The following is a 55,128-nucleotide window of genomic DNA, read 5'->3' as shown; positions in this document are numbered from 1 at the left end:
TGCATGACACGATCGAGGACACCACCGCGACCAGGGCCGAGATCGACGAGCTGTTCGGCCCCGAAATGGGCAAGCTGGTCGAGGGCCTTACCAAGCTGAAGAAGCTCGACCTCGTCTCCAAGAAGGCCGAGCAGGCGGAGAACCTGCGCAAGCTTCTGCTCGCGATCTCGGAGGATATTCGCGTCCTTCTGGTCAAGCTCGCCGACCGCCTGCACAACATGCGCACGCTCGACCATATGCCCGAGTCCAAGCGCCTGCGCATCGCCGAGGAGACGATGGACATCTATGCGCCGCTCGCCGGCCGCATGGGCATGCAGGGCATGCGCGAAGAACTCGAGGAAATCGCCTTCCGCTACATCAATCCGGAGGCCTATCGCGCCGTCACCGCGAGGCTTGCCGAGATTTTCGAGCGCAACAAGGGTGTCCTGCAGGAGATCGAGACGGCGCTGTCCGGCCTGTTCGAGAAACACACCATCAAGGCGAGCGTGAAGAGCCGGCAGAAGAAGCCATGGTCGGTGTTCCGCAAGATGGAGGCCAAGGCGCTCTCCTTCGAGCAGCTCTCCGACATCTTCGGCTTTCGCGTCGTCGTCGATTCGGTCGACGACTGTTACCGTGCGCTTGGCGCCATCCACACCACCTGGTCGATGGTGCCTGGCCGTTTCAAGGACTATATCTCGACGCCCAAGCAGAACGACTACCGCTCGATCCACACCACCATCGTCGGCCCGTCGCGCCAGCGCGTCGAACTTCAGATCCGCACCAAGGAGATGAACAAAATAGCCGAATACGGCGTCGCCGCCCATTCGATCTACAAGGACACCGGCGGCAAAATGAACGGCGCCGGCCACGCGATCTCCAAGGAGACCAACGCTTATGCCTGGCTCAGGCGCACCATCGAGCAACTGGCCGAGGGCGACAATCCGGAGGATTTCCTCGAGAACACCAAGCTGGAGCTGTTCCAGGACCAGGTATTCTGCTTCACGCCCAAGGGCATGCTGATCGCGCTGCCGCGCGGCGCCACGCCGATCGACTTCGCCTATGCCGTCCACACCGATGTCGGCGACACCTGTGTCGGCGCCAAGGTCAATGGCCGCATCATGCCGCTGATGACGGAATTGAAGAATGGCGACGAGGTCGAGATCATCCGCTCCAAGGCGCAGGTGCCGCCCGCCGCCTGGGAATCGGTCGTGGTCACCGGCAAGGCGCGCGCCGCCATCCGCCGCGCCACCAAGAACGCGATCCGCAAGCAATATTCCGGTCTCGGCGCCCGTATCCTGGAACGCGCCTTCGAGCGCGCCGGCAAGACCTTCACCAAGGAGAGCCTGAAGCCGGTTCTGCACCGGCTGGCGCGCAAGGATATCGAGGATGTTCTGGCTTCCGTCGGACGCGGCGAGCTGAGCTCAACCGACGTCATGAAAGCGGTCTTCCCCGACTACAAGGACGAGCGCGTCACGGTCGCGCCGCCCAAGCAGCGCGAGGAAGGCTGGTCGAAGATCCGCAACGCCGCCGGCATGCTGTTCCAGATGCCCGGCACTCGGGCCGCGCGCAAGGGCAAGGACCAGCCGCGCGACGGCGCGGTGCCGATCCGCGGCGTGCGCGGCGACCTGCCGGTGCGCTTCGCGCCGGAAGGCGCCGTGCCCGGCGACCGCATCGTCGGCATCATCCAGCCTGGAACCGGCATCACCATCTATCCGATCCAGTCGCCGGCGCTGCAGGCCTTCGACGACCAGCCCGAGCGCTGGATCGACGTGCGCTGGGACATTGACGAACGCACCAAGGAACGTTTTCCGGCGCGCATCTCGGTCACCGCCATCAACGCGCCTGGTTCGTTGGCCGACATCGCCCAGGTGGTGGCGTCCAACGACGCCAACATCCACACGCTGTCCATGATACGCACGGCGCCCGATTTCACCGAGATGCTGATCGATCTCGAAGTCTGGGACCTGAAGCACCTCAACCGCCTGCTGTCGCAGCTCAAGGACAATTCGAGCGTCAGCGACGCGCGGCGCGTCAATGGCTAGATGAAGATTGAACGGGGGACCAAATGAACACTGACGAAGTGCTGGGCATTTTCCGCGAGGCCGGCGCCGTTCTCGAAGGTCATTTCATCCTGACGTCCGGCCTGCGCAGCCCGGTCTTCCTGCAGAAGGCCCGCGTCTTCATGCATGCCGACAAGACCGAGCGCCTGTGCAAGGCGCTGGCCGAGAAGATCCGGGAAAGCGTGCCCGGAAAGATCGACTATGTCGTCGGCCCGGCCATTGGCGGCCTGATCCCGGCCTATGAGACCTCGCGCCACCTCGGCGCGCCGGCCATCTGGGTCGAGCGGGAAGGGGGCGAGTTCAGGCTGCGCCGCTTCGAGATCGCCAAGGGCTCGCGCGTCGTCATCGTCGAGGACATCGTCACCACCGGCCTGTCGATCCGCGAGACAATCGACTGCCTGCGCGAGATCGGCGCGGAGGTCGTCGCGGCCGCATGCATCATCGACCGCTCGGCCGGCAAGACCGATGTCGGCGTGCCGCTGGTCGCGCTCGCCGAATATGAGGTGCCGGCCTATCCTGCCGACCGCCTGCCGCCGGAACTCGCCGCCATTCCCGCTATCAAGCCGGGAAGCCGCAACATCTGACTCAAGTTTGTTCGCGTGACGGCGGGCAGTTTAGCGGCTGACTCCGCGGCTCGCTATCGGGGCCAATCCACGTACGGCCGAACCTGCTTCGCCGCCCGGGGCGTTGTCGGTCCACGGATCGGCCGCCGTTTCGTCGGCCATACCAGCGGCGATGATAAATGGATGGATTTCGACGACGCTTTCGAACACGCCGCGCCCGGCGTCATACTCGACGTGGGTGATTGCTCCCATGAACTCCCTGTAGCGTTGCACGTTTAGTCACCTACGAAGATAATGCCAAGCTTTGCGCCGCGCTTGCGAGCGCATTCATCGGCTGACGAGCCCCGCCGCCATCGTCACTGCGACGGCGGTGAGGATGACGCCCGAGATGAGATCGAAGATGCGCAGGTTAGCGCGGTTTCGAAGCAGCCAAGCCATGAGGCCGCCACCCAGCGTGTAGCCGTAGCAGGCGAGCGCGGCCATCAGGATCAGCGCCATGACGAATTCGAGCCTGGCGCGGCCGGCGGCGAAGGACTGGCCGAGCGCCGCCGGCACGAGCAGCAGCTCGACATAGGTCAGCGGGTTCATCCACACCACGCCCATGACGCGGGCAAGACAGGAGCGCCCGCTCTCGGCGTGTGCGGAACGCTGCTCGACGCCACCGGCGGCGGAGGCGGCGCGGAAGGACTGCAGCGCGAACCATGCCACTGCCGCGAGGCCAAGCCAGGAGAGGGCCGTGCGGACAGCCGGATCGAGCCCGGCGATCGAGCCGCCCAGCAGGTAAGAGGCGGAGATCAGCGCGACGTAAGTGCCCCATACCAGGCTTGCCACGAATATCGCCCGTCCGCGCAGCAGGCCCTCGCGGATCATCATCAGGTTGTTCGGTCCGACCGAGGCCATCGAGGCCATGCCGAGCGCCAGCCCGACCTGGAATCCGTTCGCATCCACCAGGCTCATGGCGTTTCCTCCAGCGACGCATGACCGCCTCTATCGGCCGGTCGCGCTAAGGACAAAGTCAGATAGAGAATGGGCCGGAAAGGGCTGGCTTAGTGCGACCGGTAATTTCCGACGGGGAGGCGCTCCGGCGGACAATCCATCTCCGCCGCTCCTTTGAGGAGGCCAGTTCCAAGCGGCGCGCGAAGCCGGTGACTGTTTCTCGGAACCTGGACAATGGTGTGAAAAGCCGGGAAGCGGCTCGGCCGGGTACAAGCATGGCTCCAGCGAGCAACGAGCCACCTTGCGCCAATCCGGTCGCCATGAGCCGCCGATGCAACTCATCCACAGAAGGTTTTTGCCCGTAGATCTTGCCTTGATCGAGCGAGACGATCATCAACGGTGACATTTGAGCCCCTCGGTTTAATGCTGAAGTTAACGAGGGGCACTTTGCGCCAGAGGGACCGTTTGGCTCCTTTGGCCGAGTGTAAAAAATTCTAAAAAGATATGAGAAACCGAGGCTGCCCGCGCCAGCAATTCCCGCGCCGGCTCACCGCCAAGAAACATGTTGCAGCGATCAGTATCCAATATGCGGCGCCGTAATGTGCATTGGGGGCAAGGGATTTCCGGCGAAGTGCTTGCCGATCAAAGGTGCGCTATCAGATATTATCCCTCTTCAAGGCCGGCCAGCCGCAGCCCTTCAAGCACGACGCCGATCCGCTCCGGGATCATGGCAGGCTGGCCCGCTCTGATCGTCGCGATCGTAACGCCTGGAGAGAGCTTGCTCAGCGCCTCGACAAATCGGCGGGCCTCGTCCATGCGCCCGAGATAGGCGCTGGCAGCGGCCAACATCCAGAGCGTGGCGTCGAAGTTCGGATTGCGGGCCAGCGCACGGGAAGCCGACGCCAGCGCTTCTTCATAGTTACCGAGAATGACATGCGCATGGGCAATTCCGCAGAGCGCTATATGCGCAATTTGATCGCGAGGCATCAGCCGGTTCGCTCGGTGGAAACAGGCAAGCGCGTCCTCGACGCTCCCGCAATGGAGATGACCCACGCCCGCCGAAGTGACGACCGTCAGGTTGTTGGGGTTGGCGTCAACCGCGGATTGAAGGACGGCCATGCCCCAGTCGTAGTCTCTGACGACCTGAAGCAGCGCCATGGCGCAATGCGTCATCACTATCGCATCGCCGGCCGCATGTTCCAGCCCGCGCCGGGCGAAGTCTGCGCATCTTTCCCTGTCGTCGGGCCCGAACGGCGGCCAGCCCATCGTTATGCGGTGTTCTAGCGCCCAGGCTGCGTGAGCCAGGAATTGGGGATTGTCCGGCTCAAGTGCGAGGCCCTGTGTCAGAAGGGCATAGGCTTCTGCATTCCCCCGTTTGGATTCCGACAGGATCTTGGCCCGTGCCTGAAGATAGACGTCATAGGCGGCGATGCTTCCGGGCCGCTCCCGCCGCGAACGTTCGATCTCGGCCCATTCGATCTCCGGCCCGACCACGGTTGCGACCGCTTCTGTGATCCTGTCCTGGAAATCGAACACGTTGTCGAGGGCGCCATCGAGGTTCTGCGCCCACAGATGCGCGCCGGTGCTCCCTTGGATTAATTGGGCCGTGATTCTGAGCCGGTCGCCCGAACGCCGCACGCTGCCCTGGAGGACGTAGCGGACATCGAGTTCCTTCGCCACTTGCCGCACGTCTACGGCCCGGCCCTTGTAGACGAACGAGGAGTTACGGGCGATCACCGCGAAACTCTTGAAACGGCTGAGCGCGGTGATGATGTCGTCGACCACGCCGTCGGCGAACCAGTCCGGCTCGGAATCGCCACCAAGGCCCTCGAAGGGCAGCACGGCAAGTGCCGGCTGTGCGGGAAGCGCAACCATGTCCTCGCCACGCCTCGAAGTCAGCATGCGGTAGCCGATCCGCGGTACAGTCGCGATCCACTCGCGGCCGTCCGGGTCGACTCCAAGCAGCTTACGCAGGGTGGCGATCTGGACGGAGAGGTTTCCCTCCTCCACCGCCATGCCAGGCCACACGCTATCCATCAATTCTTGCCTGCTGACGACACCGCCCTCAGCCTTGAGCAGCGCCTCGAGGAGCGCAGCGCCTTTTTGACCGAGCGCGATCGGTTTGCCGTCCCGCCGCAGCTCTCCAAGGGCGGGGGCGAAGACAAACGGTCCGAAAACGAAAGGCGGCGCGACCATAACCGCCAAAATAGCCGCTACGCGGTTCCAGTGAAACTTTGATCTGCGTTTGCGTTCTTATCTTGCGACCCGTGCCTGACCGGGAACGTGCGGAAGAGCGCGGCTCAGCTTGGCTCGCAAGCATTCCGTGTCGTGAAGCTGGCCACAATGTTATCAATACATGTCGCCAGAAGGCGCGCAGCGGTTTCGGGGTGACGACGTGCAGGAAAGGAAACCAAAAATGATCGCCGGGATCGACCATTTCGTGCTGACGGTCCGCTCGGTCGAAGCGACCTGCGACTTCTACCAGCGCGTGCTCGGCATGCGGCGCCTGGATGAAGCGAACCGGCCGACCGCGCTTCTGTTCGGCTCGCAGAAGATCAACCTGCACGAGGTCGGCCGCACTTTCGAACCTAAGGCAAAGATGCCGACGCCGGGTTCCGGCGATTTCTGCCTGGTGGCTGCGGTGCCGCTCGTCGAAGTCCAGGCCAGCTTGCAAGCCAATGGCGTGGCGGTCGAAGTCGGCCCGGTCGAACGCATTGGCGCGCGCGGGCCGATGATGTCGGTCTATTTCCGCGATCCGGACAGCAATCTGGTCGAGGTCAGCGAATACCGGAAGTAGCTGCCAGCTCCGGAATTCTCCTCAGTTTCGCCAGAATGAGGTTCTTGTTATAGGCTGCGGCAGACCAACGCGGCGGCGTTTCGTTGTTCCGCGGCTTGCCCATCTCTATATCAGAGACTTGTTGCCTTTCTGCGCCATGGAGGCGCAAGATATGTGTGGCGCGTCCCGGTGGGCAGGGGCAGCGCGTGTAGGACCGGGAACTGGAACAGAGTGCTTTTTCGACGCCGAGAGCCTGATGGCCTCCTGGAACGGGTGCGTACTTATCTATGGCCGCGCCGCTCGTTCTCGCGTTCCGTGCAGTATTTCTCCAAGCGCATCCTGCGGCTGAACGCGACGCCGCATTCGGTCGCCGCCGGCGTCGCCGCGGGTGTTTTTGCCTCCTTCTTCCCGCTTGGCGCCCATTTCGTGGTTGCCGCCGTGCTTTGCTGGATGATCGCCGGCAATCTGGTCGCGGCGGCACTCGGCGCCGTGTTCTTCGGCAATCCGCTGACCTCCCCGCTGCTGTGGGGCGCGTCCTGGGAAACCGGCAAGCTGCTCCTGCATGAGCGCCTGCCCAAGCACGGGCCGCCCGAGCATCTCGGCGAAATGATGCACAAGCTCTCCTTCGCCAAGCTCTGGCATCCGGTTCTGGAGCCGATGCTAATCGGCGCGGTGCCGCTCGGCCTGGTCTTCGGGCTCGTGTTCTACGGCGTCACGCGCTGGGGCATGACCGTGTTCCGCGAGCAGCGCAAGAAGCGCATGGCCGAACGCGCCGAGAAGAAAGCGCGGCAGGGCGGACGGGAAGTGCCGGCGGAATGATCATCGGCATCGGCAGCGACCTCATCGACATCAGACGCATCGAAAAATCGCTGGAGCGGCACGGCCAGCGCTTCGTCCAGCGCATCTACACCGAGGTCGAGCAGGCCAAGTCGGAAAAGCGGGCCGCCCGCGCGGCTTCCTACGCCAAGCGCTTCGCCGCCAAGGAGGCCTGCGCCAAGGCGCTGGGCACCGGCATGGCCGAGGGCGTGTTCTGGCGCGACATGGGCGTGATCAACCTGCCGAGCGGCGCGCCGACCATGGCGCTGACCGGCGGCGCCGCCGCCAGGCTGGAGAACATACTGCCGAAAGGCCACCGGGCGCTGATCCATCTCACCATCACCGATGATTTCCCGCTTGCTCAAGCCTTTGTGATTATCGAGGCGGTGCCCGCCGAACAAGCGCCACATTGATTCCATCTGACCACGAGCGGCATGACGTTGCTCAGCGCGCGCCGAGACTCTATACCAACATCGCACAATCGAGGACGACATGAGCGTGGCTGAAAAATCGCAGAAGAAATCCGGCGGGCTCGGGGAAACCTTTTCCGTCATCATCCAGGCTCTGCTGCTCGCGCTCGTCATCCGCACGCTGCTGTTCCAGCCTTTCTCCATCCCGTCCGGCTCGATGCGGCCGACTCTGCTCGAAGGCGACTATCTCTTCGTCACCAAATGGGCCTACGGCTATTCGCGCTATTCGCTGCCGTTCGGTCCCGATATCTTTTCCGGCCGCATCTGGGGCTCGGAGCCCAAGCGCGGCGACGTGGTGGTGTTCAAGTTCCCGCCGGACCCATCGGTCGACTACATCAAGCGCGTCGTCGGCCTGCCCGGCGACAAGATCCAGATGAAGGACGGCCAGCTCTTCATCAACGACGTCGGCGTGCCGCGCGTGAAGACCGGCCAGATCGAAAATCCCGACATCACCGAAGTGCCTCAGCCCGTCGACGTCTATCACGAGACGCTGCCGAATGGTGTCAGCTACGACACGCTCGACCTGACGCCGAATTCGATCGGCGACAACACCCGCGAATGGACCGTGCCGCCCGGCCACTATTTCATGATGGGCGACAACCGCGACAACTCCTCCGACAGCCGCTTCACCGTCGGCTTTGTTCCTGCCGAAAACCTGGTCGGCCGCGCCAATCTCATCTTCTTCTCGATCGCCGGCAAGGCGAGCCCGCTCGAGATCTGGAAGTGGCCGTCGCTGATGCGTGCCGATCGCCTGTTCCATTTCGTCCACTAGAGCGATGGCGGCCAGCAAGCGTTTGACCGCCGATGCCCTCGCCGAGGCTCTTGCCCCGCGCACCGGCCATGCCTTCGCCGATCGCCAGCGTCTGCAGCGCGCGCTGACCCATGCCAGCGCGCGTTCGACCCATGCCGGCGTCGACTACGAACGCTTCGAGTTCCTGGGCGACCGCGTTCTCGGCCTTGTCGTCGCCGACATGCTGCTTGCAGCCTTTCCAGATGCAGCCGAGGGCGAGCTGTCGCTGCGTCTCAACGCGCTGGTCAATGCCGAGGCGCTCTCCGACATCGCCGAGGAGATCGGCTTGCCAGAGCTGATCCGCGCCGGCTCCGATGTGCGCAATCTCGACGGGCGCAAGCGCACCAATCTGCGCGCCGACGCGCTGGAATCGCTGATTGCGGTCCTTTACCTGGATGGTGGCCTCGAGGCTGCCCGCGCGTTCATCCATCGCTATTGGCAGCCGCGCTCGCAGGCGATCGGCGCGGCGCGGCGCGACGCCAAGACCGAATTGCAGGAATGGGCGCACCAGGCAGCCGCCGGCGCCGTGCCGGCTTACCGGGTCGACGGCCGCGAGGGACCGGACCACGACCCGCTGTTCACCGTCAGCGTCAAGGTCGGCTCATTTGCTCCGGCGACCGGCAGCGGCCGCTCCAAGCGCGAGGCGGAGCAGGCCGCCGCGGCTACTCTTTTGCTGCGCGAAGGCGTATGGAGCGCGGCATGACAGAAAATGAAACCCCTGAAGTTCCCCCGACGCGCTCCGGCTTCGTCGCGCTGATCGGCGCGCCCAACGCCGGCAAGTCGACGCTGGTCAACCAGCTGGTCGGCGCCAAGGTGTCGATCGTCACCCATAAGGTGCAGACCACCCGCGCCATCGTGCGCGGCATCGCCACGCATGACAACGCGCAGATCGTGTTCGTCGATACGCCCGGCATCTTCAAGCCGAAGCGGCGGCTGGACACCGCGATGGTGACCACCGCCTGGGGCGGCGCCAAGGATGCCGATGTCGTAGTGCTTCTGATCGACGCCGAGCGCGGCATCAAGGGCGATGCAGACGCCATCCTCGACCGGCTGAAGGACGTCCGCCAGCCGATGCTGCTCGTCCTCAACAAGGTCGACCGCGTCAAGCCAGAGACGCTTCTCGCGCTGGCCGCGACCGCGAACGAGCGCGTGCCGTTCAAGCGCACCTTCATGGTCTCAGCGCTCACCGGCTCCGGCTGCAAGGACCTGCTCGACTATCTCGCCGAGACGTTGCCCGCTGGCCCTTGGTATTACCCGGAAGACCAGATTTCCGACCTGCCGATGCGCCAGCTTGCGGCGGAAATCACCCGCGAAAAGCTTTATCTGCGGCTGCACCAGGAGCTTCCCTATTCCTCGCATATCGAGACCGAGAAATGGGAAGAGAAGAAGGACGGCTCGGTGCGCATCGAGCAGGTCATCTATGTCGAGCGCGACAGCCAGAAGAAGATCGTGCTCGGCCACAAGGGCGAAACGATCCGCGCCATCGGCCAGGCCGCGCGCACCGAGATCGCCGAAATCCTGGAGCAGAAGGTGCACCTCTTTCTGTTCGTGAAGGTGCGCGAAAACTGGGGCGACGATCCCGAGCGCTACCGCGAGATGGGACTGGAGTTTCCCCATTGATGCTTGTCGCTTAGAAGGTCCGTAAGGGTCTGCGACATGCATAATCCAAAGATCACGATCGATACCGGTCTCGTGCGACGGCTGGTCGACACGCAGTTTCCGCGATGGCGGGGCCTGCCGGTCAGCCCGGTCGCTTTCGGCGGCTGGGACAACCGCACTTTTCATCTTGGTGACGAGATGACGGTCCGACTGCCGAGCGCGGCCGCCTATTCGCTGCAGGTCGAGAAGGAGCAGCGCTGGCTACCGAAACTGGCACCCCTCCTGCCACTGCCGATTCCGACGCCGCTGGCCGTGGGCGGACCGGCCGAAGGCTACCCCTGGCATTGGTCGATCTATCGCTGGATCGAGGGCGAGACGGCTAAGAGCGGCCGCATCGCCGATCTCAACGTCTTCGCCGTTTCGCTCGCCGATTTCCTTGTCGCATTGAGGGGCATCGATCCGACCGACGGGCCTGCACCCGACGAGCACAATTTCCACCGCGGCGGGCCGCTGACCGTCTATGACGGCGAGGCGAGGCAGGCCATCGCCGCGCTTGAACGGCGGATCGACGCCCAAGCCGCCACGACCGTCTGGGAAGCCGCACTTGCCGCCACCTGGTCTGGCTCTCCGGTCTGGTTTCATGGCGATGTCGCCTCGGGCAATCTTCTGGTCGAGGACGGCCGCCTGAACGCCGTCATCGACTTCGGCACGTCCGGCGTCGGCGACCCATCCTGCGACCTGGCGATCGCGTGGACCTTCTTCGAAGGCGAAAGCCGGGAGGCCTTCCGCGCCCGCATCGCCGCCGACGACGCTACCTGGGCGCGCGGCCGCGGCTGGGCGCTGTGGAAGGCGCTGATCACCGTCGCCGGCCACGACGCCAACCAGGCCGAGGCGGAAAGGCAGCGCCACGTGATCGACGAGGTGCTTGCCGATCATTGCCGTTGGGCCTGACACGGGATCAGAGGATGTCAGCACAGATCGAGCCCGGCGTGTCGAAACCTTGATTTCGCCGCGCAACGGGTGAAAAGCTCGATCCATGGAATGGCGCGACGAGGGAATCGTTCTCGGCACCCGCAGGCATGGCGAAACCAGCGCCATCCTCGAGGTGATGACGCGCACCCATGGCCGCCATCTTGGCCTTGTGCGGGGAGGGCGCTCGCGCAAGCAGCAGCCGGTGCTGCAGCCCGGCAATCGCGTCGACCTTCTGTGGCGGGCGCGGCTCGACGAGCATCTCGGCGTCTTCCAGGCCGAGGCGATCGAGATGAACGCGGCGCGGTTGATGGACAGCGCGGTTGCCGTCTATGGCCTGCAGACCATGGCCGCGCATCTGAGGCTCCTGCCCGAGCGCGACGCCCATGGCGGTCTCTACGAGGCGCTTGCCGTGATGATCTCCCATCTTGGCGACGCCGACGCGGCGGGCGAGCTGGTGGCGCGCTTCGAGCTGCTCATCCTCGATGAACTGGGCTTCGGCCTCGATCTCAGCCAATGCGCGGCGACCGGCACAAGACAGGATCTCGCTTATGTCTCGCCGAAGTCCGGACGCGCCGTGTCGCGCGAAGCGGGTGCGGCCTGGCACGACAAGATGCTGGCACTGCCAGCCTTTCTGCAGCGCGGCTCCGGCCTGCGCGCCGACGCGGCAGCACTGGAAGACGCCTTCCGGCTGAGCGGCTTCTTCTTCGCCCGCCATGTTTACGAGCCGCGCGGCCTCGAGCCGCCCGACGCCCGCGCCGGCTTCCTCGCCGCGCTACGCCGGCATCATGCGGCGGTGAAGGCGGGTGTGGGCGAGGCAGGATAGCGGGCAGACGCCTAGTCGGCGCCGCGCCGTTCCAGGAAATCGTCGAGCATGGAGCGCTGGCCTTTCAGGATCTTGACGCCGGCTTCGGCCGGCGAAAACCAGCCGGCCCGATCCACTTCGGGGAACGCCTTCATCTTTCCCGATTTTGGCGGCCACTCCAGGGTGAACATGTTGCTCTTGATGGCGTTAGTGTCGACATCGGCCTCGACGCTCCATGCCACCACGATCTTGCCGCCCGGCTGCCTGTAGCTGCCGAGCGGCTGGAAGTCGCCGTCGATGGCGACGCCGAGCTCCTCCTCGACTTCCCGTTTGGCGGCTTCGAGCTCATCCTCATTGTCGCCGATCAGTCCCTTCGGTATCGACCACGCGCCTTCATCCTTGCGCGCCCAGAACGGACCGCCTGGATGGACGAGCAGAAATTCGAACACACCGCCTGTGTGTCTGTGGATCAGCAGCCCGGCACTTCGCTGCGGCATCGGTCACCTCACGGCATTCCTTTGATCGCGCGAGACTAGCACGAGTACTTCGGGGCAGAGGTCACGCAATCTCGCCTGCAATACCGACAGCCTCGGCGGCCCGCCATTGGATAACCAGGCAAGTTGCTGGCAATCGGCCGCGAAACATGCTCGATCTTGTTAGCCGGCCCGATCTTGTTGATTGGCAAGACGCTGATTTGGGTCAGTCGTGTCACCGCCGCATTTGTTGACCACGACTGGTCTGGTTTTGAGGGAAACCACCATGTTTTTCAGCCTGATCGCCATTGCCGCCGTCATAGCTCTTTTCGTCATCGTGTCACGACAGCAGAACCGCATCGCGCTGGTCGAGCGCGAGCTCGGCATCCTCCGAGGCCTGGTTCAGTCGGGAGCTTCGCTGTCCGCGCCCAAGGCGGACATCGCGCAGGAAGGTCTTCCCGAGGAGGCCAAGGCAGTTGCGGCGCCTGTCGCGCCGTTGGCCGACGGCACGACCGTTGCCGAGGAGCTCGTCGCAAAGCCCGAGGCCGCCGAAGGCGAGGCCGTGGCCGGACCCTGGACGAAGGCCCGGCCGGCCACGGCGCAATCCGCCGAGCCATCCGAACCGAAGCAATCTCAACCCGTGGCCGAAGCGCCGGCCACCGGGTCGGCCGTATCCGCCAAGGCGGCGCGCCAGACGGATGTCGAGACGGCGCTGGGCACGCGCTGGGCGGTCTGGGTCGGCGGCATCGCGCTGGCGCTGGGTGGCCTGTTCCTGATTCGCTACACCATCGAGGCCGGCATCTTCGGTCCCGGCGTGCGTCTCACCATGGCCGGCATCCTCGGCCTGGCGCTGATTGCCGGCGCTGAATTCATCCGCCGCACCGGCTTCAGGGTGCCGGTGCAGGGCGCCGCCAGCGCCTATATCCCCGCGATACTGACCGGCGCCGGCGCCTTCATCCTGTTCGGCACGGTCTACGCGGCGCATGGCATCTATGGCTTCATCGGGCCGGCGACCGCCTTTGCGCTGCTTGGCGTCATCGGCGTCGCCACCATTGGCGCCTCGTTAGTGCATGGTCTGGCGCTGGCCGGCATCGGCCTCGTCGGCGCCATGGTCACGCCGGCGTTGGTGGCATCGCAGGCGCCCAATCCCTGGGCCTTGTTCGTCTATCTGGCGATCGTGCTTGCGGCGAGCGCGGCAACCGCCCGCATCCGCGACTGGAAGGCGCTTATGGCGGCCGCTTTCGCCGGCACGGGCATCTGGACCATCCTCTACATGGTCGACGCGCCGGACGTGAACCTTGCGGCCGTGCTGTTCATCAGCCTCGCCACGCTGGCGGTGCTTGCCTTCGTCTGGCTCGCCCCGTTCTTGACCACTGGCCGCGACGAAGCGGCCCGTGGCTTCGACTGGCCATCGATCGTGCCCGGCTTCTTCATCGCCCTAAGCGCGCTGGGCCTGTCCGTCGATCCGGCTTTTGCCAGCGCCGGCGATGCATTGCACGGCGCCGTCCTGCTGGCCGCGCTGGTCGCGGTGGCGCTCTACCGGCCGCGCGCGCTTCCGCTGGTCTTTGCCGCCGGCATCGCCACCGTGCTGATCTATCTCGGCATCATCCCGCCCGCCACCATCGGCGCCGATGCGCTCGATGTCGGGCTGGACGCCCAGCCCTTGGCGTCGTCCGACACGCTGACGTTCCGCATCGGCATCGCGCTTGCCCTGATCTTCCTCGCCGCCGGCTTCTGGGCGGCGCGCCGCCTCGCCGCCACCGCTGCGACACGCGCGGCTTGCTGGGCAGCCTGGGGCGTCATTGCCCCGCTGGTGGTGCTGGCCGCCCTGTGGCTGACCTTCGGCGATATCGACCGCGACCTCGGCTATGCGCTGCCGGCGCTGCTGCTGATGCTCGTCTTTGCTGCCGGCGGCGAATGGATCGCGCGCGCCGAGCCGCCGCCGCTCGCCGGCGGCCCGGCGGTGTCGTTCGCGTTGGGCGGCGCCGGCGTTGCCGGCCTGCTGATGCTGCACATGGCATTTGGCTCGGCCTGGACGACCGTGCTGATTGGCGCCGCCGCCATTCTGCCGGCGCTGGCCACGCGCTGGCGCTCTTACCCTGTGCTCGGCTGGATCGCGGTGGGTGCGGCGGTCGCCATGCTCGGCCGCGTCGCCTTCGATCCGACCATCGTCGGCGCGGCGTTTCTGTCGAGGACACCGGTCTTCAACTGGCTGCTGCCGGGCTATGGCGTGCCGGCGATCGCCTTCGGCTTCGCCGCCTGGCAGCTCGCCCGCACCACCAGCGGCCGGCCGCGCCTTGCCATGGAGGCGGCCTCGGCGCTGTTCGCGCTGCTCACCATCGCCATGCTGGTGCGCCACGCGATGCATGGCGGCGTTATCGACACCGGTGCGGTGACCCTCGCCGAGCAGGCGATCTACACGCTCATCGCGCTCGGCGCCGGCGCCATACTGGTCGCCATCGACATGCGCTCGCCGAGCTCGGTTCTGCGCTATGGCTCGATTGCCGCCGGCGTGATCTCGGCGGGCCTCATCGCCATTCAGCATTTCGTGGTGCTGAACCCGCTGCTGACGGATGAGTCGACCGGCACGATCCCGGTCTTCAACCTTCTGTTCCTCGCTTATCTGCTGCCGGCCATCGCCGCCGCCGCCGTCGCGCTGGCGCTCTATGTCCGCGACAAGCGCCCGCGATGGTATGCGGCGATGCTGGCCTTGATCGCCGCGCTGCTTGCCTTCGCCTATGCCACGCTTTCGGTGCGCCGCCTGTTCAAGGGCGAGTTCATCGCCTTGTGGAGCGGGCTTGGCCAGCTCGAGACCTACACCTATTCGGCGCTGTGGCTGGTCATCGGCGTGGCGCTGCTCACCGCCGGCGTCTGGCTGAAATCGCAGGTGCTGCGCATCGCCTCCGCGGTGCTGATCGCGGTCGCGGTGGTGAAGGTCTTCCTCTTCGACATGTCGGAGCTGGAAGGTGTGCTGCGCGCGCTCTCCTTCATCGGCCTTGGTGCGGTGCTGATCGGCATCGGGCTGTTCTACCAGCGGCTGCTGACGAGGGCGGCGCGGGATAAGCCTGAAAACTTGCAGGAACAAGTGGATAGCCGGGAATAAACCGGCCCGCGCCCGCGTTATTCACGTGCTTGGGTAATCGCAGCGGTTCGGCCGCTTCGCGCTGACTGCTTGCACCGCGTCGGGAAGGCGCGTTCTATCGGGATGGAAGGCGACCACGAAACAAGCGGTCATGGACGACAAGAAGGCAGCGATCCTGAGCGAAATACCGCGGTTGCGGCGCTATGCGCGCTCGTTGCTGCGCGACCGCGATTCCGCCGACGACCTTGTCCAGGACTGCCTGGAGCGGGCGCTTGTGCGGCTCGACAACTGGCAGACTGGAGAAAGCCCCCGGAGGTGGCTGTTTACGATCATGCATCACTTGTTCATCGACCAGATGCGCAAGGTCAACCGGCGCGGCGAGGCGGCGATGCTGCCTCTCGAAGCCGGTGAGGCCCAAGCCGCGCCCGCCGAGCAGGTCGAGACCATCGCCTCGCGCGAGATCATGGATGCCCTGCAGGCGATCAGCCCCGATCGCCGCGCGGCGTTGGTGATGGTCGCCATCGAGGGCTTTTCCTATGCCGAGGCCGCCAACATCCTTGGCGTGCCGGCCGGCACGCTGATGTCGCGCATCGCGCGTGGCCGCGAGGAACTGCGGGGATTGCTCGACGACACATCGCGCCGCCGCTCGATAAGGATCGTCGAGAAATGACCCGCCGCGATTTTTCCGAACGCGATATCCATATGGCCCTCGACGGCGAGCTGCCGGGCGAGGAGCGCATGGCTTACGATGCCTGGCTCGAGGCCAATCCCGAGATGAAGGCGAAGTCCGCGCGCTACATTGCCGACCGCGCCGCCATGCGCTCCGCCTTCGCGGGCGTGATGGACGAGCCGGTGCCGGCGAGGCTGCGGCAGGTCGTGCTTGGCGAGGCGCCTGCAAAAGCATCGGCCTGGCGCTCGCGCTGGTGGCTGTCGGCTGCCGCTGCCGTGATGCTAGCGGTCGGCGGGCTCGGCGGCTATGTCGCCGGCGTCGACAGCATCGCCCGTGGCGGCGAAGGCGACGACCAGCTCGCCGAGCAGGCAATCGCCGCCCATGTTACCTACGCTGCCGAGAAGCGCCACGCCGTCGAAGTCCCGGCGAGCGACAAGGACCATCTCCAGACCTGGCTGTCGAACCGCGTCGGGCTGAAGCTGGTCGCGCCCGATCTTGCGGCCGAGGGCTTCCAGCTGGTCGGCGGCCGGCTGCTGCCGGCTGGTGAGCAAGGCAAGGCGGCAATGCTGCTCTACGAGGATGCCAAGGGCGAGCGCATCTCGCTCTACGTCACCGCCGACTCGTCGGAGACATCGAAGGGCACCTACGCGGCCGAGACGGGCGGACCGGAAGCAGTCTATTGGCTCGACAAGGGCTACGCCTGCGCGGTCGTCGGCTCGTTGCCGCCGGAGCGCCTGTCGGACGTCGCAAAGAGCGCCTATGGCCAGCTCGTGGCCGGCATATCGAGCTGAACCGGCTGCGTTTTTCGGCGGCCGGCAGTCGCTTGAAGAGCAATTCTGTTCAAACGATCGAGCCTTTGCTGCCGCCGCGGAAACTGTCACAATTCGGCCCTAATCAAGGAGCGATAGCGCTTGATGAATACTGGCGCTTCGGCCAGTATTCGCGACGCATCCACCGGGGCCGTTTCTTAAACCTAATCGAGGTTCTCCCAAGCCCGCATGCCTGCCGAGATCCGCAAGGCCCGCGCGTCAGACGTCGATGACCTCGCCGCCATCGAGAAGGCTGTTTTTCCGGGCGACAGGCTCTCGCGCCGCTCCTTCCGCCAGTTCATCGAACGCGAAACCGCCGAGATGCTGGTGGCCGAGAACGAGGGCCGGGTCGCCGGTTATGCGGTGGTGCTGTTTCGCAAGGGCAGCGGCGTCGCGCGGCTCTATTCCATCGCTGTCGGTCCCTTTTTCGGCCGGCTCGGTATCGGCCGGCTCCTGCTCGCGGCCGCAGAAGAGGCGGCCTTCGAGCACGACCGGCTGTTGCTGCGCCTCGAAGTGCGCGAGGACAATGATCGCGCCATCCGCATCTATGAGCAGGCCGGCTATCGGAAACTGGGCCGCGAGCCCGACTATTACGAGGATGGCGCGACCGCGCTGCGCTATGAAAAGACGCTGCGCGGCGACACGCCCACGGCAACCAAAGTGCCGTTCTACCAGCAGACCTGCGAGTTCACCTGCGGCCCTTGCTGCCTGATGATGGCGATGGCGAATTTCCACCGGGGCTTCGTGCCCGATCCGGTCATGGAAATCCGCCTGTGGCGCGAGGCGACCACGGTCTTCATGATGTCGGGTCCGGGCGGCTGCGAGCCTTTCGGCCTGGCCGTCGCCGGCTATGAGAGCGGGCTTGCCGCCGAGATATTCGTCTCCTTCTACGGCGCGCTGTTCCTGCAGTCGGTGAGGAGCGAGGACAAGCGCCGCGTGATGGAGCTCGCCCAGGTCGATTTCCGCCGCCGCGCCGAACTCTACGGCATCCCCGTCAACTACCGTCCGTTCAGCATCGGCGATATCCGCCAAGCTCTCGCCGACGGCAAGCTGGTGCTGGTGCTGGTCAGCGGATTCCTTATGTTCGGCAAGAAGGTGCCGCATTGGGTGCTGGCCATCGGCGACGATGGCGACCATATCCTGATCCACGACCCATGGGTCGAGGATGAAAGGCAGGAAACCATACTCGATGCCGCGAACATTCCAGTGCCCTACGACATCTTCATGAATATGGCGCAGTTCGGCCGCGACGGCCTGCGCGCCGCCATCACTCTGGGAAAACGCTGAACAATGACCTGGGTAATCCTCACGGGCAGGCAGAACGATCTCGATCAGGTGGCCACACCCCACAAGATCATCACCAACCGCGACTATCTCGCGCATCCGGCGCTGTTCCGCGGCCAGCGGCCGAAAGTGATCAACCTGTCGAACAATTACGGCTATCAGAGCCGCGGCTACTACGCTTCGCTGCTGGCCGGTTCGCGCGGCCATAGGGTGATCCCAACCGTCGAGACGATGATCGACCTGTCCGAGCGCAAGCTCTACGAGCACGCGCTGCCGGAACTCGAGCTTGCCTTGAACAAATGCCGCAAGGACCTCGGCGGGATTTTTCCGGCGAAGGTCGCGATCTTCTTCGGCATCGGCCCGTCGAAAGTCTGGGACCGTTTCGCCAAGCTGTTGTTCGACTGGTTCCGCGCGCCGGCGCTGGAGGTGCACATCAAGGACAGCGCCGAATGGGCCTCGATCCGCAAGATCGGCTTCCTGCCGCTCGCCCGCATGACCGAAGACGAGGAAGAGCTCTTCCTGCAATGCCTGGAGACCTATACCAACCGCGAATGGCGCGACACCAAGGGCCGCACGCCGGCGCGCTATACTTTTGCGACGCTGGTCGACCCGCATGAGGAATTGCCGCCGTCGGAGATTTCCTCATTGCGCTATTGGGCGCGGATCGCCGAGAAGATGGGCGTCGAAGTCGAGCCGATCACCAGGAAGGACCTCGCCAAGCTCGCAAATTACGACGCGCTGTTCATCCGCGAGACCACGTCGATCTCCAACCACACCTACCGCTTCGCGCGCCGCGCCCAGCAGGAAGGCATGCCGGTGATCGACGACCCGCTGTCGATGATCCGCTGCACCAACAAGGTCTATCTCAACGAGCTGATGACCTACAACAAGGTGCCGGTGCCGCCGACGGTGATGATCGCCGGCACCTCCGACTCCGAAGTGGCGGCGCAGACGCTTGGCTTCCCGCTGGTGCTGAAGATACCGGATTCGTCCTTCTCGCGCGGCGTCAAGAAATGCGAGAACATGGCGGAGCTCACCAAGCTCGCGACGGAGTGGCTGGAAGATTCCGATCTCCTGATCGCGCAGAAATTCATCCCGACCGAATATGACTGGCGCGTCGGCGTGCTCGGCGGCCAGCCGCTGTTTGCCGTGCATTACCTGATGGCAAAGAAGCACTGGCAGATCGTCAACCACAAGGCCAGCGGCAAGCCCGACCAGGGCGGCATCAAGACCTTTACACTGAAGCAGACGCCGCCGCATGTCGTCGAGACGGCTGTGCGGGCGGCAAAATGCATAGGCGACGGCCTCTACGGCGTCGACCTCAAGGAGACCACGGACGGGGTCTTCGTCATCGAGGTCAACGACAATCCCAATCTCGATCATGGCTGGGAGGATTCCGGCGAGAAGGACGAGCTCTGGGTGCGGCTGACGCAGTGGTTCCTGGAACGTCTGGAGCGGCCGGAGAAGTAGGGGCGGGGGAACAGGAACTGAGGAACTGAGGAATTGAAGAACTGGAGAATTGAAGAATTGGGCATCACCTCCTCGCTTCCCTCGGTTTCATCAGTACTGAATCATTCGAACTGAGGGAAAAGTATGCTGTTCTTCGTGATCGAGGATTTTCACGGTTCGGACCGCAAGGAAATCTACCGCCGTTTCCGCGACAAGGGCCGGCTGAAGCCGGATGAACTCGTGGTGCATCACAGCTGGATCGCGAGTGACATGAGCCGCTGCTTCATGCTGGTCGAAGCCGATGACGCGACGGTGCTGCAGCGCTGGGTCATCGAATGGGCGGATCTCGTGGAGTTCGAGATCGTTCCCGTAGCCAGCAGCAAGGACATGGTGGTTGCGCTGGCCGGGCATCTCTGAGCAACGATCCCGGCAGCCGTTTGCTCAATTTGCGTGGAACCGTCTAACTGCGTCTTAAGCCCGATTTGCTATCCCGCCTGTATTGTGGATTGCCTCAAGGCTCTCAGAAGATGATCAGGCTGTTTCAATCAGGTAATTGCGGCCAAATACTCTACATTTTCCTTCTTGTGTTTTTGATCGGATTTGATTTTGCCAAGGACCCGATCGAGCATTTTCTGGTCGGGGCAAAAGAAGGTGTTCAGAAGCAAATCTATGCGGCTGACGGCAACAATATAGCCCGTACTCAGAGGTCCTTTGTCGAGGAACTGAGAGTCCCGGATTATGGGATGCACGATGCTCCGAAATCCGCCGAGGAGCATGCCTCCGGCATCGTCGCCCAGGCGATCGCCATGGAGGCAAAAAGCTCCGCCATCGGGACGATTTACATCTCGATGCTTGCGGCGATGGGCTTTGCCACCCTCGTTGCGATCATTTGGATGGTGTTTGCTCGCGTGCGCGACATTGGCTGGCCTGCCGCCGTGGGGTTCGGCATTCTTGCTCCGAAGCTCGCGATCTCGGTTCTTCCCGGCAGTCTTCCGCCACTGACCTTCGACATTCTGCAATACGGTTTCATCGCCGCCATAATAGTGCTTGGGCTCGTGCCGGGTGGATTTGCCGACGGACCGCGTGCCCAGCCGGTTCGACAGGCAGCCGTAGCCGAGCCGGCGCGTCGCGCCGCAGGCCAATTCGGTCAAAGACGACGCTGAGCAGCAACGCCCAGCGCCGGCGATCCGACGGCGCGCCGGCATTCCTCGACCAGCCATTCCCGGAACGCCGCAACGGCATCGCGCCTCGCGCTGCGTTCGGGGATCGTCAGGCAATAGGGCTGGCGCAGTTCCAAGGACTGCGCGGCGGCCCGCACCAGTTTGCCATCCTCCAGCGCTTGCGCGCAATAGATGCCTTGCGCCAGCGCCACGCCCAGCCCTGAAATGGCGAGATCGAGTGCTGCACGCGAGGAGTTGGCCGAAAGGCCGCGCTGCGCCGCACGGCCGGGCTCGCTTCCCGACGCCTCGAACCAGTTGCGCCAGGATGGAAAGGACGCGCCGGTCGGTCCCCAATCGGTGTGGATCAGCGGCAGGCCAGCAAGGTTTTCGCTATTGGTTGAGGCCAGTGTCGGTGCGCAAACGGGATAGACGGCATCCCTGGCGATTTCCTCGGTCGGATGCTCCCGATAATGAGGACCGTAAGAGAGCCGGATGTCGACCAATTCATGATCGAAGGGCACCGGATCGTCGTCGCCTCTTAGCGATATATCGGCGGCGCCATGGGATGCGACGAAGCCGGCGAGCCGCTCGGAAAGCCAGCCCATCGCCATGGAAGGCGGCACTGAGATCACGAGCCTCGGCCGGAACGCGTCGCCGCTGACATCGCGCGCGACGCTGCCGATTTCCCGGAAGGCCATGCTGAGCCGCGGCAGCATCTCTACCCCGGCCTCGGTCAGCACGGCCCGCCGGTTGATGCGGTGGAACAGTTGTCGTCCCATCTGCTCCTCGACGGTGCGGATGAGCTGGCTAACGGCCGCTGCCGAGATCGACAGTTCCTCCGCCGCGGCGGCAAAGCTGCCTGTGCGCGCCGCCGCTTCGAAGGCCTGAAGTCCACGCAAGGAGGGAAGGGCGACCATGGCAATCCGAAAGATAAGGTGATCTTATCTATTTCGCAGAAATCCTCGTTTTTCGAAAGGTTTCTTTCTAGAGTATCGTGACTCATGAACGCAATCGATCATCACGAAACCGTCGACCATCGCCAGGTGATCGCCTCGCTGACGAATGAGGAGCGCGGGCGGCTGACCGGCAAATCGGATGGGCCGGGCCTTGTCCAGTTCGCGCTCCATCTCGGGGCGATCACCGTCCTTGGCGCGCTGATCGCGGCCAAGGTGCCGTTCTGGCCGGTCCTGATGCTGCCCCAGGGCATCCTGATCATCTTCCTGTTCACCCTGCTGCATGAAACCGTGCACCGGACGGCATTCGAAACGCAATGGCTGAACGATGTGGTCGCGCGCTTCTGCAGCCTGGCGATCGCGCTGCCGGCGGACTGGTTCCGCTACTTCCATTTCGCCCATCACCGCTTCACTCAGGATCCGGAAAACGATCCGGAGCTGGCCTTCCCGAAGCCCGAGACGATGCGGCAATACATCGTCCACGTCTCAGGGCTGCCCGTGTGGTGGGGCCACTTCAAGACGCTCTACACCAATGCGATGGGGCGCTGCCGGGACAGCTACGTGCCGCCGAAGGGGCTGCCGAAGGTGAAGGCCGAGGCGCGGGCGATGATCGCCTTCTATCTCGTTCTGCTGGCGCTCGCGGTGTGGTTCAAGGCGTCGGTGCTGCTCACTGTCTGGATCGTGCCCGCGCTGCTCGGCCAACCGTTCCTCAGGCTCTATTTGCTCGCCGAGCACGGCCGCTGTCCCTTCGTCGCCAACATGCTGGAAAACACCCGCACGACGCTGACCAACTGTTTCGTGCGCAAGCTCGCCTGGAACATGCCTTACCATGCCGAGCACCACGCCTATCCCGGCGTCCCGTTCCACCAGCTGCCGGAATTCCACCGGCTGATCGAGCGCCATCTCAAAGTGGTCGAGCCCGGCTATGTGAGCTTCCACGAGAAGTACAACGAGACGCTGCGCTAAGCGACCGACGCGTCAGTGAGACAGCGCATATATATCAGACTGACTGGCGCAGCAGCGCCGGCGAACGCAGCAGCCGGCTCATGTCGGCCGCTTTGGCCGGCACGCCGATGAGATAGCCTTGCGCCTCGCCGCAGCCGGCCTTGCGCAGCATGTCGAGCTGCGCTTCGGTCTCGACGCCTTCGGCGGTGACGATGACGCCGAGCTCGGCGCCGAGACCGATCACGGTGCGCACGATCGCCGCCGTGTCGCGCCTGTCGAGGTCGCGGATGAAGGAGCGGTCGATCTTGATCTTGTCGACTGGAAAGCGCCGGAGGTAGCCGAGCGAGGAATAGCCGGTGCCAAAATCGTCGAGCGCGATGCGCACGCCGAGACCGCGCAATTGGCTGAGCGTCCTCAGCACCGCGTCGCTTTCGTCCATCATCACTGTTTCGGTGATTTCGAGTTCCAGGCGGTTGGCCGGCAGGCCCGAAAAGGCGAGCGCCGAGATCACGCTGCGGGCGAAGCCGCCGCTCTTGATCTGTGCGGCCGAGACGTTGACGGCCATGCGCATCTCCGGCGGCCAATGGGCGGCCACGCTGCAAGCCTTGCGAAGCGCCCAATCGCCGAGCTGCACGATCAGTCCGGTCTCCTCGGCGGCGGCGATGAAGTTTTCCGGCGACACCAGGCCGCGCGATGGCGAGCGCCAGCGCATCAGGGCTTCCGCGCCGACAATTTCGCCGGAGCCGATGTTGAGGATCGGCTGGAAATCGAGCTCGAACTCGCGCTTGGAAACGGCTGCTTCAAGATCCGCCTCAAGCGCGCGGCGCTCCCGCATCAGGGCATCCATGCCCGGCTCGAAGAAGCGATAGACGTTGCGACCTTCGCTCTTGCCCTGGTAGAGCGCCATGTCGGCATTGGTGAGCAGCGTGTCGGCATCGTGCCCGTCACCGGGATGGAGCGCGATGCCCAGGCTCACGCCCACATGCATTTCGCGTCCCTTGTCGCGATAGGGCTTGCCGACGATCTCGACGATGCGCTTGGCAAGCTTTTCGGCGTCGGCGGCGCTCTTGATGCCGGACTGGATGATGGCGAACTCGTCGCCGCCGAAGCGGGCGACCACGTCCTTGCTGCCGCGCACGGCATGCTGCAGCCGCTTGGCGACGCATTTCAGCAGCCAGTCCCCGGCCGGGTGGCCGAACGTGTCGTTGACGGCCTTGAAGCGGTCGAGGTCGAGCGAGAGGATCGCCAGCGGCTTGGCCTTGGCCTCGCCAAGCGCCTGGTCCAGCTTCTCGCGAAACATCGAGCGGTTGGGCAGGTTTGTCAGCGTGTCGTGATGCGCAAGATGCGTCATGCGCTCCTCGACGCGGCGCCGCTCGGTCACGTCCTCGAAGGTCGCCACCCAGCCGCCGCCGGCGAGCGGCCGCCGCAGGACGAAGAGCGTTCGGCCGTCGACCAGTTCGCGATAGCTCGAGCGCGGCTGGCCCGCGTCCAGGGCCGCCTTCGCCTTTTCCACCTCTATGTCGACTTCAACAGGCACGAAGATGCCGAGAGCCACGAGTTTCTCCAGCATCTGACGGTGCGTCATGCCGAGCGTGAAATCGGCAGCCTTCGCGTTGCAAAGATCCAGGAAGCGCTGGTTGCGGACGATCAGGCGGCCCTCGGCGCTGTACATCAACAGGCCCTGCGACATGTTGGCCAAAGCAGCGTCGAACCGGCGGTGCTGCTCCTTCAGCTCCGCCTCGGCTCGCCGCCGCTCGGTCACGTCCTCATAGATCGAAACCCAGCCGCCGACGGCGATGGGCCGATGGGAAATGACGATGATGCGCCCGTCGGACAGGACTTCCTCGTAGGTCGAAGGCTTGGCGCCGTCGATATAGGGCTTCCGGATAGCATGGAGTTCTTCGGCGCTTTGCGAGGCGACGCCGACATCGACGCTGTGCTGCAGAATGTCGAAGTATCGGATGCCAGGCTTCACCACCTTGGCGTCGAGGCGGAAGAGATCGATGTAATTGCGGTTGCAGATGATCATCCGCTCATCGGCGTCGAACATGCATAGCCCATGCGACATGTTCTCGACGGCGGCCGCGAAACGCTCGTTCTGGGCCCGTAATTCGTTCGCAATCCGCCGTGCCGGACCGATAGCGGCCGTTCTTCGCTTGCCGGCGGTGGAAGCCGTCTTGACATGAACGCCAGGCATGAGCACGCCTTCGGACCGTGACCGAACGCTATACTGTCCTGGTAGCCGGTTAATTTAGCGTTCTTTCAAATGGCCGAATTGGCGACGAACGAAGACTGGCGCATGGCATCCAGTGTCTTGAAACGCTTGAGGAAAGCCGTTTGCGCCCAAGTGACGGATTTGGGCGTGAGGTCGAAGCGGTCGGCGGAGAAGCCGCGCGGGCGGCCGAAATACTCGGTCGCTTCCGCCGTCGAAAAGCCGGCCAGCAGCGTTGCCTCGAAATAGGCGGCGATCTGGTCGGCGCGCTTGATGTCCTTGCGCAAGGAGGCGGCGAGCTCCGCCGGCAGCGAGAAACGCAGATGGATCGCGCGCTGCAGGCGCAGCTCGCAATCCTTATAGGAGCCGCCCATCACCGATTTGAACGGCGAGATCATGTCGCCGATGACATATTCCGGCGCATCGTGCAGCAGCGCGGCGAGCCGCGCCTCCGCCGTGGCCCGCGGTGCCAACTCGCCATAGAGCGCCTCGACCAGCAGCGAGTGCTGTGCGACGGAGAAGGCATGGTCGCCGCTGGTCTGGCCGTTCCAGCGGGCGACGCGGGCGAGCCCATGGGCGATGTCGGCGATCTCGATGTCGAGCGGCGAGGGGTCGAGAAGGTCGAGCCGCCGTCCCGAAAGCATGCGTTGCCAGGCGCGCGGCGGCGCGCCGGCCCGGTCGGCCGCCATCAGGCCTCCTCCGCGCTGGCCGCGCCTTCAGGGAAGCTGAACTTCGCCCAGGCGGGAATCGCGAGCGTCACCGGAACCTCGCCCGCCAGGATCGCCTCGCCGGCATCGAGCGCCGCCTTGACCCGGTCGATGCGGGCAATGGCAAGTCCGGTCCTGCCGCCAACCGAGCCGAGCGCGCCCACCGGCCGGCCGGCGACGGTAAGCTCGGTTCCCGAAGCGGGCAGGGGGCCGTCAGCCGATGCGATCAGAACCCGGCGCCGTGCGGTGCCGCGATGCTGCATGCGCGAGACCACTTCCTGGCCGATATAGCAGCCCTTCTTGAAGCCGACGCCGCCGGTTTCGTCGAGCAGCACGTCATGCGGGAAGGCGTCGCCAAGCTGGTAGTCGGCGCCACTTTCGGCGATGCCGTTGGCGATGCGGACGGCTTTCCAGCCATCAGGATCGCCACCGTCCTTTGCCCCGCCGCCATAAGTGCGCCTCACCGCCACGTCGCGAAAACGCGTGTCGGCAAGCGCCGTTGAATCGGAAGATGAGGCGGTTGAATCATCGCCCCACGCGACCGTGACAACCACCTGATCCTGCTTGGCAATCTCGGCCTTTGCCCTTAGCCGATAAAGCACCAGCCGGCGCACGAAATCGTCGGCGGTGTCGGCCCGGCATTCGAGCCGAAAACCGTTGTCGCCGGCGCGCGAGATCAGGAAATCGAACAGGATTTTGCCCTGCGGCGAAAGCAGCGCGCCGGGCTTGACCTCGCCGGGCTTCAGGGTATCGAGATCGGTGGTGAGGATGTTCTGCAGGAAATGCTCGGCATCGGGGCCTGACACGGTAATGAGCGCGCGGTCGTTGAGCTGGGTAAAGGGCATGAGGGAAGTCGGCCTGATCTTGCAAAACGTTCGGCCATTACGTAAGCCGGCCACACTCCCCCCGCAAGAGATTGGACCTGGCCATGGCAACCACCTTCGACCTCATCCTGACAGGCGGCACCGTGGTCAATCATGACGGCGAGGGTCGCCGCGACATCGGCGTGAAGGGCGGACGCATCGCGCGGATCGGCGATCTCGGCCAGGCCTCGGCCGGCGAGACCATCGACTGCACCGGCCTGCACATCCTGCCGGGCGTCGTCGACAGTCAGGTGCATTTCCGCGAGCCGGGGCTGGAGCACAAGGAAGATCTGGAGACGGGTTCTCGCGCGGCAGTGCTGGGCGGCGTCACCGCCGTCTTCGAAATGCCCAACACCAATCCTTTGACCACCAGCGAGGCGGCGCTGGCCGACAAAGTACGCCGCGCAACCGGCCGCATGCATTGCGATTTCGCCTTCTGGGTCGGCGGCACGCGCGACAATGCTCGCGATGTCGGCGAACTGGAACGGTTGCCGGGAGCGGCCGGCATCAAAGTGTTCATGGGCTCGTCCACCGGCGACCTTCTGGTCGAGGACGATGAAGGCGTCGCCTCGATCCTGCGCAACACCCGCCGCCGCTCCGCCTTCCATTCGGAAGACGAATTCCGTCTGCGCGAGCGGCTCGGCGAGCGCGTCGAGGGCGATCCGTCGTCGCATCCCGTCTGGCGCGACGAGATCGCGGCGCTGCGCTGCACCGAGCGCCTGGTGCGCATCGCCAGGCAGACGCGCGCGCGCATCCATGTGCTGCACATCTCGACCGCGGAAGAAATCGTCTTCCTCGAGCAGCACAAGGATGTCGCGACCTGCGAAGCGACGCCGCATCATCTGACGCTGACGGCGGACGACTATGCCAGGCTTGGCACGCTGATCCAGATGAACCCGCCGGTGCGCGCGGCTCGCCACCGCGACGGCGTCTGGCACGGCATTCATCAAGGCATCGTCGATGTACTGGGATCAGACCATGCGCCGCATACGCTGGCCGAGAAGGCAAAGGCCTATCCGGCCTCGCCGTCCGGTATGACCGGCGTGCAGACGCTGGTGCCGATCATGTTGGACCATGTGAACGCCGGCCGGCTCACGCTGCAGCGCTTCGTCGACCTTTCCAGCCACGGCCCGCAGCGCATCTTCGGCATGGCCAGGAAGGGCCGCATCGCCGCCGGCTACGATGCCGATTTCACCATCGTCGATATGAAGCGGCGCGAGACCATCACCAACGCCCAGGCCGGCTCCAAAGCCGGCTGGACACCCTATGACGGCAGGGAGGTCACCGGCTGGCCGGTCGGCACCATCCTGCGCGGCAATCGCGTCATGTGGGAAGGTGAGATCGCGACACCCGGCCAGGGCAGGGCGGTGGAATTTTCCGAGGCGCTGCCGGTCTAAGGGGTTCAATCCCCGGCCACAAAGAACAGCCACTGCCCTGTCGGCGTGATGCCGACGCGGTAGAAGATATAGGCGCCGAACTGCTTCATGTCGTCATAATCGCTAGCCGTGACCAGCTTGAACAATTCGACGCGTTGCCTGGCATCGAGCTTGTCGAGCGGCAGCGCGAAGAAATACGGCCAGACATAGAGTTCCTGCGGCGTGCCGGTGTCGACATGGACATAGCCGGCCGAAAGCACCTCTTCAAGGATGGCGAGGATCTCCTGGCCGTCGCCGTCGCCCGAGAGGCCCTTGAGAAAGGTGATCGGGTCGCCGTCGATATCGCCCAGCGACAATTGCGTCATGGAATCGCCCTTGCCGATCAGCGGCCGCAGCTTCTCGATGTCGCCGGTACGGCAGGCCTCGATGATCAGCCCATGCATGCGCTTGACCGGTTCAGGAAGCGTGTTGAGGTCGTAGACGACCGCCGGCGGCGGCGCGTCCGGATCGGCGCGCGGGCTGGTGATGCCGCCATTGGCGGGCGGCGTTTCCGGCTCCGACTTGTCGGTGTCGTCTGCCGGCTGGCCGCTGTCCGAAGGCTTGGAGCCGGGCGCTTCCGGCATCGGCACGGTCGCGCCAGGCGCGGCGCTGTCGCTGTCGGCGGGCGGGGCCACCGGGGAAGGCAGGTCCTCGCGCTGGATCTCACTCAGTGCGTAGGAAGGCGTGCTGGCGAGGCACAAAGGCAGCGCGAGGCAGGAAGCGGCGATCAGGATGTTGAGCGTCAGCCCGCGCGGCCGGCCTGACATCGAAAATCTCACCGCTTGCCTCTCCATTGTTCCCCGGCCTGATCCGGGCGGCGCCTTGAATGGTCAAGCGCATGGGCATGATGCCCAAACGGCGTGCACTCGTCAAAAGTCACTGTCGAAAAGTCGCTGTCAAAACAGATGACTAGAGCAATTCCAGGAAAAGTGTGAGCGGTTTTCCGTCCGGAATTGCGTAAAAACAAAGAGATAGAGTGGTTCGCCGTTTCCGTGAAACGCTCAGTGCTTCAGCCGTTCAGGCTCGAAGGCGCCGGCGATCACCTTTTCCCGCATGCGGTCGAGCAGCGCCAGCGCCGAGGTCTCGCCATTGGCGCGCAACATCTCGCCGAAAGCCGTCTCCAACGCCGCCTCGGCGATGATTTCCGGCTCGATGCCGGCCGACAGGCCTTCCGCCCATGCCTCGCTGTGGCTCTCAACGGCGGTCAGGCGTTTTTCTTCCCTGACCAATGCGTCGATGTCGCTGACACCATGTTCCATTGCGATGTCCACCTTACTGCAAGCGGCGATCCAACAGTGGATCCGGCTTGGGCTGTCAGTTCGTCCGCAGTCTCAAGTAAGTCATTGTAAATACGACATTTTTAGGGTCGAAATTCACATTGTCGGCGAGACTGCGCTCAATCGATGCCGAGCTTAGCCGATTAGGCCGGCTTGCGGCATCAAAACCTTCAGTTTGAGTTAATTCCGCAATCGCGCGCTAACGTTTCATTAATACTGTTGCGAAACCGCAACAGATGATTGCACCAGAGCGGGACAGGAGACAATAAGGCACATCACATTGGCGCCAATTGTCGCAAGAAATCTGGGCAAAACGTATTGGCGGCCCGAGCCGCCTCAGTTCCCGTAGCGCGAAGCGATGTCGCGCGACAGCGTCTCGCCTTCCTTCATGTAGCGGGCGATGGCCTCGGTCGCCGAAGGCGTGCATCGTGTATAGGTGCCGCTGAAGGAGCGGTAGCCGCGGTTGAAGGAGGCGATGAAGCGCGCGCGCCGGTCAGGGTCCGGATTTTCCGATTCGAGCAGCTTTTCCATTTCGACCCGCCACTGGTCGCCCTTTTCACCGCACAGGTTGCGCAGAAAATGCAGCGATCCCAGCACTTCCGCCAGCCGCATCAGCCCCGGCTCGAACGGCGCCTCGGCGGCGCGCGCCGGAACCGGCGAAGCGGCGATGCCGACAGCGAGGCACGCGGCGAGAAGAGGGGAAGCGCGGGTCATAGACTTATGTGATCGAACAGTTCGTTGTCCACAAGGCGACTGTGAGGCTGTTGGCATTGGCCATCGGATGAAAGCGCTTTGCCCGTTGGAATTCAACTTGTCCAGGTTGGCGCCGCCCCTCATTGCCCTGCCGGGCATTTCTCCCCGTATAGTGACGGGAAGAAAGGGCATGGTGCAGCGCTGGCGCATTCCCTGCCAGTTGGCGGTTGGCGAAATCGCTGGCGACAGCGTCCCTCTCCCCGTCACTATACGGGGAGAGGATGCCGGCAGGCAGGTGAGGGGCAGCGCAAACGTCTGAAGTCATGGCGTTGCATTCTCGAAGCTACTTGTGCGAATCGTTAAGCAACGCTACCGCAACCTCAAGCACTGCATCGGCAAGCGGCATGTCAGCCATTTGCGCCAGCGTGTAGAATGCCGCGGTCTCGGCATCGTCGCTGGCCACTGGTTCGCCGTCGGCATAGGCGGCGCCGAACACCGTCAGCAGATAGTCGACCGCGTGGTTTTCACCGCTGCCGTCGATATGGATGTCGCGCAGCGGGCGGTAGTCGATGGCTTCAAGTCCGGTCTCTTCCCGCAACTCCCGTGCGGCAGCCTCCGCCAGCGTTTCGCCCGGTTCGACCTTGCCGCCTGGATAGGCATAGAGCCCTTGCGATGGCGCCCGCCCACGCTTGACCAGAAGCACGGTGCCGTCGCGCACGACCGCGACCGAAACGGCCGGTATGATCTTGCGCTTTTCCATGCGTGCCGATCCTTCTGCAGGCTTTTGTGGACCGATTGGGCGAATCCAGCTTTAGCCGTTGCGGCGTGGCGGTTCCATCGCCACTTTTGATGGCACGTCACTCGAAAAGCCCAGATCCATGTGCGGACGCTTTGCCCTGACCGCCACGCCGGACCAGACCGCCGCCTTCCTCGGCCTGGCCGAACTGGAGGGATTTCCGGCCCGCTAGAACATCGCGCCGACACAGCCGGTGCTGATGGCGCTTGCCGGCCCGCCGCGGGAACCCGGGTCCAACCTGCCGGACCGCCAGGCGATGCTGGTGCGCTGGGGCCTGATTCCCGCTTGGGTCGAGGACACCAAGGCGTTTCCGCTGCTCATCAACGCCCGTTCCGAGGGCGTGTTGCAAAAAGCATCGTTCAAGACCGCCATGCGCCACCGCCGCGCTCTTGTGCCGGCATCGGGCTTCTACGAATGGCAGCAATCGGGTTCGGCCAAGGGGCAGCCCTACTGGATCCGCCCGCGCCGCGGCGGCGTGGTCGCCTTCGCCGGCCTGATCGAGACTTACTCCGAGCCCGGTGGTTCCGAGATGGACACCGGCGCGATCATCACGACTGAGGCCAGTGCCGGTATCGCCCATATCCACGATCGCATGCCGGTGATGATCGAGGAGCGCGACTTCGCCCGCTGGCTCGACTGCCGCACGCAGGAGCCGCGCCACGTGCTCGATCTGCTGAAGCCCGCCGAGCCCGATTTCTTCGAGGCGATACCGGTTTCCGACCTGGTCAACAAGGTCGCCAACACCGGGCCGGAGATCCAGGAGCGCGGCATCGTTTCGCCGCAAGTTGAAAAGCCCAGGCGCCAGAAGCCTGGCGCGGACGAAAACCAGATGAGCTTGTTTTAGAGCAATTCCAGGAAAAGTGTGGAACGGTTTTCCGTTCGGAATTGCGTCAAACCATCCAACAGAAGGCTGCCTGCCCGAAAGGCTGCTTTGGGGCCTTCATCCCCAGGGCGCTCGTGGCGCCCTCGTCACCGCCGTCTCCATCGTCGGAGACCGTGCCGGTCGCGCCGTTTCAGGCGGCGCGCGGCGAGACGATCTTCTGCGCGGGCTTCTTCTTCTTCGCGGTGTGGAGGAGGGCGGCGACGATGGCCGCCGGGCCGATCGCGCGGTAGTGGTTGGCCAGCGCGGGCTGCGTTTGTCGGATCTGTTCCTGCTTGCTGCGAGCCATGATTCTCTTCCCTGGTAACGGTTTCGTGTTCAGCGTTTGGCGGCTGATTCCGTCCAAATCGTGACACCGGGCGGTCTAGCCGGCGAATGTTTCATCACTGTGCCGACATGTTTAATAAAATGTTTCGCCAGGTCTTTACCTGTGATCCAACGACATCTTTCCTAAGCCGAGCGACTTGACGGCAACACCCGCCGGCGCGATAAAGCCGGCCATGAAAACGTCTTTCGCCATTTGTGGCATTTGCATTATTGGCTAGCCTCGCGCTGGTCCGGACGTTTTCGCCTCATCTTTCCCCAGATCGGAAAAAACGCCCCGGCCAGCAGGCTGGAGCCTGTTTTGCGCCGTGGCGCAGGCAAGGCTCCATCCAAGTCTAAGGGATCGGAAGGGCACGTATGTCTGAACCATCGAAGGGCCTCAGCCTCTACAACACGCTGACGCGGACGAAGGAACCGTTCGTTCCGATCGACCCGCAAAACGTGCGCATGTATGTCTGCGGCCCGACCGTTTACGACTTTGCCCATATCGGCAATGCCAGGCCGGCGATCGTCTTCGATGTGCTTTTCCGCCTGTTGCGCCAACTCTACGGCGAAAAGCACGTCACGTATGTGCGCAACATCACGGATGTCGACGACAAGATAAACGCCAGGGCGCTGCGAGACTTCGGCGGCGAGATCGCGGCCGGGAAGTTGTCGCTCAACGATGCGATCCGCAAGGTCACCGAAAAGACCGCCGACCAGTACCACAAGGATGTCGCCGCGCTTGGCTGCCTGCAGCCGACCTACGAGCCGCGGGCGACGGAGTTCGTCGCACCCCGCGCCGACGGCAAGGCCGACATGCTGTCGCTGATCCGCCAGCTGATCGAGCGCGGCCATGCCTATGTCGCCGGCGGCGAGGTGCTGTTCGACACCGCCTCGATGCCGGATTATGGCGAGCTCTCCAAGCGCAATCTCGACGAGCAGCAGGCCGGCGCGCGCATCGCCGTCGACGCGCACAAGAAGAATCCCGGCGATTTCGTGCTGTGGAAATTGTCGAGCCCGGAAGAGCCCGGCTGGGAAAGCCCGTGGGGCAGGGGCCGGCCCGGCTGGCACATCGAGTGCTCGGCCATGTCGGCCGCCTATCTCGGCGAGGTCTTCGACATCCATGGCGGCGGGCTGGACCTGATCTTCCCGCACCACGAAAACGAGATCGCCCAGTCGCGCTGCGCCCACGGCACCAAGGTCATGGCCAACGTGTGGATGCACAACGGCTTCCTGCAGGTCGAAGGCCAAAAGATGTCGAAGAGCCTCGGCAATTTCTACTCGATCCACGAATTGCTGGAGACCGAGACCTTCGGCGGCCGCACCTGGCCGGGCGAGGTGCTCAGGCTGGCGATGCTGATGACGCACTATCGCGAGCCGATCGACTTCTCCGTGCGCAAGCTGGAGGAGGCGGAAAACACGCTGCGCAAATGGAAGCGCGCGGCCGATCTTGCGCCCGCGGCCGCGAAGGACCTGCCGGCCGAAGTGGTGGAAGCGCTCTCGGATGACCTTGCCACCTACACCGCCTTCCAGCGGCTGACGCAGCTTGCCGGCGAGGCGGTCGAGGCTGGCGGCGATGGTGGCAATGCCGCCGCCGCTTCGTTGAAAGCGGCACTGGCCTTCCTCGGCTTCGACGTCGGCGCGGCCAAGGTGGACGAGACGGCGGTCGCCAAGGCCATCGCGGATCGTCTGGAGTTTATCGCTGCCAAGAACTGGGCCGAGGCTGATCGCATCCGCCACGAGCTTTTGGCTCAGGGCGTGCAGTTGAAGGACGGCAAGGATCCTGTCACCGGCGCGCGTGTGACGACGTGGGAGATCAAGCGGTGAAGGTGGATGCCTCCATACGGGAGAGGTTGGAGCGAGGCCCCCCTCTCTGTCCTGCCGGACATCTCCCCCTCAAGGGGGGAGATTGGATGTCGCCTGGGCTTTCGCCAACCGTCAACGTTGAAGATTGGGCGCCGTCGGCGAAGCTGCTGATCTCCCCCCTTGAGGCGGAGATGCCCGGCAGGGCATAGAGGGGGGCCTCGCAATGACTCATCATCGGGTATCTCCCGCCAATCGCGGCAATGCGCGCAAGATGCGCAAGGCGATGACCGATGCCGAGTTGAAGCTTTGGAATGAGGTCCGTGCTGATAGGCTGATGGGAATGGCGTTCAGGCGTCAGATGCCCATAGCTGGCTACATCGTCGATTTTGCCTGCCCCAGCAAGAAGCTGATCGTCGAGATTGATGGCTCTCAGCACGCTCTTGCCGAAGTTTCGGCGTCCGACGTCGCGCGAACCGCGAAGCTTGAAGCTCTAGGCTGGACCATCCTGCGCTTCTGGAACGACGACGTGATCCGCGTTATCGACAATGTCTGCCAGCACATCGTCATCGTGGCCGGGCTGGCCGCCGCGCCACCAAGGGAGGAGCTCGTCCTGTGATCGATCATCTCGGCATCACCGTTTTCGATTTCGACGCGTCGAAGGCTTTCTACGACAAGGCGATGGCGCCGTTGGGGGCTTCGCTGCTCTACATGGTGCCGGAGGAATACACCGGCGGCGCCAAGGTCGGCGGTTATGGCCGCGACCGGCCGGTGTTCTGGGTGAGTGCCGGCAAGGAGAAGCCGAAGGATCACCAGCACATCGCCTTCACCGCGCGCAGCCGCGCTGAGGTCGACGCCTTCCATGCGGCAGCGCTTGCCGCCGGCGGCAGGGACAATGGCGCGCCGGGCCTGCGTCCGCACTATCATCCGAACTACTACGGCGCCTTCGTCTTCGATCCCGACGGCAACAATGTCGAGGCGGTCTGTCATGACCCGGAATGAGCCCCTAAGGCAGCCCATGAAACGGAGTGAGCGATGAGCCTCGACAACAGGCCGATCTACACCGGCGGCTGCCAGTGCGGCGCCGTGCGCTTCCGCGTCGAAGGCGCGTTGGGCGACGCCTCGGTCTGCCATTGCCGCATGTGCCAGAAGGCGAGCGGCAATTTCTACCTGCCGCTGGTGTCGGTGCGCGGCGCCACGCTCGACTGGACGCGCGGCGAGCCGAAACGCTTCCGTTCGTCCAACGCCGCCTGGCGCGGCTTCTGCGCCGAATGCGGCACGCCGCTGACCTTCGAGGCGCCCGACGGTATCGCATTGGCGATCGCCACCTTCGATGACCCGACCGGCATCGCGCCGACCATCCAGTGGGGGACGGAGGCGAAGCTCCCCTATGTCGACGGCATCCCCAAGCTGCCGTCCGAGGACACGATGGCCGATATCGCCTCTGCGCCTTACCTCGCCGAGCTCGTCTCCTATCAGCATCCAGACCACGACACCGACCAATGGCCGCCGGAGGAAAGACCATGACCGATCAAGTTCGAACCGGCGGCTGCCAGTGCGGCGCCGTGCGTTTTCGCGTGCACGGCAAGCTCGGACGCCCGTCCATCTGCCATTGCCGCATGTGCCAAAAGCAGTTCGGCAATTTCTTCGGCGCGCTCGTGACGGTGCCGAAGGACGGCGTCGAATGGACCCATGAGGAGCCGACCTATTTCCAGTCCTCGGTCAACATCGACCGCGGCTTCTGCGCCCGCTGCGGCACGCCGCTGACCTACCGCCAGCCGGGCGCGCTGGAGATCGCCATCGGCGCGTTCGACGACCGCTCCGATCTCGCGCCGCAGATCCAGGTCAACTACGCGGTGCGGCTGCCCTGGGTGGAGAAGATCTTCGAGGCGCCGATCCTCGACGATCCCGATTTCTACCGACGGCAGGAGCAGATCATCTCCTTCCAGCACCCCGACCACGAGACGGCCAACTGGCCGCAGCAGGGCTTGAAACTATGACGATCCACAGTGGTTCCTTGCGCAGCCTCTATCCCGAGATCGAGCCGTTCGAGTCGGGCATGCTCGATGTCGGCGACGGCCACACCATCTATTGCGAGCGCTGCGGCACCAGGGGCGCCAAGCCCGCCGTGTTCCTGCATGGCGGCCCGGGCGGCACAATCTCGCCAAAGCACCGGTGCCTGTTCGACCCGAAGCTCTACGACGTCATCCTGTTCGACCAGCGCGGCTGCGGGAAATCGACGCCCAACGCCTCGCTGGAAGCCAACACCACCTGGCATCTCGTCGCCGACATCGAGCGCCTGCGCGAGATGGCCGGCTTCGACAAATGGCTGGTCTTCGGCGGTTCCTGGGGCTCGACGCTGGCGCTCGCCTATGCCGAGACGCATCCCGAGCGCGTCAGCGAGCTCATCGTGCGCGGCATCTACACGCTCACCCGGGCCGAGCTCGAATGGTATTATCAGTTCGGCGTCTCCGAGATGTTTCCCGACAAATGGGAGCGTTTTCTCGCGCCGATCCCCGAGGCCGAGCGCGGCGACATGATGGCCGCTTACCGCAAGCGGCTGGTCGGCTCCGACCGCGCGCGCCAAGTGGAGGCCGCCCGCGCCTGGAGCATCTGGGAGGGCGAGACGATCACGCTGCTTCCCGAACCCGAGACCAGCGATCCGTTCGGCCAGGATGACTACGCCATCGCCTTCGCCCGCATCGAGAACCACTATTTCGTCCATGCCGGCTGGCTGGAGGAAGGGCAACTGCTCCGCGACGCCTGGAAACTGAAGGACATTCCCGGCACCATCGTCCACGGCCGCTACGACATGCCGTGCCCGGCGAAATATGCCTGGGCGCTGCACAAGGCCTGGCCGAAGGCGGATTTCCACCTCATCGAAGGCGCTGGCCACGCCTATTCCGAGCCGGGGATTCTGGATCGGCTGATCCGGGCCACGGATCGGTTTGCAGGGAAATAATGATGCAGGTTCGTGCTCTACGGCGCCCCCCTCTGGACTGCCGGCCATCTCCCCCACTTGGGGGGAGATCAGCAGCTTCGGCCCTGCCGCTTCTCCTGCAACGCTGGGGATTGGCGAAAGCCGAAGTGCCGTCCAATCTCCCCCCAAGTGGGGGAGATGTCCGGCAGGACAGAGGGGCGCGCGAAGGATCCCGGCATTTCGAGCTATCGCCATGAAGAAACAACGCCTCTATCTCTTCGACACCACTCTGCGCGACGGCCAGCAGACGCCGGGCATCGACTTTTCCGTCGAGGACAAGATCGCCATCGCAAAACTGCTCGACGCGTTCGGGATCGACTATGTCGAGGGCGGCTATCCGGGCGCCAACCCGACCGACACCGCCTTCTTTCAGAAGAAGCGGACGGAAAGCGCGAAATTCGTCGCCTTCGGCATGACCAAGCGTGCCGGGGTCTCGGCCTCCAACGATCCGGGGCTGGCGGCGCTGGTGCAGTCGAAGTCTGACGCCATCTGCTTTGTCGCCAAGAGCTGGGACTATCATGTCCGTGTGGCGCTCGGCTGCACCAACGAGGAGAATCTGGAGTCCATCAAGGCCTCGGTCGAGACGGCGGTGGCCGCCGGCAAGGAGGCGATGGTCGACTGCGAGCATTTCTTCGACGGCTTCAAGGCCAATCCCGATTACGCGCTGGCCTGCGCCAGGACCGCCTATGAAGCCGGAGCCCGCTGGGTGGTGCTGTGCGACACCAATGGCGGCACGCAGCCCTCGGAAGTGCGCGAAATCGTCGGCAAGGTGATCGCCGGCGGCATCCCGGGCGACCATCTCGGCATCCATGCGCATGACGACACTGGACAGGCGGTGGCCAATTCGCTGGCCGCCGTAGAAGCTGGTGTGCGCCAGATCCAGGGCACGTTGAACGGCATCGGCGAGCGCTGCGGCAACGCCAATCTGATCACCATCATCCCAACGCTTTCGCTGAAGCCCGCCTTCGCCGACCGTTTCGAAACCGGCATTTCAGCCGAGGATCTGACCGGAATATCCAGGCTCTCCCGCGCCTTCGACGAATTGCTCAACCGTGCGCCGGAAGCGCAGGCGCCCTATGTCGGTTCGTCCGCCTTCGCCACCAAGGCCGGCATCCATGCCTCGGCTCTGGCCAAGGAGCCGGCGACTTATGAACATGTGCCGCCGGAAGCCGTCGGCAACCGCCGGCGAGTCATGGTCTCCGACCAGGGCGGCAAGGCGAATTTCCTCGCCGAGCTGAAGCGGCGCGGCATCGATGTGCCGAAGGACGACAACCGGCTCGACTCCTTGATCGCCGTCGTCAAGGAGCGCGAGGCCGAAGGCTATGCCTATGAAGGCGCCGACGCGTCCTTCGAGCTGCTCGCGCGAAAAATGCTGCACGGCTTGCCGGAGTTCTTCAACGTCACCTCCTTCCGCTGCATGGTCGAGCGCCGCTTCGACGCCAACGGCAATCTGAAGACCGTCTCCGAGGCGATCGTGAAGGTCGAGGTCGATGGCGAGGAGAAGATGTCGGTGGCGGAAGGCCACGGCCCGGTCAACGCGCTCGACATCGCGCTGCGCAAGGACCTCGGCAAATACCAAAGCGAGATCGTCGATCTCGAGCTCGCCGACTTCAAGGTGCGTATCCTCAATGGCGGCACCGAGGCCATCACGCGCGTCCTGGTCGAGTCGCATGATTCCACCGGCGCCCGCTGGTGGACGGTCGGCGTTTCGGAAAACATCATCGACGCCTCCTTCCAGGCGCTTATGGATTCGATCATCTACAAGCTGATGAAGAACCGCGAGATGGCTGGGATGGTGGCCGCGGAGTAGGGGGATTCGGACCGTCAGCCGGCTCGATAGTCGGCATCATAACCGAACCGCCTGAAATCCTCCGCATAGGCCCGCCTGACCTGATCAACCAGCGGCCGGGTCCATGCAATTCCTGGCGTAGGGGCAGACTGGTTGAGCGGTTTTGCCAGCGAGTTTCGAATTTCCTCCGAAGCGCCTAATCGGGCCAAGACAGGATTCAAGCCTTCGGCCAGGGATTCGAGCTTTATGATCTCGATCCTGAAGTCGCTCGAATTCGGAATTATTGCTGACATCAGGCTCCAATGGCCGTTCTTGCCGAGAGCAGCCGTTGTGCAGGCGCCTTTGACGAAGCTGTCGAAAGACAGTTGGTCTCGGTCGATGTCGGACGAGGACAATGAGGTCATGTCGCCCATCAATTGCTCAATCAGTCCGGTATTTCCTGGGTCGGATAGTTTGAGCTTATAGAACTTGTTGAGATAACATGACCGCAATCTGGAGAATGGATTTCTCACCACCGAGAAAATCAGCGTCTCCGGGTCGCGCAGCAGCGATTCGAACAGTTTTACGCCGACGTCGCTCGGGGCAAGCAGTCCGGATTTTCGACGCGAATGATATGCTTCGGGATCGTCATCATGGTTGATTCCGTAGGCGCAGATCGAAAGGAGTCGCTTGACTGTGGTGCAACCCGCCTTGGGTACTTCCACATAGATCAGCTTGCGGTCCGGGAAAACGTGAAAGAAGTAATCGATGTCTGTTGTCGCGCGGTAAGCCCGATAGGCGACCGAGTCGGCCAGATGACGCCTTACCCCGAGCTGCGCTCGGAAGAAAGTATACTTCCTATTCTTTATGGCACTTGTCAGGCGCGACATTGAAGGGTTCCAGAATCACTTCATATTAGAATTCCCCCAAGCGCTAAAATGAGGCTATTACTACGGGCGGGCCATCGCAAACAGAAAATTCTGTAGGCGGACCGGCGGAGGCGAATTGTGATGCGGCGCCACGGAAAGGAAGCGGTCCCGGCCCGCTGAGCCATCACCAAAACTCCGTTGATCCATCATAATTTTGTGATGGTCTTGGGCGGCCCGCTGGGCCATAGCATTGGGCCATGGTCACCGCTAAAGCCGATCCCGATCAAGTCGCCAAGGGCCGCCGCGGCTTCCTTCTGGCACTTGGCGCCTATTTCCTCTGGGGGCTCTTGCCCTTCTATATGAAGGCGGTGGCGCATCTGCCGCTTGCCGAGGTGATCGCCAACCGCGTCGTCTGGTCGGTGCCGATCGCGGCGGCGGTGCTCCTCTGGGCCGGCCGCACCGCCGACTTCAAGGCGGCGATCCGTTCGCCGAAGAGCCTTGCCATGGCGGCACTGACGGCGGTGCTGATCTCGGTCAACTGGGGCATCTATGTCTGGGCGATCGCGGTCGACCGTACCGTCGAGACCGCGCTGGGCTACTACATCAACCCGCTGGTCAATGTCATCGTCGGCGCCGTGCTGCTCGGCGAGAAGCTCGACCGGCTGCAGATCTCGGCTGTTGTGCTGGCCGCCATCGCGGTGACGGTGCTGACTGTCGAGGCAGGCAAATTGCCCTGGGTGTCGCTGGCGCTCGCCTTTTCCTTTGCCGCCTACGGCTTCTTCCGCAAGACGCTGCCGATCGGCCCGAGCCAGGGTTTCCTGCTCGAGGTGCTTTTGCTGTCGGTGCCGGCGCTCTGCTACATCGTCTACCTGATTGCCACCGGCCAGGATCACCTCATCTCCAGCACCGGTGCCGACACGGCCTTGCTCATCGGCTGCGGCCCGATCACCGCCGTGCCGCTGCTGCTCTTCGCCTTCGGCGCAAGGCTGCTGCGCCTGTCCACCATAGGCATCATGCAATATATCGCGCCGACCATGGTGTTTCTGATCGCCGTGCTGATCTTCGGTGAGCCGTTCGGCACCACACAGGCAATCGCGTTCGGGCTGATCTGGACGGCGCTGGCGATGTACAGCTGGTCGATGTTCAGGGGCCGCGAAGCGCGGCCGGCGGCGCCGGCGACGAGATAGGATCGGCGCCCTACACGCGCCCGAGCCGTCGCACGATCTTGTAAACAACGCCGGCTATGACGACCGAGATCGCCGTCACCACCCAAAAGCCGTGCGGCGTGTCGACCAGCGGCACGCCGCCGACATTCATGCCGAACAGGCCAGAAATGATGGTCGTCGGCAACAGGACCGCCGTCATGACGGAGAGGATGTAGAGCAGCTGGTTCGACTGCTCGGTAAGCTTCGCCATCAGCTCATCCTGCAGCAGCCGCGTGCGCGCCTGCAGCTGCTCGCCGTCATGATGCAGCGTATGCGCCCGGTGCGAGAGGCGTGTGGCCATGTCGTTGATCGGGTCGGGCAGCTCGTTGCGATGCGAATGGTCGAGGTGGCGGAAGAGGCTGGTGAGCGTCGCCATCTGCCGGTGGATCAGCACCAGCTGCCGGCGCGCGTCGACCAGCGCCTGGCGCTCATTGTGCCATGCATTGCACACGATGCGATCCTCGATGCCGTCGAGCGTGTTGCCCATCTTGTCGAGCTCGGCCGCCATGCCGTCGAGCGACTGGCCCATCACCGCTTCGATCAGCTCGGCCGGCGTGCGGAATTTCCGTGTGCCGCTCTCTACCAGCTTGCGGATCTTGTCGACCGATTCCAGCGGCTGCTTGCGGGCGCCGACCAGCATCTTGTCGTTGAAGGCGAAGCGGAAATGCGTGAGTCCGCGCGTCTCGGCAAAATCGTGCCTGAGGTCCGGCAGGTCGCCATAGAGGAAGTCGTCATCGAAATCGATCTGGCAGCCATGGCTTGGCGACAGGAAGGCGTCGCGCACCGGCGCCGGCAGGGCCGTCTCGGCGCCGATCTCGTGGCGGGCGCGCATGTCGGTGATCTGGTAGCTGCGCCAGCTCCAATGCGCCTCGGCGGGATCGGCGGTGCGGGAACCATCGGCCTTGAAATGGTAGATGAAGAACAGCCCGTGCTCGTCCGGCAGATAGGGCGAGAGATCAGTGTCTTCGGCGGGGAGGGCGATGTTCATGGCGGCTTCGCCGGTTCTTGATGCGGTCGGGGTCGCGGGGGCGGCCGCGGCAAACCTACCATGGCGATTGCCGCCTGGTGTGACAGTTTGATGACCGGGTTTTCAGCGGGTCTCCCTCTCGGCAGGGCTGTCCTGTCGTTTGCCCGCTTGCCGAACGGGTCGTGCAGCCGGCAACAGCCCGGTCAAATGGCAGCTCGGTGAGCCGGCATCGCTATCCCGCTGCCAGCCACTCCCGCGACTGCGCGAAGATCCTGAAGGATGTTGCGTCCATCGGGCGCCCGAAGGCGTAGCCCTGCAGGATGTCGCAGCCAAGCTCTTTCAGGATGCGCGCATGTTCCATCGTCTCGACGCCTTCCGCCACGACCCCGATGCCGAGCGATTTGCCGATCTCTATGATTGACGACACCAGCCGCCGCTGCGCCGGCGAGCCGGTTATCGGCGTGACGAGCTGCCGGTCGATCTTGAGACGGCGCGGTTGCAGTTTGAGCAGGCTGACGACCGATGCGTAGCCCGTGCCGAAATCGTCGATCTCGATGTCGATTCCGAGTTCCTTGATGTGCTCGATGTTCCAAGCGACAAGGTCGTCGTGCTCGTCGAGAAAGATAGACTCCACGAGCTCGAATGAAACGGTTCCCTTCTTGATCGCCAGCTTGCGCAGGCCGTTGATGAGATCCTTGTCTTCCAGCCTTCGTGCCGAGACATTGACCGACACGCGCGGGATGTTGAGCCCGTCGAGCGACCAGCGCTGGAAATTCTCGAGCGTTTGTTCGAGGATCGTGCGGTCGATGAGCGAGACCACGTTCAATTCCTCGGCCACCTGGAGGAACACGTCGGGGCCGAGGATGCCGCGCTGTGGATGGCGCCAGCGCGACAGCGCTTCGACACCGACGATCTCGAGCGTGTTGGCGTCGAACTGCGGCTGGTAATAGGCAATGAACTCGTTGCGCTCCAAGCCGCCGAGAATCTCGTCGGCAGTTTGCTTGGTCTTCACGATCTCGCTTTGCAGCTCTTCGTTGAAGAACTCATAACGGTTGCGCCCTCGGCTCTTGGCTCGGTAGAGCGCGAGGTCGGCATTGACCAGCAATTGCTTGGCATCGATGCCGCTATTGGCCGCAATCCCGATGCTGACCCCAAACCGGCATTGGTGGCCCTTATAGTCGACGGGTTGGCGCATCTCTTCGATGATCCGGTCCGCGAGTGCGGCGAGTTCATCGTCCCTGCGTCCGCGGCACACCACGATGAACTCGTCCCCGCCGATGCGCGCCACGAAGTCGGCCGCCCGGACGTTGGCCTTGATGACCTTCGAGGCATGCATGAGCATGGCGTCGCCTGCCGCATGGCCGAGCGTGTCGTTGATGTGCTTGAAGCGGTCGAGGTCGAGATGCAGCAAGGCAGTGCGATCATCGTGCGCCCCGGCCAGCATCTCATCAAGATAGCGGCGATTGGGCAGGCCCGTCAGAGAATCATGCAGCGCAACGTGCTCGATGCGCGCCTTGGCGGTCTCAAGTTCGGCATTCTTCGATTCCGACAATTGCCGCTCATGCACCAGATTCTCATTGAGCAGGACGTCGCTGGTCACGTCCCATTCAGCGCCGATCATCTTGGGCGTGTCGTCGACGTCCTGCAGGAAGCCTGCCCGGGTGCGCACATGGCGGACGGTGCCGTCAGGAAGGAGAAGACGGTACTGCGAGGAATAGCGGCCTTGGGTTGCTGCCGCCGTGTCGAAGTCCCTTCTTGCGCGCTCCAGGTCGTCTGGATGAATGGTCAGCGCCCAGTCGTCATAGCCACGCGGCCGGCCGTCAGCCGGCCTGCCATAGATCTCGTTGAGGCGATCGTCCCACACGAGCTGCGAGGTGGCGAGGTCGTGTTCCCATACGCCGATGCCCGAGGCATCTAGCGCAAGCTCAAGGCGTTGGGAAAGCCGCCGCAGCTCCGCGTAATTATTCTGTCTCTCGCCGAACAACCAACCGGCTATCAGGATGGGCAACACAATCAGCGCGCCGGCCAGCGCCACCGTTGCCCACAAGGTGGCCTCATTCTTCGGCGTGGCCGGCCAGCCGTGTTTCGGTATCGCCGACAATTGCCAGGACCCCAGCGGAAGTCCCACTTCGGCCGTTACCGGGTTGCCGTTGACCACGTTCTCGCTGCCGAAGAAGCGCTGGCCGCCGCCGCCCAGCGCGTCCTTGCCTGTCAGGGCGACCTCGATATCGAGGTCCGGGTCGGTGAGGCCGCTTGCGGCAAAGAGCCTGTCGACATCGATGACGGCGGAGAGAATGCCCCAGAACCGGTCACCGCCGCCCACTGTCGGTACGAAAATCGGAATCCTGCCGATGAAGCCTCGGCCGCCCTGGACGAGGTCTACCGGACCCGCCAGGACCAAGGCGCGCTGGTCGCGCGCCCGCAGCGCCGCCATGCGCTGTGCTTCGTTCTTGCGGTAGTCGAGCCCGAGCGCCTTTTCGTTGCCTTTCATCGGGTACATCAACGAGATCACAAGGTCGGGCGCGCCGGCAATGTTGCGCAGCTGTGATTTCTCCTTGAACAGGTTCGCGGCGAGCGCCGCAAATCGCTGTTGCCCCATATACGGCTCGGTCGTCACCGCCGAAGCAAGGCCCTGCACCAGCTGCAGGTTGCCGTTTATGTTTCCCTCGAGCTTGGCGCGGATGATGTTGACCTTGGCGAGCACGTCGGCGCGCAACAGCTGGTCGGAGACTTTTCTGTTTTGCTGATCGACGAAGAGCGCGCAGATCGCAAGCACGAACACAGCGATCGCCGCCGGCAAGTTGGCGGAAGAGAAAACGGCCTGTCTGATACGGCCGATATTGAAACCAGTCCCGGTCAATTCGACACGAATACCTTTCGCGGACAGAAATCCATCGGTTGAAGCTAGCAGGAAGTGCTTAAATTTAAACTTCCGGACCGGCTTCAAGTTGCGTCACTGGCAGCTTGGCAGGTTATTTTCAGCCCAAAAGCTGGAGCGATGCTTAACGCCGGCTAACTGGCCGCGGCTTCCCGTTTCATCCGGACGGGTCGCGATTTGTATCGCGCCCTGAAAAGATTCTCCGCCCCCCGGGAATAAAGCCCGAGCCTTCCGGGTCTTGGCTGTAGCGAGGCCATCCTCCCAAGGCACGCATCAACCAACCCGGAGAATACGCATATGAACAAGATCGCCCTCACCGCAGTCGCCATCCTCCTTGCCACCGGCGGCGCCTTTGCCGGCAGCGACCACTTCTCCGCGGCCGCCCAGCACGCAGCCGCCGTCGACACCACCACCACTGCTTCCATCGTGAAGCTGGACCGTCACGACATGAAGCCGGCGGCCAAGATCGCTGCGGATGAGCCTGGCCAGGGCATCTGGGGTCGCTGAGCTAGGAGCTTGGGGCTGAACGTCCCGATCCGGGCGGGGAAGGCACGCCTCGCAGGGCTCGGAGCCGAAGTCCCGATCTCCCCTGTGCCGGTCGGTCTTTCAGTCGGACCGGCCGGCACCGGCTTCCGCAGCCGGCGGAGGGTCGCACCGGGCCCTCCGCCAATCTCTCATACCGCCTGAAACCTGACGCAACCCGCAGCCACTAGAGGAGATTTCTGATGTTCAACATGACACGCCGCATGGTGCTCGGATCAGCCGCCGCCGCTGCCGCCTTCGGCATTGCCGGCAAGCTCGAATTCGCGCCCGCGGCCCACGCCGAAACCCCGGTCGAGCCGCTGGTCGGCTTCTACAAATACAAGGTCGGCTCGCTCGAGGTCACCGCCGTCTATGACGGCATTTGGCGCAAGCCCCACGACCCGGCCTTCATCAAGGACGTCTCGGTCGACGACACCAAGGCGGCACTCGCCAAGGCAGGATTGACCACCGACTTCATGCCGATTCCGCTCACCGTCGTGGTGCTCAAGATGAACGGCCGCACCATCATGATGGACGCCGGTTCCGGCGTCGGCCAGTGGCAGGCCAACGCCACGCATCTGCCGGCCAACATGAAGGCCGCGGGCATCGACTACAAGGCGATCGACACCATTCTGATCTCGCATTTCCATCCGGACCATGTCTGGGGCCTGATGGAGAAGGGCACCAACGATCCGGTGTTCCCCAATGCCGAGCTGATCGTCAACGCCACCGAATACAATTGGTGGACGGATCCGAGCCGCCTCGCCAAGCTGCCCGAGGGCCGCAAGCCGGCGGGCAAGCGCATCGCCGAGAATTTTCCGAAATGGAAGAACTGGAAGCTGGTCGACGATGGCGCGGAAGTGGTGCCCGGCATCCGCCTCATGGCGGCGCCCGGCCATACGCCTGGCCATTCGGTCTACCATGTCGATGCCGGCGCCGAGCAATTCCTCGTCTCGGCCGACACCATGTACGTGCCGGCGCTGCTTGCCCCGCATCCCGAATGGCAGGGCGCCTACGACCAGGACGGTCCGACGGCGATCACCACGCGGCACCGGATCATTGACCAGGTGATCGCCGACAATGTCCGCATCTGCGGCTCGCACTTCCCGTTCCCCGGCACAGGCAGCTTCGTCAAGGACGGCAATGCCTACGCCTTCACCCCGACCCAGATCTGATCTCACTCGGATCGTGAACAGAAAGCGACACTCCAATGAAACACTTAACTTTCGCGGCGCTCGGCGCCATTGCGGTCTTGACCGCGGCCCCGATCGCCATCGCCGTTCCAGCCTATGCCGTGGACGACATCGAAGGCGCCGATGCGCCCGACCTGACGGCGGTGAAGGCCAAGATCGACGCCAAGGACTATAAGGGCGCGCTGGCCGATCTGCGCGACCTGGCGCAGGACACCCAGCAGGCCGACGTCTACAACCTGCTCGGCTTCACGCTGCGCAAGACCGGCGACTATCAGACCTCGCTGACCTACTACACCAAGGCGCTGGAGCTTAAGCCCGACCACAAGGCCGCGCATGAATATCTGGGCGAGCTCTATGTCGAGACCGGCGACATGGCCAAGGCCAACGAGCAGCTCGCCTCACTGGAGAAGCTGTGCCCGTCGGGCTGCGAGGAGCTTTCCGACCTCAAGCAGGCGATCGACACGAAGGTGACGAAGTAGTTCAGCCCGTTCCTCGCCCCACGAAGTGGGGAGAGGTGGCCGCGAAGCGGCCGGAGAGGGGACCTTGCGCTGCCCTCTCCCTTCAGTGCCAACTTTTTTGGGCGCCACCGCGGTAGCCCCCGAAAACCGGAGCCGGCGTTCCTCTCCCTCGCGCCGGCTCCGACCTTTCAACCTCGAGCGCGCGTCCACCCGGGCGCGTGGCGGCTACCTGCGTCCAAGAATTGGAGCCAACGATGACACCGACCGAACTTGCCGAAAAACTGCACGCCAGGGATGTCGTCCTGCTGGCCGGCCGGCTGTTTCTGTCCCTGATCTTCGTGCATGAGGGACTGCAACTGGCGACGCATTTCGAGGGCGCTCAGAAGGCGATGGCCGCGCTTGGCGTCGGCACGCCGCTGCTCATTGCCACCATCGCGCTGCAACTCGGCGCCGGCCTGTCGGTGGCGCTCGGCATCCTGGCGCGGCTGGGTGCGATCGGGCTCGGCCTGTTCTGCCTGATGACGGCAAGCCTCTTCCACACCAATTTCGCCAGCCAGAACGAACTGCTCCATTTCGAGAAGGATCTCGCCATCGCCGGCGGCATGTTCATCCTGGCGCTCAGCGGGGCGGGCAGGCTGTCGGTGGACAGGGTGTTGACCGGGTTCGCGAAGGACACCAAGATCGATCCGCCCATCGAGCGGCATCTGTCGGTGGGGGAGACAAGGCTACCGGTTTGAGTGTTGCCTATGAGGCTCACAACACACTGGTGATCCCGCCATCCACCAGCAGCGTCTGACCAGTGACGAAACTCGCGGCATCCGATGCCAGGAACACCGCCGCGCCAGCCAGTTCCTCGACATCACCCCAGCGCCGCATCGGCGTGCGGCCGGTGAGCCAGGTCGAGAATTTCTCGTCGGCGACTAAAGCCGCGTTGAGCTCTGTCTTGAAATAGCCGGGCGCGATGGCGTTGACGCGCACGCCGTGCTGGCCCCATTCGCCGGCCATCGACTTGGTCAGCATGGTGATCGCTCCCTTGCTCGCCGCGTAAGGCGCGATCGAGGGGCGAGCGAGCGCGCTCTGCACCGAGGAGACATTGATGATGACGCCCTTGCGGCGCTGGATCATGCCCTTCACCGCGGCGCGGCTCACCTTGAACACGCCGTCGAGATTGGTCGCCATCAGCGCGTCCCAGTCGGCATCGGAGAAAGTCTCCAGCGGCGCGCGGCGCTGGATGCCGGCATTGTTGACCAGGATGTCGATCGGCCCGGTGTCGGCTTCCGAAGCTGCGATTGCCGCATCGACCGATTGGGTGTCGGTGACGTCGATTAATGACTCCGCGATCGTGTGGCCTTCGGCACGCAGCCTGTCGGCGGCAGCCTTCAGCTCCTCCATCTTGCGGCCGCCGAGCGTGACGCGCGCGCCGGCCGCGGCCAGTGCCCCCGCGAAGGCGAGGCCCAGCCCGCGGCTGGCGCCGGTGACGAAGGCATGCCTGCCCTCGAGGCCGAAAAGACGGCCGAGATAATCAGTCGAACGCAATTTGCACCTTCATCGATTGCGATTTGTCGCTGGCCAGCTCGAAGGCCTTTCGCGCCTCGGCGAGTGGCAGCGTGTTGCTGAGCAGCGGCGCGACGTCGATCCGGCCCGAGCCGATCAGGTCGACCGCCAGGGCGAATTCCGTGTCGAAGCGGAAGCTGCCCTTCACCTGGATTTCCTTGGTGACGATGACCGACATGGAAAGCTCCGCCGTCGCGCCCTGGCCGACGGCCACCAGCGTCCCGCGCGGCTTGATGACAGGCAAGGCGCTGGCGACCGTCCCGCCCTGGCCGGCGGCCTCGAAGACGACGTCGAAATACCCCTTGTTGGCGGCGTAGCCGTCCATCGCCTCGGCATGTGTGGCGACATTGATCGTGCGGTCGGCGCCGATCTTGGCGGCGTATTGCAGCGGTCTGTCCTGCACATCGGTGACGACGACTTCGCGCGCGCCGGCAAAGCGCGCGGCGAGCACCAGCAGCGTGCCGATCGGTCCAGCGCCCATGATCAGCACGCGGCTGCCATAGACCGGCGCCTGGGCGACGGCATGCAGCGTCACGGCAAGAGGCTCCGCGAACGCGCCGGCGGTAGGGTCGGAGCCCGTCGCCAGCGGCACGGCGTTTTTGGCGCGGCAGACGAGATGTTCGGCAAAGCCGCCCTGCACATGCGGCATGCGCATCGCCGACCCCAGGAAGCGCATGTCGAGGCAATGGATCGGTTGCCCGGCCCGGCAGAAGGCGCAGACGCCGCAACGGTTGGCGGGATTGACGGCGACCGCCGTCCCCACCGCCGGCCCGGAAACGCCGGCGCCCAGCGCCTCGACGCGGCCGGCGATCTCGTGGCCGAGGATCATCGGCTCCTTCATGCGCACAGTGCCGAAACCGCCATGGCGGAAATAATGCAGGTCGGAGCCGCAAATGCCGCCGCGCGCAATGCGCACCAGTACCTCGCCTGGGCCGGGCCCTGGCGTTGTGCGCTCCTCGACGTCGAGGTCGAGCGGCCGGCGCAGCACCACCGCGCGCATCGAGGATGTTGGCGACAAACCGGCTCTCCGCTGCTTCCCCCAACAGCTAACAGGAAAGTCGCGATGCCTTCAACTGCATTTATCTGACAAATCAGATGATAATGGACAGGTTCGGCTTGCTAAGATAACACCGACGCTTGCTAGCAGAACCAAATGGGCCGGGACAAAATGGCAGGCAACCAGACGGCGTCGGTGACGGACGAGATAACCAACAATCTCGGCCGCGAGATTCTCCGAGGGCTGTTTCCGCCCGGCGCGACCCTGATTGGCGAGGAGGAGATCTGCGCCCGCTTCGGCGCCAGCCGAAGTGCGGCGCGCGAAGCGGTGAAGATCCTGTGGGCCAAAGGCCTGCTGGTCACCCGCCCGCGACGTGGCTCGCGCATCCGCCCGCTGAAGGACTGGAATTTCTTGGACCCCGCGGTGCTGGGCTGGCTGCGCGCCAGCGCGACACCGCGCCACTTCATCATCGAGCTTCTGGAAGTGCGCCTGGGCTTCGAATGCGAGGCGGCGGCAATTGCCGCGAGCCGCAACAACCCGGACGAGATCGCTGCCATCCGCGAGGCCTTCGAGGCGATGCGCGCGGCCTCCTCCGGCCAGGGCGATCCGGTCTTGTCGGACGCCGCCTTCCATGAAGCGGTGCTTGCCGCCACCGGGAACCGCTTCTTCCTGCCGCTCTCGGCGCTGATCCACACGGCGCTGCAGTACAGCGTGCCGACCACCAACGCGCTGTTCGGTCATCCGGTGGGCGATCTCGACGCGCATGGCAAGGTGCTGAAGGCGATCGAGTCCGGCGACTCCACAAGAGCCCGCAAGGCCATGCACGACATGCTGAGCGAGGTGCTCGCCCGCGTGCGCACGGCCGCTGAACTCACTGGTGCCGGCTGAATCGTTCAGACCGGAATTTGCCTGTCGTCCCGGTCTGCTGTGTGTCGGCGGCAATGGGCACGCCAGAATGGCGCTCGGCAAGCTGGAGACGATTTCTTCGTTGCGGCGAGACCATCACCGGCGTCGTCTTGCTTGGCGGGGTTTTCAGCCCAGGGACGATGGCCGAACTCACGCCCGCATCGGTTGCGTTGCCGATAAGGAACGCAGGTCTCGGCCATGCCGCACCCCGGTCTACGGTTCGAAGACGGGGCACGCCGTTGCGCGCAGTTAAGGTCAGACTGGTACATTACGCCGCGTTCGGTCGGGGAATAATGGCCCATGAGCCAGCGCGCGTTCATCACTCTGCTCGTCCTCCTGGCGGTGCTGGTCGCGCTGTCGGCGACGTCCTTTCCAGGCGCGATGATCGGCTTCCTGTTCGGCATCGCCATTGCCTTGTTCGTCGCCGGACCGGCGATGCTGATCGGCAAGGTGCTCGAGAATAACGGCATTCCGATATCCGGCGGGCGGTCTTGTGGATGCTGGCCGGGTTTTATGCGCTGCTTACTCTCTTCGCGGCATTCCAGACCTGGCGCCGGCTTCAGCGTCAGGAGACCGGCCAGGCGCGATCCGCGGGGCTGCGGCTGGCGCTGCTCGTCGCGCTTCTCGCGATGGCATGGCTTTTAGTGAACGCGATGCAGGAAGCCTGGCCGTGAGGCCGCCAATATGCGGCAACCTCACGAATAAGGCTCGATTCAGCGCTTCGGCCCAAAGCCAGGATAGGGGTTGAGCGGCACGATCGCCGTGATGTCCATCATGCCGGCCTCGATCAGCGGCAGCGTGGCGAGATGGCCGCGCACTTCCTTCTCGTCGGCTGCCTCGAACATCATGCCGCTGCCGGGAATGTCGCCACGGTTCCAGATCTGGCGCACCGCGCCTTGCACGTAAAGCGCCTTTCGCCGCTCGGACTCCGGCGGCAGCAGCGGCGCGAAATCGGCGTCGCTGAATTTTTGGGTGTTGCGGCTGAGCAGGGCAAAGAACTGCATGGCGATCTCCTTCGTGGCTGGGGTGACGAGGGAGATATCGCGCCGGCTGTCCAGACTGTCCAAGACTGATTAGGATAAAGTTCAGACCTTTGAGGACTTGGAATTGAGAGGCCAAAGAATGCTCGACCTGCGCCAGATCAGATATTTCGTCGCCGTCGCAGAGGCCGGCAATGTCGGCCGCGCCGCCGAGCAATTGCACATTTCGCAATCGCCCTTGAGCCGGCAGATCATCCAGCTCGAGGAGCAGCTCGGCGTCGCCTTGTTCGAGCGGGCGAGGCGGCGCGTCCACCTCAACGCCGAGGGCAGGGCCTTCCTTGCCGAGGCCCGCGCCTTGCTTGCCGATGCGGCGCGGCTGGAAGAGCTCGGCCGCAACCTCGCCAGCGGCGCCACAGGCAGCCTCGCCATCGGTTATGTCGAAGGCGCGGTGCATGCCGGGCTGGTCGCCGCCATGCTGCGGGACTTCCGCCGCGCGCGGCCGGACTTCCGTCTGCAATTGCGCAGCAGTCGCTCGGCCGCGCAGTTCGAGGATTTACGGCAGCGCGCGCTCGATCTCGGTTTCGTCTACTCGCCCGCGCCGGAGGCCGATCCCGATCTTGAAAGCGTCTTGGTGCGGCGCGAGCCGCTGGTGCTTGCAATGCCACAGGGCGATCCGCTGGTCGATGCTGCCGACATCCAACCGGGCCAGCTCGACGGCCGCGTCTGGATCACCGTCGTGCGCCAGCCCGGCGACACCAACCGCGCGCAGTTCCTGGCGGCCTGCGCCGAATCCGGTTTCATGCCCGACATCGCTTACGAGACGAACGATCCGTTGACGTCGCTCGGCCTGGTCAGCGCCGGTCTCGGCCTCGCCACGGTCCAGGAAAGCTTGCGCAGCGCGGCACCTCCGGGCGTGATCTTCCGCGACCTGCCCTGGTTCAAGCGCAGCGTGTCGATCCATCTGGCATGGCGCAGGAATGATCGGCGGACGGTGATTGGGGATTTGAGGAAGGCAGTAGGGCAGTAGGGCAGTAGGGCAGTAGGGGGCATTTTCCGCAGCCTTACATACTGCCTTACTCCCCTACTGCCTTATTGCCTTACATCTTATCTATCACCGACTGTACGCCTTCCGTCGGCGCGTCGACGGACGAGCCTGCCACCATGATAGCGGCGACTATCGCTTCCGGGTCGTTGACCACCAGCGGCTTCACGCGATGCGCGGTGTGTATGAAGCCTTCCTCCGACATGTGCTCGATCAGCGACAGCATCGGATCCCAGAACCCCTTGACGTTGGCGAAGACGATCGGCTTGCGATGATGGCCGAGCTGCGCCCAGGTCATGATCTCGACGATCTCCTCCACCGTGCCGATGCCGCCCGGCAGCGCCACAAAGGCGTCGGATTTTTCGAACATGCTGTGCTTGCGCTCGTGCATATTGTCGGTGATCAGCAATTCGTCGAGCTTGTCGAGCGCGGTTTCGGTCGCTTCCCTGTTGATCAGGAAGCGCGGGATGATGCCGGTGACCTTGCCGCCGGCCCTGAGCGCGCCATCGGCGACGGCGCCCATGATGCCCTTGGTGCCGCCGCCATAGATGAGGCGCAACCCGGATTTGGCAAGCGAGCGGCCAAGCGTGTGGCCGGCCTTGATATAGGCCTCGTCGCGGCCCGGAGACGAGCCGCAATAGACGCAGACGGATCGAATCGTGTTCATGACGATGATTGGTGATGGGGACGGTTGGCCGGGTCAAGCCCGCGGACGGGCTTTTTCTTGTGAGCTTGGAGAAAACACGCTAGACCGGCGTTAGGTGGCTAAGGGGGCAGTATAAAATTATGGCTATCAATCCTTCTAAGGCGTTCTTGTTCGCGGCGGGCGGCGTGGCCGTCGTGGCGGCGGTCGCCTACGGGTCGGGCGCGCTCGATCCCTACATCAACCAGAAACCAGCGCAGGTCGCGGCGCTGCCGCAGACCGGCGCGAAACCGGCTGAATCCTCGAGCACGACCACCGAGGCGCGCGTGCCTCAAGCTCCTGCAAACACAATGGCCCCGGCCAACACGATGGCGCCGGCCAACAAGAACGCAACGGCGCCGGCCGCCGCGGCCGGTTCGACGCTGCCGACCTTCGATGTCGTGCGCGTCGAAAGCAACGGCTCGATCGTCGTCGCCGGCAGCGCCGCGCCCAACGCCAAGGTCGAGATCCTGAGTGGCGGCACGGTGCTCGGCTCGACCGATTCCGGCCCCGACGGCGCCTTCGCCATCGTGCTCGACGATCCGCTGAAGCCGGGCGACTATACGATCACGCTGCGCCAGACGGTTGGCGGCACTGCCGTCGCCTCGGCCCAGACCGCCGTCGTTTCGGTGCCGCAGAGCCCGACCGGGCAGGTTCTGGCGATGGTCGAGGAACCGGGCAAGGCCTCGCAACTGATCACCGTGCCCGAGGCCGAGACCAAGCCGGCGGCGCCGGCCGACTCCGACCAGGCGGCACCGGCAGCCCAGGCTCCGGCAACGACGGCTCCCGCAACGACCGCTCCGGCTGCATCCGATACGGCCTCGGCGTCGGCGGAGCCCAAGATCGCCGTCGAAGCGGTCGAGATCGACGGCAGCAAGATCTTCGTCGCCGGCACGGCCGATCCCGGCCGCAAGGTGCGCGCCTATGCCGACGCCATCCTGCTTGGCGATGCGCGGACCTCCGCCGACGGGCATTTCCTGATCGAAGCGACCCGCGACATCCCGGTCGGCAACTACACCATCCATGTCGATGGCCTGGACAGCGACGGCGTCAAGGTCGTCGCCCGTGCCGCCGTGCCGTTCGAGCGCGAGCCCGGCGAGTCGATCGCAGCCGTCGCTCCAAATGAGACGAAGACCGGCGAGGCCAAGCCGGCCGAGACCAAACTCGCCCAGGTCCAGGGCGCCGGATCCCAGGCCGCGGAAGCCAAGCCGGCGGCAACGGCCGAAGCGGCCAAGCCCGCCGAGGTTCCGGCCAAGGTTTCCGAGGCGACGCCTTCGGCCGACGTGGCCGAGACGGTCGCGCCGAAGCTCGAACATGCCGACAGCGCCGTCATCATCCGCCGCAACGACACGCTCTGGCGCATCTCGCGCCGCGTCTACGGCCATGGCACGCGCTTCTCGACCATCTATCTCGCCAACAAGGACCAGATCCGCGATCCCGACCGCATCTGGCCCGGCCAGGTGTTCAAGGTGCCGTCCAAGTCGAAGGAGGGCGAGGACGCCGACATGAAGGCCATGGGCGAGCAGATGACAGCGCCGAAGACGGAGTAGCGACTTCGTCATCCTAGGGCGGAGCAAGGGCGAAGCGACGCGCGCAGACCCTAGGATCCATGCCGTGACAGTCGCCGAAGTGTGCTGCGGTGAAGAAAGAAATGGCGCTGTTTAGTGCCATCGGCCAGGACAGGTGAAAATTCTCGAACGCCGGGATGTTCTGAGGTAACGGCATGGATCCTAGGGTCTGCGCGCCGCTGCGCGGCGCTCCGCCCTAGGATGACGAACGCGAATGGCGGGCGCCTCACCTCAATCTACCCATCCGCCTAGCTTGCCCTCTCATCCTCCATCGTCTATCGGCGATGGACGATGACCGTATCCCCCGAAAGCCGTTGCGCTGACAGCCGCGCCATCGCGCTGCGCCTGGCGGCGCTCTCGCATCGGGCGCGCATCGAGATCCTGAAACGCCTCTCGGCCAGCTCCTGCTGCTCGTGCCGTGAGGTGGTCGACCATCTCGACCTCGCCCAATCGACCGTTTCGCAGCACCTGAAGGTCCTGGTCGAGGCGGGGCTCGTCCGCTTCGAGACTGACCGCCAGCGCTCGCGCTACGCGGTCGACCACACCGCGCTTGCGGGCGTCTCCGCCTCGCTCAACCAACTCGTTGCTTCCTGCTGCCCCGGCAGTTTACCCAAAAGGCAAGACTAGTGGCCGAAAAGACCGTATCCGCCGAAGCCGGCACCCTCACCACATTGCGCAACCTCTGGCCCTATATGTGGCCGGCCGAGCGCGCCGATCTCAGAGCCCGTGTCACCTGGGCGACGCTGCTTCTGGTCGTCGCCAAGCTCACTTTGGTCGCCGGCCCGTATTTCTTCAAATGGGCGACGGATGCGCTGGCCCATGCCTCCAAGACCCCGCCGCCGCTGCCGGCCTTCCTGCTCGCGCCCGTGGCGCTGGTGATCGCCTACAACGTGCTGCGCCTGGTCCAGCTCGGCTTCAACCAGTTGCGCGACGCGCTGTTTGCCCGCGTCGGCCAATATGCGGTGCGCCAGCTCGCCTACCGCACCTTCGTCCACATGCACGAGCTGTCGCTGCGCTTC

Annotated in this window: 57 protein-coding genes and 1 pseudogene (2 of these 58 only partly in view); 38 read left to right on the top strand and 20 right to left on the bottom strand. The window is 64.2% G+C overall.

Going from position 1 to position 55,128, the window contains the following annotated elements; translation table 11 throughout:
- Together EJ072_RS01830 and pyrE are read left to right on the top strand one after the other, a co-directional pair.
- Positions 1-2,021 carry the 3' portion of a bifunctional (p)ppGpp synthetase/guanosine-3',5'-bis(diphosphate) 3'-pyrophosphohydrolase gene (locus EJ072_RS01830; RefSeq protein WP_126078320.1) on the top strand. The gene continues 211 nt to the left of window position 1, outside the view, so the window shows 2,021 of its 2,232 coding nt (coding positions 212-2,232); its start codon lies off the left edge, out of view; its stop codon occupies positions 2,019-2,021.
- A gap of 23 nt (positions 2,022-2,044) precedes the next feature.
- Positions 2,045-2,623: an orotate phosphoribosyltransferase gene (pyrE, locus tag EJ072_RS01825; RefSeq protein ID WP_126078319.1), complete on the top strand. Its 579-nt coding sequence runs from the start codon at positions 2,045-2,047 to the stop codon at positions 2,621-2,623.
- Positions 2,624-2,653: 30 nt separating this feature from the next.
- Here pyrE and EJ072_RS01820 read toward each other — a convergent pair whose 3' ends face one another.
- The 3 genes from EJ072_RS01820 to EJ072_RS01810 all read right to left on the bottom strand — a co-directional run bounded on the left by EJ072_RS01820 (position 2,654) and on the right by EJ072_RS01810 (position 5,734).
- Positions 2,654-2,875 carry a hypothetical protein gene (locus EJ072_RS01820; RefSeq protein WP_126078318.1) on the bottom strand — a complete coding sequence of 74 codons (222 nt, stop codon included), beginning with the start codon at positions 2,873-2,875 and terminating at the stop codon, positions 2,654-2,656.
- Between the two features lie 54 nt (positions 2,876-2,929).
- Positions 2,930-3,559 (bottom strand): LysE family transporter, encoded by a 630-nt coding sequence (locus EJ072_RS01815; RefSeq protein ID WP_126078317.1) that lies wholly within the window; start codon positions 3,557-3,559, stop codon positions 2,930-2,932.
- Between the two features lie 642 nt (positions 3,560-4,201).
- A complete protein-coding gene (locus tag EJ072_RS01810) occupies positions 4,202-5,734 on the bottom strand; it encodes a winged helix-turn-helix domain-containing tetratricopeptide repeat protein (RefSeq protein WP_126083461.1) in 1,533 nt (510 codons plus the stop codon).
- 220 nt (positions 5,735-5,954) lie between these two features.
- Here EJ072_RS01810 and EJ072_RS01805 point away from each other — a divergent pair, with 220 nt between their 5' ends.
- The 8 genes from EJ072_RS01805 (at position 5,955) to recO (ending at position 11,784) form a co-directional block, all read left to right on the top strand.
- Positions 5,955-6,335, top strand: coding sequence for a VOC family protein (locus EJ072_RS01805; protein ID WP_189342387.1), 381 nt, complete (start codon positions 5,955-5,957; stop codon positions 6,333-6,335).
- A 210-nt stretch (positions 6,336-6,545) separates the two neighbouring features.
- Positions 6,546-7,133, top strand: a complete 588-nt coding sequence (locus EJ072_RS01800; protein ID WP_126078315.1) for a DUF2062 domain-containing protein — start codon at positions 6,546-6,548, stop codon at positions 7,131-7,133.
- The gene (gene acpS, locus EJ072_RS01795) at positions 7,130-7,543 is read left to right on the top strand and encodes a holo-ACP synthase (RefSeq protein WP_126078314.1); all 414 of its coding nucleotides are present in this window, start codon (positions 7,130-7,132) and stop codon (positions 7,541-7,543) included. Before EJ072_RS01800 ends, acpS begins: the two co-directional genes overlap by 4 nt.
- Positions 7,544-7,622: 79 nt before the next feature.
- Complete coding sequence (gene lepB / locus EJ072_RS01790) at positions 7,623-8,372, top strand: signal peptidase I (protein WP_126078313.1); 750 nt, start codon at positions 7,623-7,625, stop codon at positions 8,370-8,372.
- A gap of 4 nt (positions 8,373-8,376) precedes the next feature.
- Complete coding sequence (rnc, locus tag EJ072_RS01785; protein WP_042637852.1) at positions 8,377-9,093, top strand: ribonuclease III; 717 nt, start codon at positions 8,377-8,379, stop codon at positions 9,091-9,093.
- Positions 9,078-10,010 (top strand): GTPase Era, encoded by a 933-nt coding sequence (gene era, locus EJ072_RS01780; protein WP_189342667.1) that lies wholly within the window; start codon positions 9,078-9,080, stop codon positions 10,008-10,010. The genes rnc and era overlap by 16 nt, the downstream gene beginning before the upstream one ends.
- A 36-nt stretch (positions 10,011-10,046) precedes the next feature.
- On the top strand, positions 10,047-10,940 hold the full coding sequence (locus EJ072_RS01775; protein WP_126078311.1) for an aminoglycoside phosphotransferase family protein: 894 nt from the start codon (positions 10,047-10,049) through the stop codon (positions 10,938-10,940).
- An 85-nt stretch (positions 10,941-11,025) separates the two neighbouring features.
- Positions 11,026-11,784: a DNA repair protein RecO gene (gene recO, locus EJ072_RS01770; RefSeq protein ID WP_126078310.1), complete on the top strand. Its 759-nt coding sequence runs from the start codon at positions 11,026-11,028 to the stop codon at positions 11,782-11,784.
- 11 nt (positions 11,785-11,795) lie between these two features.
- On the opposite strand, the gene EJ072_RS01765 is transcribed toward recO, so the two are convergent.
- Positions 11,796-12,260, bottom strand: coding sequence for an NUDIX domain-containing protein (locus tag EJ072_RS01765; protein ID WP_126078309.1), 465 nt, complete (start codon positions 12,258-12,260; stop codon positions 11,796-11,798).
- Between the two features lie 262 nt (positions 12,261-12,522).
- Here EJ072_RS01765 and EJ072_RS01760 point away from each other — a divergent pair, with 262 nt between their 5' ends.
- The 7 genes from EJ072_RS01760 to EJ072_RS01730 all read left to right on the top strand — a co-directional run bounded on the left by EJ072_RS01760 (position 12,523) and on the right by EJ072_RS01730 (position 20,693).
- The gene (locus EJ072_RS01760) at positions 12,523-15,339 is read left to right on the top strand and encodes a DUF2339 domain-containing protein (protein ID WP_126078308.1); all 2,817 of its coding nucleotides are present in this window, start codon (positions 12,523-12,525) and stop codon (positions 15,337-15,339) included.
- Positions 15,340-15,469: 130 nt separating this feature from the next.
- On the top strand, positions 15,470-15,988 hold the full coding sequence (locus EJ072_RS01755) for an RNA polymerase sigma factor (protein WP_126078307.1): 519 nt from the start codon (positions 15,470-15,472) through the stop codon (positions 15,986-15,988).
- A complete protein-coding gene (locus tag EJ072_RS01750) occupies positions 15,985-16,779 on the top strand; it encodes an anti-sigma factor (protein ID WP_126078306.1) in 795 nt (264 codons plus the stop codon). The genes EJ072_RS01755 and EJ072_RS01750 overlap by 4 nt, the downstream gene beginning before the upstream one ends.
- A gap of 207 nt (positions 16,780-16,986) precedes the next feature.
- On the top strand, positions 16,987-18,084 hold the full coding sequence (locus EJ072_RS01745; RefSeq protein WP_126078305.1) for a GNAT family N-acetyltransferase/peptidase C39 family protein: 1,098 nt from the start codon (positions 16,987-16,989) through the stop codon (positions 18,082-18,084).
- Positions 18,085-18,087: 3 nt separating this feature from the next.
- Positions 18,088-19,551, top strand: a complete 1,464-nt coding sequence (locus tag EJ072_RS01740; RefSeq protein ID WP_126078304.1) for a RimK family protein — start codon at positions 18,088-18,090, stop codon at positions 19,549-19,551.
- 123 nt (positions 19,552-19,674) lie between these two features.
- Positions 19,675-19,947 (top strand): DUF3303 family protein, encoded by a 273-nt coding sequence (locus tag EJ072_RS01735; RefSeq protein ID WP_126078303.1) that lies wholly within the window; start codon positions 19,675-19,677, stop codon positions 19,945-19,947.
- Between the two features lie 110 nt (positions 19,948-20,057).
- Positions 20,058-20,693, top strand: a complete 636-nt coding sequence (locus EJ072_RS01730) for a hypothetical protein (RefSeq protein ID WP_126078302.1) — start codon at positions 20,058-20,060, stop codon at positions 20,691-20,693.
- Here the strand turns inward: EJ072_RS01730 and EJ072_RS01725 are convergent.
- The gene (locus EJ072_RS01725) at positions 20,678-21,607 is read right to left on the bottom strand and encodes a LysR substrate-binding domain-containing protein (RefSeq protein WP_126078301.1); all 930 of its coding nucleotides are present in this window, start codon (positions 21,605-21,607) and stop codon (positions 20,678-20,680) included. The genes EJ072_RS01730 and EJ072_RS01725 overlap by 16 nt on opposite strands.
- A gap of 84 nt (positions 21,608-21,691) precedes the next feature.
- On the opposite strand from EJ072_RS01725, the gene EJ072_RS01720 reads away from it, so the two are divergent.
- Entirely contained in the window at positions 21,692-22,609 is a 918-nt protein-coding gene (locus EJ072_RS01720) for a fatty acid desaturase family protein (RefSeq protein ID WP_126078300.1), read from the top strand.
- A gap of 34 nt (positions 22,610-22,643) precedes the next feature.
- Here the strand turns inward: EJ072_RS01720 and EJ072_RS01715 are convergent, their stop codons facing one another.
- The 3 genes from EJ072_RS01715 to EJ072_RS01705 form a co-directional block, all read right to left on the bottom strand.
- On the bottom strand, positions 22,644-24,785 hold the full coding sequence (locus EJ072_RS01715; RefSeq protein WP_126078299.1) for an EAL domain-containing protein: 2,142 nt from the start codon (positions 24,783-24,785) through the stop codon (positions 22,644-22,646).
- Between the two features lie 65 nt (positions 24,786-24,850).
- On the bottom strand, positions 24,851-25,489 hold the full coding sequence (locus tag EJ072_RS01710; protein WP_126078298.1) for an HD family hydrolase: 639 nt from the start codon (positions 25,487-25,489) through the stop codon (positions 24,851-24,853).
- Positions 25,489-26,352: a folate-binding protein YgfZ gene (locus EJ072_RS01705; protein ID WP_126078297.1), complete on the bottom strand. Its 864-nt coding sequence runs from the start codon at positions 26,350-26,352 to the stop codon at positions 25,489-25,491. Before EJ072_RS01705 ends, EJ072_RS01710 begins: the two co-directional genes overlap by 1 nt.
- A gap of 83 nt (positions 26,353-26,435) precedes the next feature.
- Here EJ072_RS01705 and EJ072_RS01700 point away from each other — a divergent pair, with 83 nt between their 5' ends.
- Positions 26,436-27,767 (top strand): dihydroorotase, encoded by a 1,332-nt coding sequence (locus EJ072_RS01700; protein ID WP_126078296.1) that lies wholly within the window; start codon positions 26,436-26,438, stop codon positions 27,765-27,767.
- 5 nt (positions 27,768-27,772) lie between these two features.
- Here EJ072_RS01700 and EJ072_RS01695 read toward each other — a convergent pair whose 3' ends face one another.
- The 4 genes from EJ072_RS01695 to EJ072_RS01675 all read right to left on the bottom strand — a co-directional run bounded on the left by EJ072_RS01695 (position 27,773) and on the right by EJ072_RS01675 (position 30,515).
- On the bottom strand, positions 27,773-28,564 hold the full coding sequence (locus tag EJ072_RS01695) for a hypothetical protein (RefSeq protein WP_189343191.1): 792 nt from the start codon (positions 28,562-28,564) through the stop codon (positions 27,773-27,775).
- 222 nt (positions 28,565-28,786) lie between these two features.
- A complete protein-coding gene (locus EJ072_RS01690) occupies positions 28,787-29,044 on the bottom strand; it encodes a hypothetical protein (protein ID WP_040984202.1) in 258 nt (85 codons plus the stop codon).
- A 354-nt stretch (positions 29,045-29,398) separates the two neighbouring features.
- Positions 29,399-29,776, bottom strand: coding sequence for a TIGR02301 family protein (locus EJ072_RS01685; protein WP_126083460.1), 378 nt, complete (start codon positions 29,774-29,776; stop codon positions 29,399-29,401).
- A 322-nt stretch (positions 29,777-30,098) separates the two neighbouring features.
- The gene (locus EJ072_RS01675) at positions 30,099-30,515 is read right to left on the bottom strand and encodes an NUDIX hydrolase (RefSeq protein WP_126078294.1); all 417 of its coding nucleotides are present in this window, start codon (positions 30,513-30,515) and stop codon (positions 30,099-30,101) included.
- Positions 30,516-30,633: 118 nt separating this feature from the next.
- Here EJ072_RS01675 and EJ072_RS01670 point away from each other — a divergent pair.
- Positions 30,634-31,395 (top strand): annotated as a pseudogene (locus EJ072_RS01670) (SOS response-associated peptidase).
- 169 nt (positions 31,396-31,564) lie between these two features.
- On the opposite strand, the gene EJ072_RS01665 reads toward EJ072_RS01670, so the two are convergent.
- Positions 31,565-31,720: a hypothetical protein gene (locus EJ072_RS01665; RefSeq protein WP_108702811.1), complete on the bottom strand. Its 156-nt coding sequence runs from the start codon at positions 31,718-31,720 to the stop codon at positions 31,565-31,567.
- 392 nt (positions 31,721-32,112) lie between these two features.
- Between EJ072_RS01665 and cysS the strand changes: the two genes are divergently transcribed.
- The 7 genes from cysS (at position 32,113) to cimA (ending at position 38,330) form a co-directional block, all read left to right on the top strand.
- A complete protein-coding gene (gene cysS, locus EJ072_RS01660) occupies positions 32,113-33,564 on the top strand; it encodes a cysteine--tRNA ligase (RefSeq protein WP_126078293.1) in 1,452 nt (483 codons plus the stop codon).
- A gap of 250 nt (positions 33,565-33,814) precedes the next feature.
- Positions 33,815-34,159: an endonuclease domain-containing protein gene (locus tag EJ072_RS01655; RefSeq protein WP_245467156.1), complete on the top strand. Its 345-nt coding sequence runs from the start codon at positions 33,815-33,817 to the stop codon at positions 34,157-34,159.
- On the top strand, positions 34,156-34,542 hold the full coding sequence (locus EJ072_RS01650) for a VOC family protein (protein WP_126078291.1): 387 nt from the start codon (positions 34,156-34,158) through the stop codon (positions 34,540-34,542). Before EJ072_RS01655 ends, EJ072_RS01650 begins: the two co-directional genes overlap by 4 nt.
- A gap of 33 nt (positions 34,543-34,575) precedes the next feature.
- Positions 34,576-35,067, top strand: coding sequence for a GFA family protein (locus EJ072_RS01645; RefSeq protein ID WP_126078290.1), 492 nt, complete (start codon positions 34,576-34,578; stop codon positions 35,065-35,067).
- On the top strand, positions 35,064-35,540 hold the full coding sequence (locus EJ072_RS01640) for a GFA family protein (protein WP_108702816.1): 477 nt from the start codon (positions 35,064-35,066) through the stop codon (positions 35,538-35,540). The genes EJ072_RS01645 and EJ072_RS01640 overlap by 4 nt, the downstream gene beginning before the upstream one ends.
- Positions 35,537-36,502 (top strand): prolyl aminopeptidase, encoded by a 966-nt coding sequence (gene pip / locus EJ072_RS01635; protein ID WP_126078289.1) that lies wholly within the window; start codon positions 35,537-35,539, stop codon positions 36,500-36,502. Before EJ072_RS01640 ends, pip begins: the two co-directional genes overlap by 4 nt.
- Before the next feature lie 211 nt (positions 36,503-36,713).
- Positions 36,714-38,330, top strand: coding sequence for a citramalate synthase (cimA, locus tag EJ072_RS01625; protein ID WP_126078287.1), 1,617 nt, complete (start codon positions 36,714-36,716; stop codon positions 38,328-38,330).
- Between the two features lie 14 nt (positions 38,331-38,344).
- On the opposite strand, the gene EJ072_RS01620 is transcribed toward cimA, so the two are convergent.
- Positions 38,345-39,178, bottom strand: coding sequence for a sulfotransferase family 2 domain-containing protein (locus EJ072_RS01620; RefSeq protein ID WP_126078286.1), 834 nt, complete (start codon positions 39,176-39,178; stop codon positions 38,345-38,347).
- Between the two features lie 236 nt (positions 39,179-39,414).
- On the opposite strand from EJ072_RS01620, the gene rarD reads away from it, so the two are divergent.
- The gene (gene rarD / locus EJ072_RS01615) at positions 39,415-40,344 is read left to right on the top strand and encodes an EamA family transporter RarD (RefSeq protein ID WP_126078285.1); all 930 of its coding nucleotides are present in this window, start codon (positions 39,415-39,417) and stop codon (positions 40,342-40,344) included.
- Between the two features lie 10 nt (positions 40,345-40,354).
- Here the strand turns inward: rarD and EJ072_RS01610 are convergent, their stop codons facing one another.
- Both EJ072_RS01610 and EJ072_RS01605 read right to left on the bottom strand, forming a co-directional pair.
- Entirely contained in the window at positions 40,355-41,350 is a 996-nt protein-coding gene (locus tag EJ072_RS01610) for a transporter (protein ID WP_126078284.1), read from the bottom strand.
- Positions 41,351-41,561: 211 nt separating this feature from the next.
- Entirely contained in the window at positions 41,562-44,117 is a 2,556-nt protein-coding gene (locus EJ072_RS01605) for an EAL domain-containing protein (RefSeq protein ID WP_245467330.1), read from the bottom strand.
- 387 nt (positions 44,118-44,504) lie between these two features.
- On the opposite strand from EJ072_RS01605, the gene EJ072_RS01600 reads away from it, so the two are divergent.
- The 4 genes from EJ072_RS01600 to EJ072_RS01585 all read left to right on the top strand — a co-directional run bounded on the left by EJ072_RS01600 (position 44,505) and on the right by EJ072_RS01585 (position 47,117).
- Positions 44,505-44,714, top strand: coding sequence for a DUF680 domain-containing protein (locus tag EJ072_RS01600; RefSeq protein ID WP_126078282.1), 210 nt, complete (start codon positions 44,505-44,507; stop codon positions 44,712-44,714).
- 218 nt (positions 44,715-44,932) lie between these two features.
- Positions 44,933-45,904: an MBL fold metallo-hydrolase gene (locus EJ072_RS01595; protein ID WP_126078281.1), complete on the top strand. Its 972-nt coding sequence runs from the start codon at positions 44,933-44,935 to the stop codon at positions 45,902-45,904.
- A gap of 35 nt (positions 45,905-45,939) precedes the next feature.
- Positions 45,940-46,401: a tetratricopeptide repeat protein gene (locus tag EJ072_RS01590; protein WP_126078280.1), complete on the top strand. Its 462-nt coding sequence runs from the start codon at positions 45,940-45,942 to the stop codon at positions 46,399-46,401.
- A gap of 233 nt (positions 46,402-46,634) precedes the next feature.
- Positions 46,635-47,117 carry a DoxX family protein gene (locus EJ072_RS01585; RefSeq protein ID WP_126078279.1) on the top strand — a complete coding sequence of 161 codons (483 nt, stop codon included), beginning with the start codon at positions 46,635-46,637 and terminating at the stop codon, positions 47,115-47,117.
- Positions 47,118-47,133: 16 nt separating this feature from the next.
- Here EJ072_RS01585 and EJ072_RS01580 read toward each other — a convergent pair whose 3' ends face one another.
- Positions 47,134-47,916 carry a glucose 1-dehydrogenase gene (locus tag EJ072_RS01580; protein WP_126078278.1) on the bottom strand — a complete coding sequence of 261 codons (783 nt, stop codon included), beginning with the start codon at positions 47,914-47,916 and terminating at the stop codon, positions 47,134-47,136.
- Positions 47,903-48,934, bottom strand: a complete 1,032-nt coding sequence (locus tag EJ072_RS01575; RefSeq protein WP_126083459.1) for an L-idonate 5-dehydrogenase — start codon at positions 48,932-48,934, stop codon at positions 47,903-47,905. The genes EJ072_RS01580 and EJ072_RS01575 overlap by 14 nt, the downstream gene beginning before the upstream one ends.
- A 153-nt stretch (positions 48,935-49,087) precedes the next feature.
- Here EJ072_RS01575 and EJ072_RS01570 point away from each other — a divergent pair, with 153 nt between their 5' ends.
- Both EJ072_RS01570 and EJ072_RS01560 read left to right on the top strand, forming a co-directional pair.
- Entirely contained in the window at positions 49,088-49,819 is a 732-nt protein-coding gene (locus tag EJ072_RS01570; protein WP_126078277.1) for a FadR/GntR family transcriptional regulator, read from the top strand.
- A 318-nt stretch (positions 49,820-50,137) separates the two neighbouring features.
- Positions 50,138-50,482 carry a hypothetical protein gene (locus EJ072_RS01560; protein WP_126078276.1) on the top strand — a complete coding sequence of 115 codons (345 nt, stop codon included), beginning with the start codon at positions 50,138-50,140 and terminating at the stop codon, positions 50,480-50,482.
- Positions 50,483-50,550: 68 nt separating this feature from the next.
- Here EJ072_RS01560 and EJ072_RS01555 read toward each other — a convergent pair whose 3' ends face one another.
- Positions 50,551-50,841 carry a muconolactone Delta-isomerase family protein gene (locus EJ072_RS01555; RefSeq protein ID WP_126078275.1) on the bottom strand — a complete coding sequence of 97 codons (291 nt, stop codon included), beginning with the start codon at positions 50,839-50,841 and terminating at the stop codon, positions 50,551-50,553.
- Between the two features lie 118 nt (positions 50,842-50,959).
- Between EJ072_RS01555 and EJ072_RS01550 the strand changes: the two genes are divergently transcribed.
- Positions 50,960-51,844 carry a LysR substrate-binding domain-containing protein gene (locus EJ072_RS01550; protein WP_189343190.1) on the top strand — a complete coding sequence of 295 codons (885 nt, stop codon included), beginning with the start codon at positions 50,960-50,962 and terminating at the stop codon, positions 51,842-51,844.
- 70 nt (positions 51,845-51,914) lie between these two features.
- On the opposite strand, the gene EJ072_RS01545 is transcribed toward EJ072_RS01550, so the two are convergent.
- The gene (locus EJ072_RS01545) at positions 51,915-52,526 is read right to left on the bottom strand and encodes a TIGR00730 family Rossman fold protein (protein ID WP_126078274.1); all 612 of its coding nucleotides are present in this window, start codon (positions 52,524-52,526) and stop codon (positions 51,915-51,917) included.
- Positions 52,527-52,645: 119 nt separating this feature from the next.
- Here EJ072_RS01545 and EJ072_RS01540 point away from each other — a divergent pair, with 119 nt between their 5' ends.
- From EJ072_RS01540 to EJ072_RS01530, 3 genes are all read left to right on the top strand, one after another.
- The gene (locus EJ072_RS01540; protein WP_126078273.1) at positions 52,646-54,091 is read left to right on the top strand and encodes a LysM peptidoglycan-binding domain-containing protein; all 1,446 of its coding nucleotides are present in this window, start codon (positions 52,646-52,648) and stop codon (positions 54,089-54,091) included.
- A gap of 309 nt (positions 54,092-54,400) precedes the next feature.
- Entirely contained in the window at positions 54,401-54,736 is a 336-nt protein-coding gene (locus EJ072_RS01535) for a metalloregulator ArsR/SmtB family transcription factor (RefSeq protein ID WP_126078272.1), read from the top strand.
- Positions 54,736-55,128, top strand: the 5' end (the start) of a protein-coding gene (locus tag EJ072_RS01530) for an ABC transporter ATP-binding protein/permease (protein WP_126078271.1). 1,491 nt of this gene lie beyond the right edge of the window; only the first 393 of its 1,884 coding nucleotides appear in the window; it begins with the start codon at positions 54,736-54,738; the stop codon falls past the right edge of the window. The genes EJ072_RS01535 and EJ072_RS01530 overlap by 1 nt, the downstream gene beginning before the upstream one ends.

Source organism: Mesorhizobium sp. M2A.F.Ca.ET.046.03.2.1 (assembly GCF_003952425.1).
Taxonomy (GTDB): domain Bacteria; phylum Pseudomonadota; class Alphaproteobacteria; order Rhizobiales; family Rhizobiaceae; genus Mesorhizobium.
This window is presented reverse-complemented; position numbering and strand designations above follow the sequence as displayed.

Coding starts and splice junctions, on each gene's coding strand:
- EJ072_RS01645 (WP_126078290.1), top strand. CDS start 34,576: ATGAGCCTCGACAACAGGCCGATCTACACCGGCGGCTGCCAGTGCGGC.
- era (WP_189342667.1), top strand. CDS start 9,078: ATGGAGCGCGGCATGACAGAAAATGAAACCCCTGAAGTTCCCCCGACG.
- EJ072_RS01810 (WP_126083461.1), bottom strand. CDS start 5,734: ATGGTCGCGCCGCCTTTCGTTTTCGGACCGTTTGTCTTCGCCCCCGCC.
- EJ072_RS01585 (WP_126078279.1), top strand. CDS start 46,635: ATGACACCGACCGAACTTGCCGAAAAACTGCACGCCAGGGATGTCGTC.
- pyrE (WP_126078319.1), top strand. CDS start 2,045: ATGAACACTGACGAAGTGCTGGGCATTTTCCGCGAGGCCGGCGCCGTT.
- recO (WP_126078310.1), top strand. CDS start 11,026: ATGGAATGGCGCGACGAGGGAATCGTTCTCGGCACCCGCAGGCATGGC.
- EJ072_RS01720 (WP_126078300.1), top strand. CDS start 21,692: ATGAACGCAATCGATCATCACGAAACCGTCGACCATCGCCAGGTGATC.
- EJ072_RS01725 (WP_126078301.1), bottom strand. CDS start 21,607: ATGGTCGCCCTTCCCTCCTTGCGTGGACTTCAGGCCTTCGAAGCGGCG.
- EJ072_RS01570 (WP_126078277.1), top strand. CDS start 49,088: ATGGGCCGGGACAAAATGGCAGGCAACCAGACGGCGTCGGTGACGGAC.
- EJ072_RS01690 (WP_040984202.1), bottom strand. CDS start 29,044: ATGGAACATGGTGTCAGCGACATCGACGCATTGGTCAGGGAAGAAAAA.
- EJ072_RS01775 (WP_126078311.1), top strand. CDS start 10,047: ATGCATAATCCAAAGATCACGATCGATACCGGTCTCGTGCGACGGCTG.
- EJ072_RS01805 (WP_189342387.1), top strand. CDS start 5,955: ATGATCGCCGGGATCGACCATTTCGTGCTGACGGTCCGCTCGGTCGAA.
- EJ072_RS01755 (WP_126078307.1), top strand. CDS start 15,470: ATGGACGACAAGAAGGCAGCGATCCTGAGCGAAATACCGCGGTTGCGG.
- EJ072_RS01710 (WP_126078298.1), bottom strand. CDS start 25,489: ATGGCGGCCGACCGGGCCGGCGCGCCGCCGCGCGCCTGGCAACGCATG.
- pip (WP_126078289.1), top strand. CDS start 35,537: ATGACGATCCACAGTGGTTCCTTGCGCAGCCTCTATCCCGAGATCGAG.
- EJ072_RS01715 (WP_126078299.1), bottom strand. CDS start 24,785: ATGCCTGGCGTTCATGTCAAGACGGCTTCCACCGCCGGCAAGCGAAGA.
- EJ072_RS01620 (WP_126078286.1), bottom strand. CDS start 39,178: ATGTCGCGCCTGACAAGTGCCATAAAGAATAGGAAGTATACTTTCTTC.
- cimA (WP_126078287.1), top strand. CDS start 36,714: ATGAAGAAACAACGCCTCTATCTCTTCGACACCACTCTGCGCGACGGC.
- EJ072_RS01750 (WP_126078306.1), top strand. CDS start 15,985: ATGACCCGCCGCGATTTTTCCGAACGCGATATCCATATGGCCCTCGAC.
- lepB (WP_126078313.1), top strand. CDS start 7,623: ATGAGCGTGGCTGAAAAATCGCAGAAGAAATCCGGCGGGCTCGGGGAA.
- EJ072_RS01815 (WP_126078317.1), bottom strand. CDS start 3,559: ATGAGCCTGGTGGATGCGAACGGATTCCAGGTCGGGCTGGCGCTCGGC.
- EJ072_RS01745 (WP_126078305.1), top strand. CDS start 16,987: ATGCCTGCCGAGATCCGCAAGGCCCGCGCGTCAGACGTCGATGACCTC.
- EJ072_RS01610 (WP_126078284.1), bottom strand. CDS start 41,350: ATGAACATCGCCCTCCCCGCCGAAGACACTGATCTCTCGCCCTATCTG.
- EJ072_RS01735 (WP_126078303.1), top strand. CDS start 19,675: ATGCTGTTCTTCGTGATCGAGGATTTTCACGGTTCGGACCGCAAGGAA.
- EJ072_RS01685 (WP_126083460.1), bottom strand. CDS start 29,776: ATGACCCGCGCTTCCCCTCTTCTCGCCGCGTGCCTCGCTGTCGGCATC.
- EJ072_RS01535 (WP_126078272.1), top strand. CDS start 54,401: ATGACCGTATCCCCCGAAAGCCGTTGCGCTGACAGCCGCGCCATCGCG.
- EJ072_RS01700 (WP_126078296.1), top strand. CDS start 26,436: ATGGCAACCACCTTCGACCTCATCCTGACAGGCGGCACCGTGGTCAAT.
- EJ072_RS01730 (WP_126078302.1), top strand. CDS start 20,058: ATGATCAGGCTGTTTCAATCAGGTAATTGCGGCCAAATACTCTACATT.
- EJ072_RS01675 (WP_126078294.1), bottom strand. CDS start 30,515: ATGGAAAAGCGCAAGATCATACCGGCCGTTTCGGTCGCGGTCGTGCGC.
- EJ072_RS01760 (WP_126078308.1), top strand. CDS start 12,523: ATGTTTTTCAGCCTGATCGCCATTGCCGCCGTCATAGCTCTTTTCGTC.
- EJ072_RS01560 (WP_126078276.1), top strand. CDS start 50,138: ATGAGCCAGCGCGCGTTCATCACTCTGCTCGTCCTCCTGGCGGTGCTG.
- EJ072_RS01595 (WP_126078281.1), top strand. CDS start 44,933: ATGTTCAACATGACACGCCGCATGGTGCTCGGATCAGCCGCCGCCGCT.
- EJ072_RS01575 (WP_126083459.1), bottom strand. CDS start 48,934: ATGCGCGCGGTGGTGCTGCGCCGGCCGCTCGACCTCGACGTCGAGGAG.
- EJ072_RS01665 (WP_108702811.1), bottom strand. CDS start 31,720: ATGGCTCGCAGCAAGCAGGAACAGATCCGACAAACGCAGCCCGCGCTG.
- EJ072_RS01590 (WP_126078280.1), top strand. CDS start 45,940: ATGAAACACTTAACTTTCGCGGCGCTCGGCGCCATTGCGGTCTTGACC.
- EJ072_RS01640 (WP_108702816.1), top strand. CDS start 35,064: ATGACCGATCAAGTTCGAACCGGCGGCTGCCAGTGCGGCGCCGTGCGT.
- EJ072_RS01550 (WP_189343190.1), top strand. CDS start 50,960: ATGCTCGACCTGCGCCAGATCAGATATTTCGTCGCCGTCGCAGAGGCC.
- EJ072_RS01655 (WP_245467156.1), top strand. CDS start 33,815: ATGCGCAAGGCGATGACCGATGCCGAGTTGAAGCTTTGGAATGAGGTC.
- cysS (WP_126078293.1), top strand. CDS start 32,113: ATGTCTGAACCATCGAAGGGCCTCAGCCTCTACAACACGCTGACGCGG.
- EJ072_RS01600 (WP_126078282.1), top strand. CDS start 44,505: ATGAACAAGATCGCCCTCACCGCAGTCGCCATCCTCCTTGCCACCGGC.
- EJ072_RS01705 (WP_126078297.1), bottom strand. CDS start 26,352: ATGCCCTTTACCCAGCTCAACGACCGCGCGCTCATTACCGTGTCAGGC.
- EJ072_RS01765 (WP_126078309.1), bottom strand. CDS start 12,260: ATGCCGCAGCGAAGTGCCGGGCTGCTGATCCACAGACACACAGGCGGT.
- EJ072_RS01555 (WP_126078275.1), bottom strand. CDS start 50,841: ATGCAGTTCTTTGCCCTGCTCAGCCGCAACACCCAAAAATTCAGCGAC.
- EJ072_RS01540 (WP_126078273.1), top strand. CDS start 52,646: ATGGCTATCAATCCTTCTAAGGCGTTCTTGTTCGCGGCGGGCGGCGTG.
- EJ072_RS01740 (WP_126078304.1), top strand. CDS start 18,088: ATGACCTGGGTAATCCTCACGGGCAGGCAGAACGATCTCGATCAGGTG.
- EJ072_RS01545 (WP_126078274.1), bottom strand. CDS start 52,526: ATGAACACGATTCGATCCGTCTGCGTCTATTGCGGCTCGTCTCCGGGC.
- rnc (WP_042637852.1), top strand. CDS start 8,377: ATGGCGGCCAGCAAGCGTTTGACCGCCGATGCCCTCGCCGAGGCTCTT.
- rarD (WP_126078285.1), top strand. CDS start 39,415: ATGGTCACCGCTAAAGCCGATCCCGATCAAGTCGCCAAGGGCCGCCGC.
- acpS (WP_126078314.1), top strand. CDS start 7,130: ATGATCATCGGCATCGGCAGCGACCTCATCGACATCAGACGCATCGAA.